The 57,176-nt window shown below is 68.4% G+C and carries 46 protein-coding genes (1 of these 46 running past the window's edge); 21 read left to right on the top strand and 25 right to left on the bottom strand.

The annotated features are described in order from the left end of the window. Both NX780_RS21250 and NX780_RS21245 read right to left on the bottom strand, forming a co-directional pair. Window positions 1–720: the beginning of a putative bifunctional diguanylate cyclase/phosphodiesterase gene (locus tag NX780_RS21250; protein WP_258829879.1), read on the bottom strand. The gene continues 1,170 nt to the left of window position 1, outside the view; 720 of the gene's 1,890 nt are visible here — the first part of the coding sequence; it begins with the start codon at window positions 718–720; the stop codon falls past the left edge of the window. Window positions 721–839: 119 nt separating this feature from the next. Next, entirely contained in the window at window positions 840–1,361 is a 522-nt protein-coding gene (locus NX780_RS21245; RefSeq protein WP_258829878.1) for an ankyrin repeat domain-containing protein, read from the bottom strand. Window positions 1,362–1,398: 37 nt separating this feature from the next. Between NX780_RS21245 and NX780_RS21240 the strand changes: the two genes are divergently transcribed. The 4 genes from NX780_RS21240 to NX780_RS21225 all read left to right on the top strand — a co-directional run bounded on the left by NX780_RS21240 (window position 1,399) and on the right by NX780_RS21225 (window position 3,810). Further along, a complete protein-coding gene (locus tag NX780_RS21240; protein WP_258829877.1) occupies window positions 1,399–1,572 on the top strand; it encodes a hypothetical protein in 174 nt (57 codons plus the stop codon). 24 nt (window positions 1,573–1,596) lie between these two features. Beyond that, window positions 1,597–2,298 carry a pirin family protein gene (locus tag NX780_RS21235; RefSeq protein WP_258829876.1) on the top strand — a complete coding sequence of 234 codons (702 nt, stop codon included), beginning with the start codon at window positions 1,597–1,599 and terminating at the stop codon, window positions 2,296–2,298. 60 nt (window positions 2,299–2,358) lie between these two features. Further along, a complete protein-coding gene (locus NX780_RS21230; RefSeq protein WP_258829875.1) occupies window positions 2,359–2,742 on the top strand; it encodes an OsmC family protein in 384 nt (127 codons plus the stop codon). 105 nt (window positions 2,743–2,847) lie between these two features. Continuing rightward, window positions 2,848–3,810, top strand: a complete 963-nt coding sequence (locus NX780_RS21225) for a class I SAM-dependent methyltransferase (RefSeq protein ID WP_258829874.1) — start codon at window positions 2,848–2,850, stop codon at window positions 3,808–3,810. On the opposite strand, the gene NX780_RS21220 is transcribed toward NX780_RS21225, so the two are convergent. Further along, complete coding sequence (locus NX780_RS21220) at window positions 3,789–4,739, bottom strand: LysR substrate-binding domain-containing protein (protein WP_258829873.1); 951 nt, start codon at window positions 4,737–4,739, stop codon at window positions 3,789–3,791. The genes NX780_RS21225 and NX780_RS21220 overlap by 22 nt on opposite strands. Window positions 4,740–4,876: 137 nt before the next feature. On the opposite strand from NX780_RS21220, the gene NX780_RS21215 reads away from it, so the two are divergent. Together NX780_RS21215 and NX780_RS21210 are read left to right on the top strand one after the other, a co-directional pair. Next, window positions 4,877–5,479: a DedA family protein gene (locus NX780_RS21215; RefSeq protein WP_258829872.1), complete on the top strand. Its 603-nt coding sequence runs from the start codon at window positions 4,877–4,879 to the stop codon at window positions 5,477–5,479. A gap of 102 nt (window positions 5,480–5,581) precedes the next feature. Then, window positions 5,582–6,619 (top strand): hypothetical protein, encoded by a 1,038-nt coding sequence (locus NX780_RS21210; RefSeq protein ID WP_258829871.1) that lies wholly within the window; start codon window positions 5,582–5,584, stop codon window positions 6,617–6,619. A gap of 526 nt (window positions 6,620–7,145) precedes the next feature. Here NX780_RS21210 and NX780_RS21205 read toward each other — a convergent pair. Next, window positions 7,146–7,391 (bottom strand): hypothetical protein, encoded by a 246-nt coding sequence (locus NX780_RS21205; RefSeq protein ID WP_258829870.1) that lies wholly within the window; start codon window positions 7,389–7,391, stop codon window positions 7,146–7,148. Window positions 7,392–7,540: 149 nt separating this feature from the next. On the opposite strand from NX780_RS21205, the gene NX780_RS21200 reads away from it, so the two are divergent. After that, window positions 7,541–8,941, top strand: a complete 1,401-nt coding sequence (locus tag NX780_RS21200; RefSeq protein ID WP_258829869.1) for an aminotransferase-like domain-containing protein — start codon at window positions 7,541–7,543, stop codon at window positions 8,939–8,941. On the opposite strand, the gene NX780_RS21195 is transcribed toward NX780_RS21200, so the two are convergent. Genes NX780_RS21195 through NX780_RS21185 form a run of 3 tightly spaced genes read right to left on the bottom strand, consistent with a single transcriptional unit; the run spans window position 8,938 to window position 15,627 of the window. After that, a complete protein-coding gene (locus NX780_RS21195) occupies window positions 8,938–9,861 on the bottom strand; it encodes a diguanylate cyclase (RefSeq protein ID WP_258829868.1) in 924 nt (307 codons plus the stop codon). The genes NX780_RS21200 and NX780_RS21195 overlap by 4 nt on opposite strands. Continuing rightward, entirely contained in the window at window positions 9,858–13,400 is a 3,543-nt protein-coding gene (locus NX780_RS21190) for a hybrid sensor histidine kinase/response regulator (protein ID WP_258829867.1), read from the bottom strand. The genes NX780_RS21195 and NX780_RS21190 overlap by 4 nt, the downstream gene beginning before the upstream one ends. 43 nt (window positions 13,401–13,443) lie before the next feature. Beyond that, window positions 13,444–15,627, bottom strand: coding sequence for a TonB-dependent receptor (locus NX780_RS21185; RefSeq protein ID WP_258829866.1), 2,184 nt, complete (start codon window positions 15,625–15,627; stop codon window positions 13,444–13,446). A gap of 413 nt (window positions 15,628–16,040) precedes the next feature. Here NX780_RS21185 and NX780_RS21180 point away from each other — a divergent pair, with 413 nt between their 5' ends. After that, window positions 16,041–17,843: a glycoside hydrolase family 43 protein gene (locus NX780_RS21180; RefSeq protein ID WP_258829865.1), complete on the top strand. Its 1,803-nt coding sequence runs from the start codon at window positions 16,041–16,043 to the stop codon at window positions 17,841–17,843. Here NX780_RS21180 and NX780_RS21175 read toward each other — a convergent pair. After that, a complete protein-coding gene (locus NX780_RS21175) occupies window positions 17,760–18,767 on the bottom strand; it encodes a DMT family transporter (RefSeq protein WP_258829864.1) in 1,008 nt (335 codons plus the stop codon). The two genes, NX780_RS21180 and NX780_RS21175, sit on opposite strands and share 84 nt — an antisense overlap. A gap of 144 nt (window positions 18,768–18,911) precedes the next feature. Between NX780_RS21175 and NX780_RS21170 the strand changes: the two genes are divergently transcribed. The 7 genes from NX780_RS21170 to NX780_RS21140 all read left to right on the top strand — a co-directional run bounded on the left by NX780_RS21170 (window position 18,912) and on the right by NX780_RS21140 (window position 28,076). Beyond that, on the top strand, window positions 18,912–20,207 hold the full coding sequence (locus NX780_RS21170; protein ID WP_258829863.1) for an extracellular solute-binding protein: 1,296 nt from the start codon (window positions 18,912–18,914) through the stop codon (window positions 20,205–20,207). A gap of 31 nt (window positions 20,208–20,238) precedes the next feature. Continuing rightward, complete coding sequence (locus tag NX780_RS21165) at window positions 20,239–21,099, top strand: carbohydrate ABC transporter permease (RefSeq protein ID WP_258829862.1); 861 nt, start codon at window positions 20,239–20,241, stop codon at window positions 21,097–21,099. Continuing rightward, a complete protein-coding gene (locus NX780_RS21160; protein WP_258829861.1) occupies window positions 21,096–21,929 on the top strand; it encodes a carbohydrate ABC transporter permease in 834 nt (277 codons plus the stop codon). The genes NX780_RS21165 and NX780_RS21160 overlap by 4 nt, the downstream gene beginning before the upstream one ends. Window positions 21,930–21,954: 25 nt before the next feature. Beyond that, window positions 21,955–23,070, top strand: a complete 1,116-nt coding sequence (locus NX780_RS21155) for an ABC transporter ATP-binding protein (protein ID WP_258829860.1) — start codon at window positions 21,955–21,957, stop codon at window positions 23,068–23,070. 38 nt (window positions 23,071–23,108) lie between these two features. Then, window positions 23,109–24,119 (top strand): LacI family DNA-binding transcriptional regulator, encoded by a 1,011-nt coding sequence (locus NX780_RS21150; RefSeq protein ID WP_258829859.1) that lies wholly within the window; start codon window positions 23,109–23,111, stop codon window positions 24,117–24,119. A gap of 155 nt (window positions 24,120–24,274) precedes the next feature. Continuing rightward, on the top strand, window positions 24,275–27,100 hold the full coding sequence (locus NX780_RS21145; RefSeq protein ID WP_258829858.1) for a TonB-dependent receptor: 2,826 nt from the start codon (window positions 24,275–24,277) through the stop codon (window positions 27,098–27,100). 7 nt (window positions 27,101–27,107) lie between these two features. Further along, window positions 27,108–28,076 carry a glycoside hydrolase family 43 protein gene (locus tag NX780_RS21140; protein WP_258829857.1) on the top strand — a complete coding sequence of 323 codons (969 nt, stop codon included), beginning with the start codon at window positions 27,108–27,110 and terminating at the stop codon, window positions 28,074–28,076. Here NX780_RS21140 and NX780_RS21135 read toward each other — a convergent pair. Both NX780_RS21135 and NX780_RS21130 read right to left on the bottom strand, forming a co-directional pair. Then, window positions 28,073–29,020 (bottom strand): 2-hydroxyacid dehydrogenase, encoded by a 948-nt coding sequence (locus tag NX780_RS21135; protein ID WP_258829856.1) that lies wholly within the window; start codon window positions 29,018–29,020, stop codon window positions 28,073–28,075. The two genes, NX780_RS21140 and NX780_RS21135, sit on opposite strands and share 4 nt — an antisense overlap. Before the next feature lie 70 nt (window positions 29,021–29,090). Further along, window positions 29,091–30,455: a serine hydrolase domain-containing protein gene (locus NX780_RS21130; RefSeq protein WP_258829855.1), complete on the bottom strand. Its 1,365-nt coding sequence runs from the start codon at window positions 30,453–30,455 to the stop codon at window positions 29,091–29,093. A gap of 84 nt (window positions 30,456–30,539) precedes the next feature. On the opposite strand from NX780_RS21130, the gene NX780_RS21125 reads away from it, so the two are divergent. Next, window positions 30,540–31,517, top strand: a complete 978-nt coding sequence (locus NX780_RS21125; protein WP_258829854.1) for a GlxA family transcriptional regulator — start codon at window positions 30,540–30,542, stop codon at window positions 31,515–31,517. Here the strand turns inward: NX780_RS21125 and NX780_RS21120 are convergent. The 3 genes from NX780_RS21120 to NX780_RS21110 form a co-directional block, all read right to left on the bottom strand. Further along, window positions 31,465–34,284 carry an EAL domain-containing protein gene (locus NX780_RS21120; RefSeq protein WP_258829853.1) on the bottom strand — a complete coding sequence of 940 codons (2,820 nt, stop codon included), beginning with the start codon at window positions 34,282–34,284 and terminating at the stop codon, window positions 31,465–31,467. The two genes, NX780_RS21125 and NX780_RS21120, sit on opposite strands and share 53 nt — an antisense overlap. Window positions 34,285–34,417: 133 nt before the next feature. Next, on the bottom strand, window positions 34,418–36,211 hold the full coding sequence (kefC, locus tag NX780_RS21115) for a glutathione-regulated potassium-efflux system protein KefC (RefSeq protein WP_258829852.1): 1,794 nt from the start codon (window positions 36,209–36,211) through the stop codon (window positions 34,418–34,420). Then, a complete protein-coding gene (locus NX780_RS21110; RefSeq protein WP_258829851.1) occupies window positions 36,201–36,746 on the bottom strand; it encodes an NAD(P)H-dependent oxidoreductase in 546 nt (181 codons plus the stop codon). The genes kefC and NX780_RS21110 overlap by 11 nt, the downstream gene beginning before the upstream one ends. 146 nt (window positions 36,747–36,892) lie before the next feature. On the opposite strand from NX780_RS21110, the gene NX780_RS21105 reads away from it, so the two are divergent. Both NX780_RS21105 and NX780_RS21100 read left to right on the top strand, forming a co-directional pair. Continuing rightward, window positions 36,893–40,105 carry a hybrid sensor histidine kinase/response regulator gene (locus NX780_RS21105; protein WP_258829850.1) on the top strand — a complete coding sequence of 1,071 codons (3,213 nt, stop codon included), beginning with the start codon at window positions 36,893–36,895 and terminating at the stop codon, window positions 40,103–40,105. Between the two features lie 91 nt (window positions 40,106–40,196). Further along, window positions 40,197–40,577, top strand: coding sequence for a hypothetical protein (locus NX780_RS21100; protein ID WP_258829849.1), 381 nt, complete (start codon window positions 40,197–40,199; stop codon window positions 40,575–40,577). Between the two features lie 37 nt (window positions 40,578–40,614). Here NX780_RS21100 and NX780_RS21095 read toward each other — a convergent pair whose 3' ends face one another. Genes NX780_RS21095 through NX780_RS21080 form a run of 4 tightly spaced genes read right to left on the bottom strand, consistent with a single transcriptional unit; the run spans window position 40,615 to window position 44,454 of the window. After that, the gene (locus NX780_RS21095) at window positions 40,615–41,148 is read right to left on the bottom strand and encodes a GNAT family N-acetyltransferase (RefSeq protein ID WP_258829848.1); all 534 of its coding nucleotides are present in this window, start codon (window positions 41,146–41,148) and stop codon (window positions 40,615–40,617) included. Window positions 41,149–41,150: 2 nt separating this feature from the next. Next, the gene (locus NX780_RS21090; RefSeq protein WP_258829847.1) at window positions 41,151–42,122 is read right to left on the bottom strand and encodes an alpha/beta fold hydrolase; all 972 of its coding nucleotides are present in this window, start codon (window positions 42,120–42,122) and stop codon (window positions 41,151–41,153) included. After that, window positions 42,119–42,928 (bottom strand): SDR family NAD(P)-dependent oxidoreductase, encoded by an 810-nt coding sequence (locus NX780_RS21085; RefSeq protein ID WP_258829846.1) that lies wholly within the window; start codon window positions 42,926–42,928, stop codon window positions 42,119–42,121. Before NX780_RS21085 ends, NX780_RS21090 begins: the two co-directional genes overlap by 4 nt. Beyond that, window positions 42,925–44,454 carry a flavin-containing monooxygenase gene (locus NX780_RS21080; protein WP_258829845.1) on the bottom strand — a complete coding sequence of 510 codons (1,530 nt, stop codon included), beginning with the start codon at window positions 44,452–44,454 and terminating at the stop codon, window positions 42,925–42,927. The genes NX780_RS21085 and NX780_RS21080 overlap by 4 nt, the downstream gene beginning before the upstream one ends. Before the next feature lie 81 nt (window positions 44,455–44,535). On the opposite strand from NX780_RS21080, the gene NX780_RS21075 reads away from it, so the two are divergent. Further along, window positions 44,536–45,150, top strand: a complete 615-nt coding sequence (locus NX780_RS21075) for a TetR/AcrR family transcriptional regulator (protein WP_258829844.1) — start codon at window positions 44,536–44,538, stop codon at window positions 45,148–45,150. A 47-nt stretch (window positions 45,151–45,197) separates the two neighbouring features. On the opposite strand, the gene NX780_RS21070 is transcribed toward NX780_RS21075, so the two are convergent. From NX780_RS21070 to NX780_RS21060, 3 genes are all read right to left on the bottom strand, one after another. Further along, complete coding sequence (locus tag NX780_RS21070) at window positions 45,198–45,704, bottom strand: outer membrane beta-barrel protein (RefSeq protein ID WP_258829843.1); 507 nt, start codon at window positions 45,702–45,704, stop codon at window positions 45,198–45,200. A gap of 181 nt (window positions 45,705–45,885) precedes the next feature. Next, entirely contained in the window at window positions 45,886–46,383 is a 498-nt protein-coding gene (locus tag NX780_RS21065) for an outer membrane beta-barrel protein (RefSeq protein ID WP_258829842.1), read from the bottom strand. Between the two features lie 32 nt (window positions 46,384–46,415). Continuing rightward, window positions 46,416–46,904 (bottom strand): outer membrane beta-barrel protein, encoded by a 489-nt coding sequence (locus tag NX780_RS21060; protein WP_258829841.1) that lies wholly within the window; start codon window positions 46,902–46,904, stop codon window positions 46,416–46,418. 269 nt (window positions 46,905–47,173) lie between these two features. Between NX780_RS21060 and NX780_RS21055 the strand changes: the two genes are divergently transcribed. After that, entirely contained in the window at window positions 47,174–48,130 is a 957-nt protein-coding gene (locus NX780_RS21055; protein ID WP_258829840.1) for an IS1595 family transposase, read from the top strand. An 82-nt stretch (window positions 48,131–48,212) separates the two neighbouring features. Here NX780_RS21055 and lpdA read toward each other — a convergent pair whose 3' ends face one another. From lpdA to NX780_RS21035, 4 genes are read right to left on the bottom strand one after another with little or no spacing between them, the layout of a single operon-like run. Then, window positions 48,213–49,616, bottom strand: a complete 1,404-nt coding sequence (gene lpdA / locus NX780_RS21050; RefSeq protein ID WP_258829839.1) for a dihydrolipoyl dehydrogenase — start codon at window positions 49,614–49,616, stop codon at window positions 48,213–48,215. A 6-nt stretch (window positions 49,617–49,622) separates the two neighbouring features. Beyond that, entirely contained in the window at window positions 49,623–50,969 is a 1,347-nt protein-coding gene (locus NX780_RS21045; RefSeq protein ID WP_258829838.1) for a dihydrolipoamide acetyltransferase family protein, read from the bottom strand. A 4-nt stretch (window positions 50,970–50,973) separates the two neighbouring features. Then, window positions 50,974–51,984: an alpha-ketoacid dehydrogenase subunit beta gene (locus NX780_RS21040; protein ID WP_231060417.1), complete on the bottom strand. Its 1,011-nt coding sequence runs from the start codon at window positions 51,982–51,984 to the stop codon at window positions 50,974–50,976. Between the two features lie 38 nt (window positions 51,985–52,022). Then, on the bottom strand, window positions 52,023–53,255 hold the full coding sequence (locus NX780_RS21035; protein ID WP_258829837.1) for a 3-methyl-2-oxobutanoate dehydrogenase (2-methylpropanoyl-transferring) subunit alpha: 1,233 nt from the start codon (window positions 53,253–53,255) through the stop codon (window positions 52,023–52,025). A gap of 232 nt (window positions 53,256–53,487) precedes the next feature. On the opposite strand from NX780_RS21035, the gene NX780_RS21030 reads away from it, so the two are divergent. Next, window positions 53,488–55,080 (top strand): EAL domain-containing protein, encoded by a 1,593-nt coding sequence (locus tag NX780_RS21030; protein WP_258829836.1) that lies wholly within the window; start codon window positions 53,488–53,490, stop codon window positions 55,078–55,080. Window positions 55,081–55,086: 6 nt separating this feature from the next. On the opposite strand, the gene NX780_RS21025 is transcribed toward NX780_RS21030, so the two are convergent. After that, window positions 55,087–56,979 (bottom strand): CocE/NonD family hydrolase, encoded by a 1,893-nt coding sequence (locus tag NX780_RS21025; protein WP_258829835.1) that lies wholly within the window; start codon window positions 56,977–56,979, stop codon window positions 55,087–55,089. Between the last annotated feature and the right edge of the window lie 197 nt (window positions 56,980–57,176).

The raw sequence follows: 57,176 nt of genomic DNA, 5'->3' as shown, positions 1-57,176 counted from the left end.
GAAGCGGTCGATGTTCAGGCATGCCACCAGGGCCGGCCGCCCATGCTCGCGGCAGCGCGCGATGCTGGCCTGGATGGCGCGCACCATCTCCTGGCGGTTCGGCAGCCCGGTCAGCACGTCGTGCGCCACCAGCCACTCCAGCTGGCCCGCCGTGCCGGCGGCTGCGCCGTGTGCGCCATGGCTGGCCCGCTCGGCGCGCAGCTCTTCGCTGAGCGACTGTGCCGCCATGGCCAGCTGGCGCGAGTAGATCAGCTGCTCGACCGTGCGCGCCAGGTCGCGCAGGGCGTCCAGCTCGGCGGGGCCGATCTCGCGCGGGCGGCGGTCGATCACGCACAGGGTGCCGATCTTCTTGCGGTCGATCGAGTACAGCTGCACGCCCGCATAGAAGCGCAGGTGGGGCGAGCCGGTCACCAGGGGATTGTCCTCGAAGCGGGCGTCGCGGGACGCGTCCGGCACCACCAGCGGCTCGTCGGCCAGGATCGCGTGCCCGCAAAAGGAGATGTCGCGCGGTGTTTCGGAGGCGACCATCCCGGTGCGCGACTTGAACCATTGGCGGTCGCGGTCGATCAGGGAGACCAGGGCGATGGGCACGTCGAGCAGACGCGCGGCGGTGCGGGTGATGCGGTCGAATGATTCTTCCGAGCCGGAGCCCAGGAGATTGGTGGCATGCAGCGCCGCGAGGCGCTGCGCTTCGTCCAGCGGAATGCGTGGTCGTTCCATGCTTGCCTTCCATGATGGAACGCCTTGCGTTCCGTACATGTATTACGCCAGAACCAGAAATAGTTTGCAATGTTGCCACAGGCAATCGTACGGCCGGGCTAACGCTCCGGATTTCCGGCTCACGACGGCACCTTCGACAGCAGGGCGGCGGTGTCGGCGGCGCCCATGCGCATGGCGGCGGAGAGCGGACTGAGGCCGTCGGCGTCGCGCAGTTCCGGGTCGGCGCCGCGCTCGAGCAGGAGCCTGGCGATGTCCTCGCGGTTGAACATGGCGGCGAACATGAGGGCCGTCTTGCCGTTCGGCCCGGCGCTGTCAGGCAGGGCGCCGCCGTCCAGCAAGACCGTCGCCACCGCGACGTCGCCCTTGAAGGCGGCGCCGAGCAGGGGCGTCTGGCCGGCGTCGTTCATGAGTTCCGGGTCGGCCCCGTGCGCCAGCAGGATGCGGGCCGTGTCGGCATGGCCGTGGTAGCTGGCCAGCATCAGGAGGCTGTCGCCGCGCTCGTTGCGCAGGTTTGGCGGCAGGCCCTGGACCAGCAGTTCGGCGATAAGCGGGGTGTCGCCGCTGCGGGCGCTCTGGAATACGCGGCGGACGAAGGCCAGGGTGGCTTCGTCGAGCTGGCTGGCGTCGCTCGCTTGCTGCATCGTTGGCTCCATTGGATTCGGATTGGACGATTAGACCATGCCCGCAGCGATGGACGGCGCACGCCGGATGCCGGAACGGGCGTTCGAAAATTTCGATGATAGGGCGGAAAACTACCCGTTTTTCAATCGCCGCGGCGGCGCGCATAATGGCTCCATCGCATCGAAGAACAGCAAGGCGCCAGGCGCCGGCGGTAATCGAGAGCTTCGATGATCCATCATAGAAAAGGAGAACACCATGTTGAACGTACGTAAAGCAAACGAACGCGGCGCCGCAAGCTTCGGCTGGCTCAAATCCCAGCACAGCTTCTCTTTCGGCCACTATCACGACCCGAAGCACATGGGCTTCGGCCCGCTGCGCGTGATCAATGAAGACCGGGTCTCCCCGGGCCGCGGCTTCGACTCGCACGGCCACCGCAATATGGAAATCATCTCCTATGTGCTGGAGGGCGCGCTGGAGCACAAGGACAGCATGGGCAACGGTTCGGTGCTGCGCTACGGCGACGTGCAGCGCATGAGCGCGGGCAGCGGCGTGGTGCACAGCGAGTACAACCACTCGAAGGAAGAGGGCGTGCACTTCCTGCAGATCTGGATCGAACCGAACACCATGAACGAAGCGCCCGGCTACGAGGAAAAGCACTTCGACGCCGCCTCGAAACAAGGCCGGCTGCGCCTGATCGCCTCGAACGACGGCCGCGACGGCTCGGTCTCGATGCGCCAGGATGCCTCCATCTACGCCACGATCATGAACGGCGACGACGCGCTGACCCACGAGCTGGCGGCAGGGCGCCTGGCCTATGTCCACGTGATCCGCGGCAGCGCGCTCGTCAATGGTGTGCAGCTGGCCGGCGGCGACGCACTGAAGGTCAGCGGCGAGGAAGCCGTGCGCCTGGAAAAGGCGGAAGCGGCCGAAATCCTGGTCTTCGACCTGCCGCAGTAAGATCGAGTCAATAGAAGAAACCGGCGCGGGGTGGCCCGCGCCGCCAACAGGGAGAAGAACATGGAAGTGACCGTCCACAAGGGCAATGGCCCGCTGCAGCAGATCCTGAGCATCGGCAAGCATGAGCTCCTGAGCGATGCCACGGCGAGCATCGGCGGAGAAGACAGCGGCCCCGAACCGCACGACCTGTTGGCCGCCGCGCTGGCGGCCTGCACCGCGCTGACGGTCACCATGTATGCGCGCCGCAAGAGCATGCGGCTGGAGGACGTGCGGGCGCGTATCGAGCACGGCCAGAAGGATGGCGCCTATGTGTTCCAGCGCCACATCGAGTTTGCCGGACAGCTCGATTCTGATGAGCGTGCGCGCCTGCTCGACATCGCCATCAAGTGCCCGGTGCACAAGACGCTGTCCGGTACGATCCGGATCGAGACCACCGCGGGCTGACTCCGCGCACGCTTGGCCACGGACGAGCGCGCGGAGCGCGTTTGGCATACCATCTGCCTCGCAAGAAAGATGATTGTCAACGACTCCGACGCCCGGGAGGCCGGCATGCCTGAATCGTCCGCTTCAACTGCACCCCTACCAGCTCCGGTGCTGCGCCGCCGCGAGCACTGCCCCGGCTGTCACCGGAGCAGCGCCCGCACCCTGCACAAGGAGCCGCTCGACAGTCCGGGCATCAGCCGCTACATGCGCGAACACTACGAGCGCAGGGTCGAACGCGATTTCTCCGGCTACGACTATGAGCTGGCCCAGTGCGAGCATTGCGGCCTCGCTTACCAGGCCCAGGTGCCGACCGAGGAACTGCTCCAGGAAATCTACGACCGCTGGCTGCCCGCCACCGAGCGCGAGGCGGTGGTCTCGCGCTGGGGACTGGACGACTACCGCTACCTGGCCGGGCAGGTCGAGTTCATGCTCGACCATTTCCGCATGCGCCCCAGCAGCATCCGGGCCCTGGACTTCGGCTTCGGCTGGGCCGAATGGGCGAAGATGGCCGGCGCCTTCGGCGTGAACGTGTGCGGGGCCGAGCTGTCGCAGGTGCGGATCGATTATGCGAAGTCGGTCGGCATCCCGGTCGTCGATGCCAGCCGGCTGCCGGATGGCGAATTTCATTTCATCAATACCGAGCAGGTCTTCGAGCACCTGCTCGAGCCCGGCGAGATGCTGCAGCGCCTGGGACGGGCGTTGACACCCGGCGGCCTGATCAAGGTCAGCGTGCCGAACTCCGAAAGATCGATCCGCAAGCTGGTCGGCAGCGGGGATTTCTCGCGCCTGGACGACGGCGACATCATGGCCATCGCGCCCTTCGAGCACATCAACGCCTTCACCCATGCGTCCCTGAGCGCCCTGGGCCGCGAGGCCGGGCTGGTGCCGCTGCGGCCTTCGCTGCGCAAGCTCTACAACAGCAGTTCGGGCTGGATGGAGCCCAAGTCGGCGCTCAAGACGCTGGCGCGGCCGATCTACCGACACCTTTATCCGAAGAGCACCTTCGTCTACTTCGCGCGGCCCGCCTGAAGTCCCTCGGCCTCGTGGCAGTGGCGCGCCATCATGCGCTCGAAAGGCGCGTGCTCCCGCACACGCTTCAGCCACCAGGCCAGCGCCGCGCCTTCCTCGCCGCTGCGCCAGGCGAGGTAGAAGGTTTCGTCCGGCTTCGGTTCGACCACCTCCTTCTCGACCAGCAGGCCGGCCTCGATGGCGGGACGCGCCCAGGCTTCCGGCAGGAAGCCGAAGCCGATGCCGCGCAGCTGGAAGGTGTACTTGGTCTCCATGTCCGGCACCGCCAGCATGTCCTGGCCGAACAGCAGGCCCACGGTGCGCGGCCCCAGCTGGCGCGCCGAGTCCGACACGGCCACGGCGCGGTAGGGCAGCAGGTCGGCCTTGTCGAGCGCGCGGTCGATGGAGGCCAGCGGGTGCGCGGGGGCCACCGCGAACACGAAGCGGCTGCTGCCGATCGGTTCTGCCGTATAGCCGCCGCCCGAGGGGCCTTCGCCGGCCGCGCCGATGAGCAGGTCGACGCGGCGGTCGAGCAGGGCGTCCCAGGTGCCGGACAGGACTTCGCGCACCAGCCGCAGCCGGGTCTGGTCGGCCACGGCGTAGAAGGCGGCGATGTCTTCCTGCAGGCCGCTCGGCGCCAGCATCGAATCCATGCCGATGGCGATCTCGGTTTCCCAGCCGGAGGCGACGCGCCGCACGCGCGACTCGAGGTCGCCGGCGGCCTTCAGGAGGTAGCGGCCTTCCTTCAGCAGTTCCTTGCCGGCCTCGGTGAGCGCCACGCGCGGACCGAAGCGGTCGAACAGGCGCACGCCCAGGTCTTCCTCGAGCTTGGAGACGGTATATGAAATCGTGGAGGGGACGCGGAACAGTTCCTTAGCCGCACCCGCGAAGGAGCCCTTGCGGGCGATGGTGTCGACGATCTCGAGTGCATCCAGGCTCAGTTTCAGCAATTGCTTTCCTCCATGACAATCCCGCATGGTAGCGAAAACCCGCCGCGCCCGCCATCCCCAGGGCGGCTCCAAGCGGGCGCGGCGGATGTTGGCAAGATGGTATCGTCATCCCGACTTCCGACAGCGAGCGCATTGCCATGTTCAAGTTCATCACCGACTTCCTCGAATCCAGCGGCTACCTGGGCGTCTTCGTCCTGATGGCCGTGGAGAACATCTTCCCGCCCATCCCATCCGAGCTGATCATGCCGTTCGCCGGCTTCGTCGTCGCGCGCGGCGACCTGAACCTGGCCGGGGTCCTGATCGCCGGCACGGCCGGCTCGATCGCGGGCGCCTTGCCCTGGTACTACGGCGCGAAGATCTACGGCAAGGAGCGGCTGAAGAAGTTTGCCGACCGCCACGCGCGCTGGATGACGGTCACCGCCGAAGACATCGACAAGGCGATCTCGGCCTTCGACCGCCATGGCCGTTCGGTGGTGCTGTTCGGGCGCCTGATCCCGGCGATCCGCACCCTGATTTCGGTTCCTGCCGGCCTGGCTTGCATGTCGCTGGGTCAGTTCCTGCTGTACTCGACGATCGGTTCGCTGGCCTGGACCGGTGCGCTGACCGGCGCAGGCTTCGTGCTGGAGAGTAATTTCGAGCAGGTGGGCAAGTATGTCGACCCTGTCTCGAAGGGTATCTTCGGCATTCTCCTTGCCTGGTATATCTACCGCGTGATCACGCACCGTCCCGCCAAGGCTTGATGCGGGCAGGGGGCGCCGCATGTGGCGCACCCGCCGCACCGCAGCACGCACAAGCGCTGCGTTTGGGCTACACTCGACCTGTTAGAAAGCAGGCCCCAGCCCATGAAGAAGCAGTTGTTGGAAGACTTCGGCGACAGCCAGTCCAGCATGTCGCCGCCACCCGTTCGCCGCCGCGCGCCCGCTGCCACAGCCGCGCCGGCGCCGCCCGCGGACCGCGAGACACGCGCCCGCGCAGGGGTGTGGCGCAGCCGTGCGCCGGCAGCCCCGCCCGGGTTTTCCGAGTCGCCGCAGCCTCGGGCCATCCCGGAGCCGCCTCCCCCGAATCCCGGGCCGCCGCCGGGCAGGCCGGAGCCTTCGCTCGGCATCCCGCCGGAGATCGCCTCGTTCTCGAGCCGCCAGCCGGACTGGACCGTTCCCGTGGAAGCCGAGACCATGCCCTGGACCGAACGTTGGGGCCGCAAGGCGCTGGGATGGAGCCTGGCCCTGGCCGGCATGGTCGCCGTGGCCGGGACCGCCGCCTGGATGGTGCGCGAGACGAAGGTGGAATCGACCCTGGCGATCGTCGCGGACCACACTCCCGCGCCTGTCGGCCCACCCGCGACGGCCGTTCCCGTCGCCCAGGCTGAGTCGTACGAGCCGCCACCGCTCAAGCTGCTGCCGCCCGAGGCGCCTGCTTCCGTCGCCGCTCCCGAGAAGCCGCCCTCCGAACCGCCGGTAGACGCAGCCCTCGCCGCGACAGCGGCGACAGCAGCCGCGGCCGGTGCCGTTGCCGCGCTCCCCGACAAGGCAGAAGCCGCCCCACCGCCCCCTGTGAAAAAGAAGCCTGCGGCGAAACCCGCGCCGCAGCGCCGGGTGGCCGCCGCCCCCGCGAAACGCGACAAGCCCGTCGCCAAGAAAACGGCCAAGCCGAAGGCGCCTTCGGAGCGCGTGCTGGCGCGGGCCCTGGCCGACGCCCAGCGCAGCCGCCAGGAAAGCCTGGCGCGCCCGGCGACGCCACAGGATCCGGGTCCCTCACAGCCGGCCGCCACCGGCGCCCTGGCCGAAACCCTGCGCCTGTGCCGTGCTGCCGGCTACCACGCAACGGCCTGCATCAAGCGCGGCTGCGAGGCTACGCGCTTCGGCCTGGTCTGCCGTGGCTAGTCCTGAGCGAGCGCCCGCAAATCCTTATACCCTCGGTGTCAGGTCTGACATTCGGACACGAGCTCAGCCGTTATTGCTTACTCGCTGCTCTTCTACTGTAGAGACTGTGTCCGGATGTCAGACCTGACACCATGGTGTGCTGCGCCTGTGCCGTGCTGCCGGCTACCACGCGACGGCCTGCATCAAGCGCGGCTGCGAGGCCAGGCGCTTCAGCCTGGTCGGCCGCGGCTGGTCCCCTCATGGGAGCCGCAGGTCCAGACCGAGCTTCGTGGCGAAGACATAGGTGATGAAGCCCAGGCCCAGCAGCAACAGCACGTAACCTCGGTGTCAGGTCTGACATTCGGACACGAGCTCAGCCGTTATTGCGTACTCGCTGCTCTTCTACTGTAGAGACTGTGTCTGAATGTCAGACCTGACACCATGGTGTGCTGCGCCTGTGCCGTGCTGCCGGCTACCACGCGACGGCTTGCATCAAGCGCGGCTGCGAAGCTACGCGCTAAGGCCTGGTCTGCCGTGGCTAGTCCCCTCATGGGAGCCGCAGGTCCAGACCGAGCTTCGTGGCGAAGACATAGGTGATGAAGCCCAGGCCCAGCAGCAACAGCACGAAGCCGGCCGCCACCATGCCGCTCGCGCGCAGCACCGCGCGCTTCTCCTTCTTCCTGTCCTCGTTTTTCTCCCCCTGATCGTAATGCCACTTGATGGCGAAGAACATGCCGATGCCCAGGGCAACGATCTTGAACGTGAAGAAAACTATAGGGAACCAGTCCGTCATGTCGGGTATTTCCAGGCTATTACTGATCTTTTGTGAGGCACACCGCCTCAAAACGCGTCCTTGGCAGCTTGATGACGCCGTGCTTGTATGGTGTTGTTGTAGGTTCTGAGGCATTCTACTGAAAAGCAATTTCCATACATTGAGACAAAATGTCCCAGTTGAGAACCATACAAGATGAGGGCTTGCCAGTCTGGATGCCGCGCCTGGCCAGGCAGGGCGGGCCGCGTTTCCTGCAGATTGCGGATGCCTTGCAGGCGGCGGTGGCGGACGGGTCCCTGAAGCCGGGGGACCGTCTGCCGCCGCAGCGCCAGCTGGCGGCACGGCTGGACGTCGACCTGACGACGGTCACACGCGCCTACGACGAAGCCAGGCGCCGCCAGCTGCTGGAGGGCCGCGGCGCGCGCGGCACCTATGTCGCGGCGCCGAAGGTCGAACTGACCGCCACCCTCGACCTGAGCATGAATACCCCGCCACCGCCGGATGGCGTGGACTTCGAGGACATGCTGAAACAGGGCCTGTCCCAGGTCTTGATGAGGGCAGACAATGAATTGCTGATGACCTACCACCTGGGCGGAGGGAGCGACTCCGATCGCCAGGCTGGCGCCACGTGGCTCGAACCGATGTTCGGACAGCTGGATCCGGCGCAAGTGGTGGTCTGTCCCGGCGCGCAGGCGGCGATCGCCGCGCTGATCCTTGCGCTGACGGAGCCAGGCGATGTGATCCTGGCCGAACCGACGACGTATCCCGGCCTGCGCGCCGCGGCGACCCAGCTCGGCCGGCGCATCGTAGCGGTGGAGGCGGACAGGCACGGGATGCTGCCTGCGATGCTCGAGGAAGCGTGCCGCCAGCACAAGCCGAGGCTGGTCTACCTCAACCCGACATTGCAGAACCCGACCGCCATCACCATGCCGGAACGCCGGCGCAGGGAGCTCGCCGGCATCGCGAAGCGCTGCGATGTACGCATCGTCGAGGACGATCCCTACTGGCTGCTGGCCGACGCCCCGCCACCGCCCATCGCCACGTTTGCCCCGGAACAGGTGGTCTACATCTCGACCCTGTCGAAATGCCTGACGCCCGGCCTGCGGGTCGCCTTCGTGCTCCTGCGCGACCCGCGGGAACGCGAACGTTTCCTGGTCGCGCTCAGGTCGTTTGCGCTGATGGCCGCTCCCTTGAGCGCCGCACTGGCCACCCAGTGGATACTCGACGGTTCGGCGGAAGGCTTGCTGGCTGGCGTACGCAAGGAGGCGCGCCTGCGCCACCGGATGGCGCGGGATATCCTGGCGGGGCGCTACAGCGGCCTTGGGGACGGCCTGCACGTCTGGCTCGAATTGCCGGCGTACTGGAGCTCCGCGCAGCTTGCACGCGCGGCCGACAGCGAGGGCATCGCGGTCACGCCGGCGGAGGCCTTCGCAAGCGGCGGCGAGTCCGTGAACGCGGTCCGGATCTCCCTGGGCAGCATCAAGGACCGCGCACGCTTGCGGGCCGGCCTCCAGCGGCTGTCTCATCTGCTTGCGCGCCGGCCCGAGTCGTTCAGCGCCGCTGTCGTTTAAGGCTGCCCGGCCGGGATCCGCCAGACAATGCGATTTCGACCTGCCCGCTTGGCGCGATACAGCTGGGTGTCCGCCGCCTCGAACAGTTCGGCCGACTGCTCCCGTGCCCAGGGCGCCAGGGTAGCGCCGCCGACGCTCACCGTCAGCACCGGCGCGACGCTTGACGTCTCGTGCGGGATGGCCAGCCGCGCCAGCTCCTCGCGGATGCCGTCGAGCACCAGCTTCGCTTCGTGCGCATCGGTCTCCGGCATCAGGAGCGCCAGCTCTTCGCCACCGTAGCGGGCCGCCAGGTCGCTCGGCCTGCGCATGCCGCTTGCGGCCAGCCGCGCCACCGCGCGCAGGGCCCGGTCGCCGGCCGGGTGGCCGTAGCGGTCGTTGTACTGCTTGAATGCGTCGACGTCGAGCAGGGCCAGCGACAAGGGCCGGCCATTGCGCCGGGCGCGTTGCCATTCGAGTTCGTAGACCTCGTCGAAGCGGCGCCGGTTGGCCAGCTCGGTCAGGCCGTCGACGTTGGCGAGCCGTTCCAGCATCCTGCGCTGACGCACCACCTGCAGGTGCAGGGCCACGCGCGCCATCACCACGGTCTGGTTGAAGGGCTTGACGATGTAGTCGGCCGCGCCCATCTTGAGGCCGGCCGCTTCGTCCTCGGGCCGGTCCAGGCCCGAGATGAAGATCACCGCGATGTGGGCGAGCTGCGGGTCGGCCCGCAGGCGCCGCAGCACCTCGTAGCCGTCCATGTCCGGCATCATCACGTCGAGCAGGATCAGGTCGGGCTGGTGGCGGGCGGCCCGTTCCAGCGCCTGCGCGCCGTTCTTCGCCAGCAGGACGGTGTACTCGGGCTTGAGGAGTTCGCCCAGCACCTCGCGGTTGACGGCGTCGTCGTCGGCGATCAGGACCTTCTGTGCTTCCGCGGGCTTCATGCGCCAGCCTCCTGGCCGAGCGCCAGGCGTTCGCGCAGGGCCGCCAGCGGCGCGAGCGCCGCGCCGTACTCGATCTCGCCCACCGCACGCCGGACGGCAGACAGGGGCTCGGCGCAGGACGGGGGAGGCGTGCCGCCATGGGCGCCGGCGGCGAGAAGGCTTTCCAGCTGGGCCAGGGCATCCTCGGCGCGCGCATCGTCGCTGCGCAGGAAATGATCCAGGCGCGCGATCACCGCCGCCACCGCGGCCGGATCGGCCTGTCCGGGAAGGACGCTCGATGCCAGGCGCCCCAGGCCGGCGAGCACGGAATCGAGGGCCGCGGCCACCGCCGCGACGTCCACCCCGACCCGTTCCAGCCGGCCTTCGCGCAAGCCGTGTTCGAGGCGCGCGGCGGCGCCGGCCAGCTCGAACGCCCCCACATAGGCTGCGCTGGTCTTGAGGTTGTGCGCCAGGGTCTGCAGGCGGACCTGGTCCCCGGCGCCCAAGGCCTCGCGCAGCTGCCGCGGAGCCGGCGCGTACTCGCGCACGAAGCTGCCGGCGCGCTTCTGCAGGCGATGGCGCTGGCCGTCGACGTTCTCGAGGGCCGCATGCCAGTCGATGCCGGGCACCGCCGGCAGCGGTATCTGGGCGGCGGCATCGTCGCCACGTGCGCATTGCGGCGCGGCGGCCTGCGTGATGGCGCCGGGTGGAAGCGGACGGCCTGCCAGGCGCGCCGGGTCGATCCACTTGAGCAGGGTGCAGAACAGGAGATCGGGGTCGATCGGCTTGGTCACGTGGTCGTTCATGCCCGCCTGGCGACTCAGGGCCCGGTCGCTGGGCAGCGCATGCGCCGTCATGGCGACGACCGGCAGGGTGCGCAGGCGCGGGTCGTTGCGGAGTTCGCGGGTGGCGGACAAGCCGTCCATCTCCGGCATCTGGATGTCCATCAGCACCAGGTCATAGTCGCCCGCCGATGCCATGCGCACCGCCTCGACGCCATTGAACGCGACGTCGACCTGCATGCGGGCGGCCGCCATGAAGTCCACCGCGACCTCGCGGTTGTTGGCATTGTCCTCGACCAGCAGGATGCGGGCGCCGTCCAGGCGCGGCAGCTCGTCGATCGCGACCGGATAGGGCTCCGGCGACTTGCCGCCCGCGGCCTGTGGATGCAGGGCCTGCAGCAGGCTGTGGTGGAGCAGGGCCGGGCCGACCGGCTTGTGGAGAAAGGCGTCGACCGGCAGGTCTCCACGCTCCTCCATCACCGCATCGCGGCTGCAGGCGGAGATCATCAGGATGACGGGCAGAGCGGCCGGGCCGCCGGCTCCTGGCGCCCGGGCGCGTTGGCGCATGCGGCGGATGGTCCCGACCCCGTCCAGGCCCGGCATCAGGTAGTCCATCAGGACCAGCTGGTAGGGTTCCCCATTCTCCTCGGCGCGGGCCAGCAGGTCCAGGCACTCCTCGCCCGAGGCCGCGGTGTCGGCGCGCAGGCCGAGGGCGCCGAGCATCTCGGCCAGGGCGAGGCGCGCGCTGGCGCTGTCGTCGACGACCAGGACGCGCATGGCTTCCAGCCGGGCCTTGCGCAGCGCGCCGCCGCCCGGGATGCCGGCTTCGCCGCCCGCCACGCCGAGCGCCACCGTGAAGCTGAAGCGGCTGCCCACGCCCGGCGTGCTCGTCACCGCGATCTCGCCGCCCATCAGCTCGACCAGCTGGCGCGAGATCGACAGGCCCAGGCCCGTGCCGCCGTACTTGCGGGTGGTCGAGCTGTCGGCCTGGGTGAAGGACTGGAACAGGCGCCTGACCTGTTCCTGGCTCATGCCGATGCCGGTGTCGCTGACGGAAAACGCCAGCAGCACGCGGTCCTGGACCGTCTTGCGCACCTCGACCGCCACGACGATCTCGCCGTCTTCGGTGAACTTGACGGCGTTGCCGGTCAGGTTGATCAGGACCTGGCCCAGGCGCAGCGGGTCGCCCACCAGGCCTTGCGGCACGCCGGGGCCGACCCGGAACACCAGCTCGATGCCCTTGGCCGCGCTCTTCACGTCGAGCAGGCTCGATAGCTGGCCGAGCAGCTCGTCGAGCTGGAAGGGCACCGATTCGAGCGCCAGCTTGCCCGCTTCGATGCGGGAGAAATCCAGGATGTCGTTGATGATGCCCATCAGGTGCTCGCTTGCGCCCAGGATCTTGCCGAGGTAGTTGCGCTGGGCCGGCGATGGTTCGCGCGTCAATGCCAGGCGGCTCATGCCGATGATGGCGTTCATCGGGGTGCGGATCTCGTGGCTCATATTGGCCAGGAATTCCGACTTCATGCGGGTGCTGGCCTCGGCCTGCAGCATGGCGGTCTGCATGGCCTTGGTGCGCAGGCCGAGGATGCGCATGAAGACCAGCATGTCGAAGGTGCTGCCGAAGACCAGGGCATGCATGGTCCAGAAGTTCGCCGGCAGCTTGCCGTTGATGAGCTGGGCCGTCACCAGCGCGCAGGCGAAGGCCACCGCCCAGCCGAGCAGGAAGTAGGTTCCGACCACGTCGCCGGAGCGGGCCCGGCGCAAGGCGCCGGGCAGGCCGAGCAGCATCGGCAGGATGCCCAGGGTGCCGACGATCAGCACCAGCTTCTGGTGGCCGATCACTCCTGTGGCGAAGCCCAGCGCCGTCAGCAGGCACAGCGCCGCGAGGGTCTTCATCATGATGCTGAAGATGCGGTCCCGGCCGGGGCGGGCCAGCGACTGCTCCACGAACAGGTAGGCGCCGCAGGAGGCGATGATCGAGGCGAGGCCGGCGCCGTGCTCGAGCAGCCAGGCATGACCGGGCCACAGGTACTGGCCGGCGGTGCCGAACCAGGCCGCCGAGTAGACCGTCACGCCCGCCGCCAGCAGCGCATACTTGCCGAACAGCGGCTCGCGCAGGCTGAGCCACTGGCCGATCGCGTACAGGAAGAGGGTGATGCGCAGGCCCAGCAGGAGGCCCTGGATGATCTGTTCCTCCAGGGCGACCGGAAGCACGGCGCGCGGCTGCATGAAGCTGATCGGCAGGATCTTGGGGCCCACCGAGCGCACCCGCAGCAGCACTGTGTAAGCCTGTCCCGGCGCGAATCGCAGCACGGTGCCCGGTACCCGGCTGCGCAGGTTCTCGCCGCTCGGCTGCTGCATGCGGCCCAGGCTGGCGACGTGGCGCAGTCCCGCACCCGAGTCCAGGTGGACGTCGACCTCGTCGAGCAGGGCGAAGTCGATCTGCATCACCCAGCCACCGGACGCGTCGGGCGCGACCTCGACCGGGATGCGCACCCAGGTGGTGCCCGGCTGCATGCCCAGGGTCGCATACGCGGTGCGCGGGCGCTCGAACCCCCCGGCGCGCGCGGCGACGGCCGCCGCGTCGAGACGGTTGTCCGGGTCGCGCAGGATGGTCACGGCCGGCCAGGCATCGACCACCGGGACCGACCGGCTCAGCTGCAGCGGCCCCACCTGCGCAAAGGCGAAGGACGGCAGCACGATGGCGAGCAGCGCCACGATGCAGAACTGCATGGCGAACGAGGCGCCGCGGCGGAAGGGGAGCGGGATGAACATCATGGTGTCGATCATATGAGGGGCGAGCGGCGCTGCGTGCGGACCTTCAGAAACGGACATCCAGGCGCAGGTCGGCCGTGCGCGGCGCGGTCGGCGTGGTCATGCCGAAGCTGTCGACGATAGCCGGCCGCACCTTGTCTTCGAGATTGCGCACGCGCGCCAGCACGCTCCAGCGCGCCCCATCCGCTTGCCAGGACAGGGTCGCGTCGGTACTCGTGTACGAGGGCACGCGGTAGACCAGCAGCTGGCTCGGCACCGAGATCGTGTACCCGCCGCTGGCACGCGCGAACACGCCGCCCGCGAGCTGGCCGCCGGCGAGCGGCAGGCGGTGCTGGTAGCCGAGGGTGTAGACGTGGCTGGGCGCCCGGTCGAGCTTGTGGCCGGCCCAGGAAGCGCTCGCGCTCGCCATGTAGCTGACGTAGCGCGCATCCAGCAGGGTCAGGCCGTAGCTCAGGCGTCCGCCCTTGCCCATGCGCAGCTCGCCGTCGACTTCCACGCCGCGCGTGCGCGCCTGGCCGGCATTGGTGGTGAGCAGGCGCGGCGCGCCGGCGACGATGGCATTGCCGGTCAGCTGGAGGTTGGTGTAGTCGTAGTGGAAGACGGCGGCATTGACCGTCAGGCGCCCGTCGAGCAGGCGCGACTTCAGCCCGCCTTCCCAGGCGCGCAGTTGTTCCGGCTGGTAGTAGAGGAAGTCGGGCGAGACGGCGACCGCGGCCGGGCAGGGGATGCCGAGCGCGCTGCTGCCGGCGATGCAGCCGTCGTTGAAGGCGCCGGCCTTGTAGCCGGTGGCCAGGCTCAGGTAGGCCAGGGTGTGCGGGGCCACGTCGCCTTCCAGCCCGAGGCGCCAGGTGGTGCGCGCGGTGGACATGTCGGCCGCGTTCGGCAGGCGGCGGTCGGTGGCGGTATTGAACACGGGGCCCTGCTGGAAATCGGTCGTGCCGACGCGCCATTTGTGGTCGAGGGTGCGGCGCGCGCCCGCGGTCAGGCGCACGTCGTCGCGCATGCGCCAGGTCAGCTGGCCGAAGGCGGCACGGCTGCGCGCATTGGTCACCAGCGGGAAGGAATAATAGGGCGGCAGGCCGACCGGGCGCAGGCCCTGGAAGGCATAGCTGGTGTCCGATTCTTCTTCGAAGTGGTAGAGGCCCGCCTGGGCGCTGACCGGGCCATTGCCGTTGGTGGCGATGCGCAGCTCGTGCGAATCCTGGGTGTTGGCGCCGTCGTAGGTGTTGATCACGCCGAGCGCGATCGGAGGCGCGAGCGAGATCCGGTAGTAGTAGTTGTTCACCATCTGCTGGTCGAGTTCGCGGCGCGAACCGAGGTAGTAGACGGTGGCGGGGCCCAGGTTCCAGCCCAGGTCGGCGGTGAGCCCGCGCGTGCGGCGCTCCTGCGCACCCTGCACTGGGGCGATGTTCACCGGCCGGAAGCCCATGGTCAGGCGCTCGCCGGTCGAGCCCGGGCGCCACTGCGGCTTGCCGCTGGAGACGCCGGTATAGAAGTTGGTGTCGGGGACGATGCGGTCGTTGTTGTCGCTGACTTCGCTGTGGTCGTAGCGCAGCAGCAGGGACGCGTCGCGGCCGATCGCCAGTTTCGCCGAGAGGCGCGCATCGCGGTCGTCGCGGTCCATGCCGGGACGCAGGCCCGTGCCCTGGCCGTTGTTCAGGAAGGGATCCTGGCGGCGCGTGCCGACGGCGGCGCGCAGGGCCAGCGCATCGTTCACGGGGACGTTGACCACACCCTCGGCCTTGCGGTTGCCGTGTGTGCCGGCCTCCACGGCGACGCGGCCCTCGAACTGCCCCGTCGGCGCGTTCGAGATCACATTGACCAGGCCGGCCGTGGTGTTGCGGCCGTACAGGGTGCCTTGCGGCCCGCGCAGCACTTCGATGCGGTCGACGTCGAGGAAGTTGGCGGTCTGGCCGGCCGGGCGCGCGATGTAGACGCCGTCCAGCATGAAGGCGGCCGAGGGATCGCCCTTGTCGGTGGTGTCGTTGTTGCTGATGCCCCGGATGGTCACGCGCAGGCCCGAGAAGGCCTGGTCGATGTGCACGTTCGGCAGGCGTGCGCCGAGCGCGGCGGGATTGTCGAGGCCGAGCTCGCGCAACTGCTCGCCGCTCACGACGCTCATGGCGACCGGGGTGCGCGAAGCCAGGGAGGTGGTGCGCTGGGCGGTGACGACGACTTCGGGGACGGCGTTGTCCTGCGTGTTTTCTTCCTGCGCGTGCACGATATTCATGCACAGACCCGATACTGTGACGGCCAGCAGCGTTTGCGCTGGACGGACCTGCTTTGCTTTCATGTAAAACAACTCCCTTGTTTTATTTTTGTTGCATGCCCCGCAAGGGGCGGCATCCCTTCTATTTTTTATATGGCAATGTTGATTGCGGCGGTGGATGCGCGAGCGGGCAGTCTAGCAGGTGGTGATCAAAGGAAATAGTATTGTGAAATAAATGAACGCAAATACGACTTTGCTACAACGACTTCCTTGACAATCTGGTCGATCCGTCAACACGAGGGTAGCCGTCCGCCTGGCAAGGGTGCCAGCATCAGATGACGGGGGCATGAACGCTCACGTGCGCCGCGACGGCCGGGTTTGACATATTTTTCGGACAACAAGATGCGCCGCGACGGCGCCGACAAGGAGACCGCATGTCCCGTCCTTCACGATCCTGCCTGGCCGCGGCGCTGCTGGCCGCGGCGGCCGCAAGCGCTTCCGCCAGGGAGCCGGGCTACACCAATCCGCTGCCGCTGCGCCTGGCCGACGGCAGCCTGGCCGAGAGTTGCGCCGATCCCTCGCTGCTGCGCGACCGCACCACGTCGCCGACCGTCTGGTACATGTACTGCACCATGGACCCGGTGAGCTACAAGGAGCGCGAGGGCAAGGGCTGGAAGTTCCGCATGATGCCGGTCTACCGCTCCGTGGACCTGGTCAACTGGTACTTCGTGCGCGACGCCTTCGACAAGCGCCCCACCGGGCTGGCCGGCTCCAAGGCCGGCCTGTGGGCGCCGGAGCCGGTCTACCAGAACGGCAGCTACTATCTCTACTTCACCGTCACCGACGTGGCCGACGCCCACAGTCCCGAGAAGGGTTGCGAGGCCGACAGCGGGATCGCGGTGGCCACCAGCGCCTCGCCCTCCGGCCCCTGGACCCCGGCCCGCGACCTGGTGGTGGCGCCGCGCCGCGCGGGGGCGGGCTGCAACTTCCAGTGGACCTTCGACCCGGACGTCATCGAAGACGGCCAGGGCGACCGCTTCCTCTACTACGGCAGCTATGGCGGCGGCATCTACGTGCAGCGCCTGTCGCGCGACGGCCTGAAGGTCGAGGGCGACGCCGTGCGCATCGCGGCCGCCAACCGCTACGAAGGCGCGGAAGTGGTGCGCCACGGCGACTACTGGTACCTGTTCGCCTCCAGCACCGACTGCTGCCGCGGGCCGCTGACCGGCTACGCCCTCTACGTTGGCCGGGCGCGCAGCCCGGAAGGGCCTTTCCTCGACCGCCAGGGCAACGACATGGCGGCCAGCCGGGTCGGCGGGACGCCGGTGCTGCAGCAGAACGGCAACCGCTGGATCGGGGCCGGCCACAACACCGTGTTCCAGGACCCGGCCGGCCAGTGGTGGACTTTCTACCACGCGGTGGACCGTAACAAGGGCTACTTCAGCGTCGAGGACAAGCTGACCCGCCGCCCGCTGCTGCTGGACCGCATCGACTGGGTCGAGGGCTGGCCCGTCGTCAACCGCGACCAGGGGCCGTCCGACACGCCGCAGCCGCGGCCGGCCACCAGGCCGGGCCCGCTGCCGGCGGCGCCGGCGATCGCGAAGAAGGCCCCCGCCACGACGCCCATCTGGACCGATCGCTTCGACGGCGACAAGCTGGACCCGCGCTGGACCTGGGTGCGGCCACAGGCCGCGGGCAGCTGGGCCGCCGGCCAGCCGGGCCTGCGCATGGCGACGCAAGGAACCGACCTGCATGAGGACACCGACAGCGCCGCGGTGCTGGCGACTCCGCTGCCGCCCGGCGACCTGCGCATCGAGGCGCGCCTGCGCCTGGACGCGCCGCTCGACTGCTGCGCGAGCCCGGTGCAGGCCGGTCTCGTCATCATGCGCGACGACGACAACTACCTGAAGCTGGTGGAGCTGGCCCACAATGGCCTGCGCCAGGTGGAATTCGGCAAGGAACTGGCCCCGGTCGGCAAGGGCTATCCGCGCTACGGCAACACGGTGGTGGGCACGCCGGGCGAATGGACCTGGCTCAGGATCGACATCCGCCGCGACGGGAAGGAAGAGCGCTACACCGCCTGGTCGAGCCAGGACGGCAAGGACTGGGTGCGCGGCGGCACCTGGACCCACAGCCTCGGCGGCGCGGCGAAACTAGGCCTGGTGGCGATGGGCGGCGCCGGGCATGCCGTCACCTTCAGCCAGCTCGGCCTCATGCGCCTCGGGCGACAGGATTGACGCGGGCGGGTCGTCCGCGTGGGCGCGCACCGACCAGGTGACCCCTGCGACGAGGAGGGCGATCGCCGCCAGTTCGAGGGGACGCGGGCCCATGCCGCGGTAGACGAAGCCGTAGAGCAGCGCGAACAGGGTCTCGAACAGGATCAGCTGGCCGGACAGCGTCACCGGCACGCGCCGGCTGGCCACGTTCCACAGCTGGTTGCCGATCATCGAGGCGCCCAGTGCGACCACGATGTTGCAGCCCCAGAAGAGCAGCCAGTCACGCGAAGGCGCAGGCCGCCAGGCGGCGCCGGCGCCCCAGGCGAGCAGGCCGATGAGCAGCGCGATGACGCCGGTGGCGAGTCCATACAGGGCCGACCACTGGGCGCTGGAAAACTGCGGATTGCGCTTCAGGTAGCGCGCATTGTCCAGGGCATACCAGCCCCAGCACAGCAGCGCACCCGTCGCGGCCAGCACGCCCAGTCCGATGGCGGCGAGGGACGCACCTGGCCCGGCATGGGCGAAGGTGTCGATATTGATGCAGGCGATGCCGGCCGCCACCAGCAGCAGGGGCAGGGCGAGGCGGCGCAGCGGCGCCGCGCCGTGGTCGTTGCGGCCCAGCAGGGTGACGAGCACCGGCAGCATGCCGATGATGAGCGAGGTCGGCGCCACGCCCGCATACTTCACGCCGACCGCCAGCAGCATGTAGTAGACGATGTTCCCGGCCAGGGCGTGGCGCAGCAGGGCGGCGTAATCGCCCGGGGCCAGGGTGGAGAGAAGCAGCTTCAGGCGCGGCAGCAGCAGGCCGAAGGCGAAGGCGCCGTAGGCCACATAGCGTCCCACGGCCATTTCCAGCGGCGAAAAGGCGCCCAGCAGCTCGGGTACCACGAACACCATGCCCCACAGGGCCCCGGCCAGCAGGCCGCACAGCACACCGATCCACATATCCCGCACCACAGGCAAAACGACGATTCTACCGCGTTGCAACATTTCCGGCCCATGCCGAGACCAGTTCAGCAGGACGGCCCCGGATAATAATTATTTGCTAGTATTAATTCATAAGATTCCAACACAGGCCAGGAGACAGGATTGACCCCATTGGCGTGGCGCCTCGCCGGCGCGGTGCTCGCGTTGCTCTTATCGGCGCCGACGGCCGCGCGCGCGCAGGTCGAGGTCCGCATGTGGACGCTGCTCAGCGGCGGTGACGGCGCGCGCATGTCCGATCTGGTGCGGCGCTTCAACGCCAGCCAGCGCGAGGTGCGGGTCGTCAGCACCACGCTGAAGTGGGGCGAACCCTTTTACACCAAGCTGATCACTTCGTCGGTCGTGGGCGCCGGCCCGGACATCGCCACCGTGCACCTGTCGCGCATGACCAACCTGGCCGGCGGCGGCGTGCTGCGTCCGATCGCGCCGCACGAACTGCAGGATGCGGGCCTGGCGCCGGGCGATTTCTATCCGCGCCAATGGCAGAAGTCCCAGCACGCCGGCAAGACCTACGCGATTCCCCTCGACCTGCACCCGCTGGTCCTGTACTACAACAAGACCCTGGTGGGCAGGGCCGGCCTGCTGGACGCCGCCGGGGTGCTCAAGCCCATCGAGGGCTTCGATGCGCTCACCCATGCCTTCCGCGCAGTGCGGCAGGCCACCGGCCGACCGGGCATGACGATGGAGAGCAGCCAGAGCTCCTATGCCATCTGGCGCCTGTGGATCACGATGCTGGCCCAGCGCAACGCGCCACTGATCGAGAACGGGCGCTTTGCCTATGGTCCGGCCGGCGTCGATTCGCTGGCGCGCATCAGCAACTGGTTCAAGGCCGGCTATGCCCAGCCGGGCCTGGATTACGCGGCGTCGACCAGCCAGTTCATGGGCGGGAATGCCGGCTTCATGATCAACGGTGTGTGGGAAGTTCCCGAAATGGTGCGCGCCACCAGGCAGGGCACGCTCGGCTTCGAGTATGGCATCGTGCCGCTGCCGCGCATGTTCGGCAACGACAGCGTCTGGGCCGATTCCCACGCCTTCGCGATTCCCGCCAACGAGGGCCGTCCGATGTCGCAGCAAAAGGCGCGCGCCGTGATGCGCTTCATTGCGTTTGTGAGCAAGAATTCGCTCGGCTGGGCCGAGGGCGGCCACGTGCTGGCCTACCGGCCGGTGGCCGAGTCCCCGGCGGCGCGCGCGCTGCAGCCGAACGCCGCCTATGCCGAGGTGCCGCGCCACGTCATCTACGACCCGGACGCCTGGTATATGGGCGCGGCGGGGCCCCTGGAAGCCATGGCCTCGAAATACCTGCCGGCGGCGCTGTCCTCGCAGCTGTCGCCTGGCCAGGCCCTGCGCATGTTCGAGACCGAGGCCGCGCGCCTGATCCGCAAGCGCCCGCCGCGCTACTGAGGCCGAGCCCATGCCTGCCAACCGACCAACCGTGAAACGAGGCGACACGCTGCCGGCAGCCCTGCTGCTGGCGCCCTTTGCCGTCACCTTCGTCCTGTTCTTCTTCCTGCCGGCGCTCGACACCTTCTACATGAGCCTGACGGAGAGCAGCCTGACCCGCACCAATGCCTTCGTCGGCCTGGACAACTATGTCACCCTGGTGCAGGACCCGTCCTTCTGGGCCGCGGTCGGCAACACCTTCTATTTCGCCCTGCTCACCGTGGTGCCGCTGACGGTGCTGGGGCTGGTGATGGCCCTGCTGGTGAACCACTTCACCCGCGCGAGCAGCTGGCTGCAGGGCGCTTTTTTCCTGCCCTACGTGCTGCCGATCTCGGTGATGACCCTGATCGCCGACTGGATGCTGCAGCCGTCCTCCGGCGTGGTGAACCACGTGCTCGGCATGCAGCGCGCCTGGTTCGCCGACCTGACCTGGGCCATGCCGATGGTGGCGATCGGCACCATCTGGTGGACGGTCGGCTTCAACATGCTGATGTTCCTGGCCGGCCTGCGCAACATCCCGGCCGAGCTCTACGAAGCGGCGGCGCTCGATGGGGCGCGTGGCTTCACCCTGTTCCGCACGATTACCTGGCCCGCGCTGCGCCCGGTGGCGGGCATGGCCCTGGTGCTGCAGCTGATCGCCTCGATGAAGATCTTCGGCCAGACCTACATCATGACCACGGGCGGCCCCTTCAATACCACCCGCGTGACCCTGCACTATATGTACGAAACCGCCTTTACCCAGAGCGACGCCGGCTATGCGGCGGCGATCGCCATGGCTTTTGTGGCCATCGTGATCGCGCTCTCGCTGGCCCAGGCGGCTTTTGTCGGCTGGCTGTCGCGGAGGGATGCATGAACAGGCGGGCAGGGCTCGGCTGGACCATCGTTGGCGCACTCGCCGCGCTGCTGCTCGCCGCCATGTGGGTCGCGCCCCTGCTGTGGGCGATGAGCACGGCCCTGCGTCCCGAGCACGAAACCGTGTCCGCCGTCTTCCACTGGCTGCCCCAGGACTGGACCCTGGCGGCCTTCACCAAGGTGCTGGCCGCCGGCAATGTGGGACGCTGGCTGTTCAACAGCGCCCTGGTCGCCTTCCTCGTCACCGTCGTGACCATGGCCCTGAGTCTGATGGCGGCCTACGCCTTTTCCCAGCTGCGCTTCCGCGGCCGCACCCTGGTGTTCGCCATCACCATGCTGGCCTTCCTCGTGCCCTTCGAGGCCCTGCTGGTGCCGCTGTTTCGCATGATGAACCAGCTCGGCCTGATCAACAGCTATGCCGGCATCGTCCTGCCCCAGGTGGTGGCGCCCGTGGTCATCTACGTGTTCAAGCAGTTCTTCGACGCGATCCCCGCGGACTTCCGCGAGGCCGCCGTCATGGATGGCGCCGGACCCTTGCGCATCCTGTGGAGCGTCTACCTGCCGGTGTCCGGCAACATCGTCTGGGCGATGGCCATCGTCACCTTCATCGGCGCATGGAACAACTTCCTGTGGCCCTTCATCATCGTGACGTCCAACGACATGATGACCATCCCCATCGGCCTGACCCAGACCTACGACGCCTTCGGCGTGCGCTATGCCCAGCTGATGGCGGCGGCCCTGATCGGCGCGCTGCCGGTGGCGCTGGCCTATGTCGTGTTCCAGCGCCGCGTGACCCACGGCTTCCTGGCCGCGACCGGACTGAAAGGATGAATCGATTGAACCCCGCGGAGACCCCATGGCATCTGTGCGCCTGACAGGCATCACCAAGCAGTACGAGGACAACCCCGTCCTGAAGGGCATCGACCTCGACATCGCGGATGGCGAGTTCGTGGTGCTGGTCGGCCCTTCGGGCTGCGGCAAGTCGACCTTGCTGCGCATCGTCGCCGGCCTGGAGGACGTGAGCTCCGGCACGGTGGAGATCGGCGGCGCGGTGTGCAACGACGTCGAGCCGGCCCGGCGCGGCATCGCCATGGTCTTCCAGAGCTATGCGCTGTACCCGCACATGACGGTGGCCGAGAACATGGGATTCGCCCTCAGGCTGGCCGGCGTGCCGCGCGCGGAGATCGCCGAGCGGGTGGCGCGCGCCGCCGAGATCCTGCAGATCGGCCACCTGCTCGAGCGCCGCCCCAAGGCCCTGTCGGGCGGCCAGCGGCAGCGCGTGGCGATCGGCCGGGCGATTGTGCGCAAGCCCCAGGTGTTCCTCTTCGACGAACCGCTCTCGAACCTGGACGCCGCTCTGCGCGGCCAGACCCGGGTCGAACTGGCGCGCCTGCACCACGACCTGCAGGCCACGATGATCTACGTGACCCACGACCAGGTCGAGGCCATGACCCTCGGCCAGAAGATCGTGGTGCTCAACGGCGGCCGCATCGAGCAGGTCGGCACGCCGGTGGCGTTGTACGAGCGGCCCGCGAACACCTTCGTGGCGGGCTTCCTCGGTTCGCCGCGCATGAACTTCCTGCCGGGCGCGCTGGCGGGCGAGCAGGACGTCGTCGCCCACGTGCGCCTGGCCGGCGGCGTGCACGTGGACGTCGCTGCCGATGCCTCACGCGCCGCGCCGGGCGGCCCGGTGACGCTGGGGGTGAGGCCCGAGCACCTGCGCCTGCTCGGCGACTGGGAGAGCGGCGGCATTCCCGCGACCGTCGCCCTGGTCGAATACCTCGGTGACGCAGCCATCGTGCATGCCAGGGCCGAGGGCGTGCCGGACATGATCGCGGTGAAGTGCCGCACCGAAGGGGCCGCTGCGGGTCCCACGGCCGGGACCCGCGTGCGCCTGGGCTTCGACCCGGCCCATGGCCACCTCTTCGATGCGAACGGCGCCGCGATGCCGCGGGTGCCGCTGGCGCAGTGAGCGCCGGGGGAGGGGGCGGCCGCCCGCGGCGGCCGACCATGACCGACATCGCCAAGCTGGCCGGGGTGTCGCAATCGACCGTGTCCCTGGTGATCAACCAGATGAGCGGGGCCAAGGTGTCGGGCGAGACCCGCAAGCGCGTGCTGCGCATCGCACGCGAGATCGGCTATCCGGTGCAGCGTCATGGCCATGGAGTGGAAGGCGCCCAGCAGCGCAACCTGATCGTCTATCTCACCGACGAACTCTCGACCAGCCCGCACGCGATGCTGACCATCGACGGCGCGCGCGACGCCGCCTGGGAGCACGATTGCCTGCTGAGCGTGTTCGCCACCCGCAGTGATCCGGAATACGAGAACGCCGTGCTGGGGCGGGTGCTGGGCAATCCGGCCCTGCTCGGCGTCGTGTATGCCACCATCTTCACGCGCGCGGTCACGGTGCCGGCGCTGCTGGCCACCGTGCCGACCGTCCTCCTGAATTGCCATACGCGCGACCGCCTGTATTCCTCGGTGGTGCCCAGCGAAGTGCTGGGCGGTTTTGCCGCCACCATGCACCTGCTGGAGCTTGGGCACCGGCGCGTCGGCCTCGTCAACGGCGAGGGCTGGATCGAGGCCGCGGCCGAGCGCTTGAAGGGCTACCGCCAGGCCCTGTCCACGCGCGACATTCCTTTCGACTCCCGGCTGGTGCGCGAGGGCGACTGGCAGGTCAGCAGCGGCCACGAGCATGCGCTGGCCCTGCTGCGCCTGCCTGAGCCGCCCACGGCCCTGTTCTGCGCCAACGACCTGATGGCGGTCGGCGCCCTGGAGGCCGTGCGCGAGCTGGGCATGTCCGTCCCTGCCGAAGTCTCGGTGGTCGGCTATGACGACCAGGACATTGCCCGCTACACCCAGCCACCGCTGAGCACGGTGTTGTTGCCGAACTACGAAATGGGGCGCTGGGCGGCGGAAAGTTTGATTGCCCAGGTCAATGGCGGCGTGGTCCGGCGCACCAGCATGAAGATGGATTGCCCTCTGGTGGAGCGCGATTCCGTGGCTGCGCCGGGCGCTTCCTGACCGGTTTTCACCCTGTCCTTGAGTGCGCCACCACAGCGCGATTTCAGATAGCTTTTGTCATATTGGTCATAAATTATGACTAATACGAATTCCAATATCGGCAGGCCCGGCCCTTGAAGGGCCGCAGGCCGACCACAGCTTTCAGGAGACACTCGATGACGACCTTGACAGTCCGGCCGGTCTGCGCCGCAGCCATGCTGCTGTGCGCCCATATCGGCTTCGCCGCCGCGCAAAGCGCAGCCCAGCAGCTTGATCCGCAGTCCCAGCCCACCGCCGAGGATGCGGCGCGCGCGGCGGCCGGGCCTGACGCCCAGGCCGCCCCGGCGCCCGCGGGCGGCGCCGTGGCCACCGTGCAGGTGACGGGCATCCGCAGCAGCATCCGCTCCGCCGAGCAGATCAAGCGCGACGCCGAGCAGGTGGTGGACTCGATCAATGCCGACGACATCGGCAAGTTCCCCGACCGCGCCGCCGGCGACGCCCTGCAACGCATCGCCGGCGTCCAGGTGGGCCGCGACCGCGGCGAAACCAACACCGTCATTATCCGCGGCCTGCCCGACGTCGCCACCACCATCGACGGCAACGAGATCTTCACCGGCACCGGCCGCCGCCTGTCCTACCAGGACCTGCCGGTCCAGTCGATCGCGGGCCTGGACGTCTACAAGTCGGCCACCGCCAACCAGTTCGAGGGCGGCATCGCCGGCAACGTCAACGTGCGCCTGCGCGCACCCTTCGACTTCAAGGGCTACACCGTCACCGGCTTCCTGGAGAACCGCCGCAGCTCCGTCGAAGGCAGCGAAGCGACCAGGGAGAAGAACAACCCCGGGGGCGGCCTCCTGATGAGCAATCGCTGGAACACCGGCAAGGGCGAGATGGGCTTCCTGGTCGACGTCGCCTACAACAAGGAACACTGGGCCTTCCCGGTGCAGTGGGTCGACCGTCCCGACCGCATCTTCTCGGTCAGCCCGGACGGCACGGCCACGCGCCTGAACGACGACCAGCCGATCGCGCCCCTGAACCCCGGCGACCGCCTCGGCGAACTGCCGAACATCGGCGGCATCTACAATGCGGGCGACCGCGAGCGCGGCAGCATCCATGCGGCCTTCCAGTGGAAGGTGAACCCGAATACCGAATTCACGACCCAGTATCTCGGCACGAGCTATCGCGGCAAGAGCCAGGTCAACTACATCCTCAACATCGCCACCTGGACCCCGCGCCTGACCAACGTGGTGCTGGCGCCCGAAGGCGACTACTGCCGCACCCCGAACGGCAGCATCTGCCCGATCCAGTCGGCCTACGCGCAGGCCGCGCAGTTCGATGGCCCCTATGACTGGGACCCCTACACGGCCACCAGCACCTGGGGCGTCAAGGAGCGCACCGACACTCACTTCCTCAATTTCGCCCTGAAGTACCGCGAAGGCCCGCTCTCGGTCGACAGCAACCTGGCCTTCACGCGCTCGGACTTCATCAACGACACCGTCATCGTCGACCAGCAGATTCCCGGCGCCAGCGCCCACGTCTACACCTATGGACGCGACGGCCACGGCGGCTACAACAGCGTCACCACCCCGACCAGCGGCAATCCGCTGCGCGACCCGAACCAGTTCGTCCTGCGCGGCATGGTGCAGAACTGGGGCGAATCGCGCGGCGAGCAGGCGCAGTTCCGCACCGACGCCGTCTACCGCCTCGGTGGCGACGGCTTCATCACCGCCTTCACCGGCGGCATCCGCGTGTCGGACCGCGACGTCAGCTACCACAGCGCCGAACGCGCCAGCGACCTGCCGCGCGGGTCGGTGCGCCCCACGCCGGTCGCGGCCTTCGGGCCGGAATTCCAGACCCTGGTGCCGGGCCTGGACCGCCTTGGCGGCCCATGGGTGACGCCCTCGCGCGACTTCCTGATCTACCAGGCCGACCGGGTGCGCGCCTTCTACGGCCAGCCGGCGGGACGGGTGCCGGACGATCCGATGCGCCTCTTCGAGCAGCGCGAGCGCACCTATACCCTGCACCTGGGCGCACGCTGGAAGGCGGCGCTGGGCGGCATCGGCATGACCGGCAATATCGGTGGGCGCCTGGTGAAGGTCGACCGCAAGCTCGAGGGCAACCAGCGCGTGGGTGACGTCGTCACGCCGCTCAGCGAGGACAGCGACGAGACCAACTTCCTGCCGAACGTGTCGGCAGTGGTCAACTGGACCGATCGCATCCAGTCGCACCTGAGCGTCGGCAAGACCATCACGCGTCCGGAGTTCTCGCAGCTGAACCCGGCCCTGTCCCTGATCCCGCCGACCGTCAACGCCCCCGGCACCGGCACGGCGGGCAATCCGCAGCTGTCGCCGACCGAGTCGATCAACAGCGACGCGACGCTCGAGTACTACTTCAAGGACAACGGCTACGCGCAGATCGCGCTGTTCCACCGCGATATCGATGGCTACCTGCAGAACTTCGAGCAGCAGGAGACGATCAACGGCGTCAACTACCGCGTGACCCGTCCGCAGAATTCCGGCAAGGGCAAGCTCAAGGGCGCCGAGTTCGGCATCCAGAAGTTCTTCGACTTCCTGCCGGGCGCCTGGAGCGGCCTGGGCGCGCAGTTCAACTACACCTGGATCGACGGCGAGAACCAGACCCGCACCGCACTCAACAGCGGCGAGTACACCACGACGGAGCTGGTCGGGGTCGCGCGCCAGAGCTACAACTTCACGCTCCTGTATGAGCGCGATCGCTGGACCGGCCGCCTGGCGGCCACCCGCCGCGGCAAGTACGTCGAGCAGATCGCCGAACCGCGCTTCGGCCAGAACCGCTATGTCAAGGCGGCGACCTATGTCGACCTGAGCGTGGGCTACGCGCTCACCCCGCAGCTGTCGCTGAACTTCGACGCGATCAACCTGACGAAGGAACGCTACGAAAGCTACCTGGGCGACCCGATCCGCCCGCGCGACATCCGCTACAACCCGACCACCTACGGCATCAGCCTGCGCTACCAGATGTGAGGAAGCGATGCAGAAGACTTACTGCAACCCGGTCTATCCGGAGATCATGGCCGACCCCTTCGTGCTCAAGCACGAGGGGCGGTATTTCGCCTACGGCACCGCACCCGACGGCCCCGGCGGCGGGCGCTTCCCGGTGCTGGTGTCGAACGACCTGGTCGACTGGCATCCGGCCGGCTACGCGCTGATGGAACCGGGGCTTGATCACTTCTGGGCGCCCGAAGTGGCTTACAGCGAGGGCAGGTTCTGGCTGTACTACTCGCGCGGCGACGTGGAAGGCAAGCACCACAAGCTCAGGGTGGCGGTGGCCGACAATCCCGTGGGTCCCTTCAAGGATTGCGGCGTGCTCCTGGTGCCGGACCAGCCGTTCTCGATCGACGCCCATCCTTTTCGCGATGCGGACGGCCAGTGGTACCTCTACTACTGCGTCGATTTCCTGGAGTTCGAGGACGACCACCGCATCGGCACCGGCATCGTGGTCGACCGCCTGCTGGCGATGGACCGCCTGGAAGGCAGGCCGCGCACGGTGGCGCGCCCGCACGCCGACTGGCACCTGTTCAAGAAGCAGCGCGCGATGTACGACGCGGTCTACGATTGGCACACCGTGGAAGGCGCCTTCGTGCTGGTCCATGGCGGCAGGTACTACTGCTTCTACAGCGGCGGCGCCTGGGAGAAGGAAAACTATGGCGTCAGCTACGTGGTCGCCGACCATCCGCTGGGGCCCTTCACGCGCCCGGAAGGCAGCGAGGAAGCGCTCCTGATGCGGTCCAGAGCGCCGAACGTCATCGGTCCCGGCCACAATTCCTTCACCACCTCGCCCGACGGCAGCCAGGACTGGATCGTCTACCACGCCTGGGACACGGCCATGACCGGGCGGCGCATGTGCATCGACCGGCTCGTGTGGCAAGGCGGCCGGCCCACCACCGACGGGCCGACCTTCACGCGCCAGCAGGCGCCGGCGGGCCTCGCACTACTTTAGCCCACCGGCGTCAGGGCGGGCCGGCCCGCGAAATGCGCATCGAGGTTGCCGACCGCCAGGCTGGCCATGGCGCGGCGGGTCTCCACCGTGAAGCTGCCGACGTGGGGCGTGAGGACCACATTGTCCATGCCGCGCAGTGCCTTGGGCACGCGCGGCTCGTCCGCGAACACATCCAGCGCCGCCGCGCCAAGGCGGCCGCTGGCCAGGGCTTCGACCAGGGCGGCCTCATCCACCACCGAACCGCGCGCGATGTTCACGAGCGTGCCTTCGGGGCCGAGGGCGTCCAGCACCGCCGCATCCACGGCATGGCGGGTGGCCGCGCCGCCGGGAGCGCACAGGACCAGGAAGTCGCTGGCCGCGGCGAGTTCGCGCAGCGAGTCGCAGCGCAGCTGCGGTTCGGGACCGGCGCTGCGCTGGAAGTAGCGGATCTCCATGCCGAAGGCGCGCAGGCGCGTTGCCAGCGCCTGGCCGATGCGTCCGTAGCCGTAGATGCCCGCCACCTTGCCGCGCAGGCTGCGTGCCGGCTGCAGGGGACGCTTTTCCTCCCAGTGCCCGGCCCGCACATAGCGGTCCAGCAGCGGCAGCCGGCGCGAGACGGCGAGCAGCAGCGCGGCCGCGAGATCGGCCACGTCCTCGGTCAGCACGTCGGGCGTGTTGGTGACGACGATGCGGCGGGCCGCCATGGCGTCGAGATCGACGGCATCGACACCGACCCCGTGGACCGAGACGATCTCCAGGCCCGGATACACTGCGGCGCCGGCCGCATCCAGGCCCACGGTGCCGGTGGTCAGCACGGCGCGGATGCGCGGCGCGACGTCGCGCTCGTAGGCCGCGCGCTCATCAGGCGCCATGCGCGCCGGGAAGTGGCAGGTGTAGTGTCCATCCAGTGCGCGCAGGACCTCCTCGGTCCATACGCTGCCCAATACCGCGATCTCGGGTTTCATCAATCGATTTCATCCATGCCGAAAATCTCATCCTACATCGTTTCGGCAGGGGGCTTGTATGGACGGAGGGCTATTCGAGCCCGACACCGAGCCGTTCGATCGTTCCGTCGGACGCGCGCGTCACCGTGACGAGCATCGGCACGTCGCGATAGAGGAAGCGGTAGCGCGAGGTCTGCGTGCTCCCTTCCTGGCTGCGTTCGAGCAGCTCGACTGCGCCAAGCGGGCCGGCATTCGCGATCTCGTCAGCCAGGATGCCGATCCAGCGGGGCGTGAAGCGTTCCGCTTCGTTCGCGGACAACTTCGCCGGAGCCTGCCTTGCAGCCAGTCGCGCCATGGCCTCTCTAGCCTGGGCGGCGAACATCGGTTCGCGGTCGGGAATGGCCTTGGCGCGCACCGGCGCCAGCGCCGGCACATAGTGGGCTGCCACCATGTCGCCGATCTTGCCGACACGCGCAATGGCGCTGTTGGCAAGCACGATGACCGTCATGTCGTCGTCGACATAGCGCGTCATGAGTGCCTTGAAGCCCTGCCAGGCGCCGCCATGCAGGATGGTGCGGCGCCCGTTCTGCTCGCCCACGAACCAGCCGTAGCCGTAGGGCGAGGCGCTGCCGTCCGCCAGGCGCGGCGGCGACCAGCTGGCCGCCTGCAGCCTTGCATCGAGGATGCGCTTGCCGCGCAGGGCCAGGTCCCACAGGGCGAGGTCGCGCGCAGTCAGGTAGAGGGCGCCGTCCGCGGTCGCGTTCAGGCTGGGCGAGACCCAGGACTGGTTGCGCAGCCTGCCGTCCACCCACTCGTAGCCCGCCGCGCGGTGCGGCACGATCTCCGCCTCGTCGATCACGCGCGCGCCCATGCCCAGCGGGGCGAAGATCCGCTCGCGGAGCTGCTCGCTCCAGTGCTTGCCGCCGACCCGCGTGGCGATGAAGCCGAGCAGGTGGTAGCCCGCGTTGCTGTAGCTGAAGCGCTCGCCCGGCGCGAACAGCAGCGGCAACGAAGCTTCGATGGCGATCAGTTCCGCGTCCGTATAGTCCTTGCGCAGGTCGATCTTCTGGTAAGGCTCGCCCAGCCCGCCCGTATGCGTGAGCAGGTGCCGGATCGTGATGCCGTCCCAGGCTTTCGGAGATTCCGGCAGGTGGCGCGAGACGGGATCGTCGAGGCTCAGTTTGCCGTCCTCGGCCAGCAGCAGGATGAGCGCGGCGGTGAAGGTCTTGCCCACCGATCCGGACTGGAACACGGTAGCCGGCGTCACTTTCACGCCATGCTCGACATTGGCCAGGCCATAGGCACGCTCGCGCACGATCCGGCCACCCTTGAGGACGGCGACGGCCATGCCGGGAACGTGGCGGCGCGCCATTTCGCGCTCGATGTCTTCATCGAGACGGTCGGCGCGGACGGGGCAGGAGAGGAGCAGTAGGAACAGGGAGAGCAGGAGGCGCATGCGATCGATCGAAAGTAGGGGGAGCGCCAGTGTAGCCGCCTACGCATTGACAGGACTGCCATCGATCGTTGAATATCTGCCATCATGACACACACCGCTTCCCCGATCGACGTCTGGATCCTCGTCTTTCCGAACTTCCTGCTGCTGGACGCCACCGGGCCGGCCCAGGTCTTTGCGAGCGCGAACGACGAAGCCGTCGACGCCGGCCTGCCGCCTCCCTATCGCGTGCGCATCGCCGCACCTGGGGGAGGGACGGTCGCGTCGTCGTCCGGCGTGAGCCTGCTGGCGGAGGAACTGCCGGCCGCATGCCTGGACAAGGCCACGCTCATCGTCGCGGGCGGCAGGGTGCGTGACCTCCCCGCGGAATCGAGCCCTGCACTGGACTGGGTACGCGCGGCCAGCGGGCAGGTGGCGCGCTGCTGCGCCGTCTGCACCGGCGCCTTCGTCCTGGCCCGCGCCGGCCTGCTGGACGGACGCCGCGTCGTCACGCACTGGCAGGACGTGGAGGCGCTGCGCGCCGAACATCCATCCCTGCGTGTCCTCGACGACGCGATCCACGTCCGCGACGACAAGTTCCGTACCTCGGCCGGCATCAGCGCCGGCATGGACCTGGCCCTGAGCCTGGTGGAAGAAGACCTGGGGCGGCAGCGCGCGCTGGCCGTGGCCAGGCGCCTGGTGCTGTTCCTCAAGCGGCCCGGCGGCCAGCGGCAGTTCAGCGCCGAACTGCTGGCCCAGTCCCAGGACGACGGGGTGCACGCGCGGCTGGCGGCATGGCTGCGGCCGCGCCTGCGCCAGGAAGTGCGGATCGAGGAGATGGCGGAGGCCTGCGCGCTCTCCGTGCGCACCCTGCACCGGCGCCTGCGCGAGGAGGCGGGGCTGACGCCGGCCCAGCTCCTCGGTCGCCTCAGGATGGAAAGCGCCTGCCGCATGCTCGAACGGCCCGGGGTGAGCGTCAAGCAGGCGGCGCGCGACTGCGGCTATGGCAGCGAATACAATCTGCGGCGCGCCTTCACGGCGCAGCTGGGCGTGCTGCCGAGCGAGTACCAGGAGCGCTTTGCGTGAAACGTGCGCGCAGCTCGTCCAGCGGCATCGGTTTCGCCAGCAGGTAGCCCTGGGCCTGGTCGCAGCGCGCCTGGCGCAGCAGCTGGAGCACCTCTTCGGTCTCGACGCCCTCGGCCACCACCGCCATGTTCAGCGCGTGGGCCAGGTCGACGAAGGCCTTGACGAAGTCCGAGGTGGTGACGTTGCCGTCCTTCTGCAGCACGAAGGAGCGGTCCAGTTTCAGGACATCGATGGGGAAGCGGCGCAGGTAGGCCAGGCTCGAGGCGCCGGTGCCGAAGTCGTCCACGGCGAGGGCGACGCCGACGCGCTTGAGTTCGCGCAGCATCGAGGCCGTATGTTCGATGTCCTCGATGAGGGCGCTCTCGGTCAGCTCCAGTTCCAGGCAGTCCGGAGGCAAGCCGGTCTGCGCCAGGGCCTCGCGCACCTCGTCCACGAAGCCCGAATTGCCCAGCTGGCCCGCCGAGACGTTCACCGACACCACGATCTTGCGGCCGAGGTCCGCCATCAGCGCGCGCGTGCGCATGCAGGCTTCCTGGAGCACCCAGCGCCCGATCGGGACGATCAGGCCGGTCTCCTCGGTGATCGCGATGAACTGCTGGGGCGGCACGCGCCCGCGCTCCGGATGGTTCCAGCGGATCAGGGCCTCCATGCCCACCGGTGCCATGGTGTGCAGGTCGATGCGCGGCTGGTAGTGCAGCTCGAACTCGGCGCGCGCCAGCGCCGGGCGCAGCGACACCTCGAGAGCCATGCGCGCCTGGGTGGCGACCGTCATTTCCGGTTCGAAGAAGCGGTAGCGGTTGCGGCCCGCGTCCTTGGCCCGGTACATGGCCGTGTCGGCGCTCTGGAACAGGGTTTCGCGTGTCGTCGCGTCGTGGGGGAACATGCTGATGCCGATCGAGGCGCCGACGATCACGTCGATGCCGCCCACGGTGACGGGCGCGGTCAGCACGTCGAGCAGCTTGGCGGCGATGCACTCGGCGGCGGGCCGGCCGCTGGCGCAGTCGGCGACGACCACGAATTCGTCGCCGCCCAGGCGGGCGATGACGTCGCTCGGCCGGATCACGCGGCGCAGCCGCCTGGCCACCTCGCACAGCAGCACGTCGCCCATTTCATGACCGAAGGAGTCGTTGACTTCCTTGAAGCGGTCCAGGTCGAGGAACATCACCGCCACCGAACTGCCGGGGCGGCAGGCCTCGAGCATCTCCTGCACCCGTTCTCCCAGCAGGGCGCGGTTGGGCAGGCCGGTCAGGGTGTCGTGGGTGGCCAGCTGCCGCAAGCGGCTCTCGGCCGCCTTGCGCCCCGTGATGTCGGTCATCAGGCCGGTGAGCGAGACGGTGCGGCCGTCCGGGCCACGCTCGATGATGCCGTTGAACAGCACGTGGATGTGGTAGCCCTGGCGGTGGCGCAGGACCGCCTCGACGCCCTGGACGGCGGACTCGCCCTCGCTGCCGTCCTGCAGGATGGCCCAGGGGAAGGACAGGAACAGCGCTTCCAGCCGGACGCCCAGCAGCTCCTCGCGCGCATGGCCGGACAGGGCGCACAGGGTGGGGTTCACGTCCAGCAGGGCGCCTTCGCGGTCGGCGAGCAGGTAGCCGCTCGGGGTCAGCTCGATGACTTCGCGGAAGCGCTGCTCGCTCTCGCGCAGCTGGCGTTCGGCCTGTTCGCGGTCGCTCAGGTCGCGGATCACGGCCAGGAAGAATTCCTCGCCCGCGTCGTCGAAGCGCGAGATCTGCACTTCGGCCGGGAAGGTGCTGCCGTCCTTGCACTGCTTCTGCATGCGCAGCAGCTGTGCCTGGCCCGCGCGCAGTCCCGCCAGCAGGCCGGTCGCACCCAGCAGGCCGGAGTTGACGTCGGTGGCGCGCAAGCGCAGGAATTGCTCGCGCGTGTAGCCGAAACGCGCGCAGGCCTGGTCGTTTACCGACACGATGCCCAGCTCGCCGTCCACGATCATGATGCTGTCGCCGGCCTGGTTGAACAGATTGCGGAAACGCTGTTCGCTCTTCTTCAAGGCCTGGTCGGCCTCGCGCCTGGCGGTGATCTCGTGGAAGTAGACCGAGATGCCGTCGCCGTGGGGATAGACGCGCACTTCCAGCCAGACCGCCCGGGGCCCCCAGAACGCCTCGAAGGTCGCGGCCTCGCGGCTTGCCATCGCTTGCTGGTAGCGCAGCAGCGTGGGCGAGTGCAGCAGGTCGGGCGCCACGTCCAGCAGAAGGCGGCCGATGGCGGCGCTTGCATCGACTCCGACGAAGTCGCCCGCCTTGCGGTTGGCGTAGGTGAGACGCCAGTCGCGGTCGATGGCGAAGAAGGCGTCGCCGATGCTGTCCAGCATGCCGTTCAGCGCGATCCCGGAACGCTCCAGCGCTTGCCTGGCCTGCACGTGTCCGGACACGTCGCGCGCGGTGACGAACATGCGCTGGTGGGCTTCGGACCAGCGCGCCGCGACCGACATCAGGATGACCCGGCCATCCTTGCGCCTCACCCGCAGCAGGATGTCGGGACGTTCCGGATGCTCCTGCTGCAGGCTGGACTGGATGTCATGCGCCTCGGCATGCTGCTCGGGGTGGACCAGGGCGTCGTAGTGGCGGCCGGCCAGCTCGGCGGGTTCATAGCCGAGCAGGGCGATGGCGGCTGCGTTCACGCGCAGGATGATGCCATGCACGTCGACCACGGCCATCAGGTCGAGCGCATTGTCGATCAGGGCGGCGTTTTCGTCGGCGAGCAGGGACAACCCATGGGGCGTGCTGGAGCGGATGTCGGGAGTGGTCACGGGATTGGCGGCGGGCCGCTGAGATGGAGGCGGGCGACAAGGCCGGCCCGGCGCCGCAAGTATAGCGATTGCGCGCGGCAACTGAACGCCGCGACGCAAATTTACGACACTTGTCTAGACACCTTTGTCGCGACTAGCCCGCGTCGTCCTCGCCGCGCATCGCGACGAAGTCGCGCTCGAACATCGCATGCAGCTCTTCGCGCGCGCGGCGCGCCATCGAGACGTACTGTTCGCGGTCCTTGTAATACGGATAAACCTCGAGCACGCTCTTGAGATTGTGCTCACGAAAGCGCATCGCCGCCTGGCGCGCGAGATAGGCGCCGAAACCCAGTTCTTCCATCGCGCGCCGGCCCAGCATCAGGGCGGAATCGAAGGTCTCGCGCTCAATCACCGTCACGCCCAGGTCCATCAGCTCATAGTAATGGGTGACGTTGCGGGCGCGCGCCAGGACCGGCAGGTCGGGAAACTCGGCGCGCACGGCGGCGGCCAGCTTGAGGCTGTCCTCGATGCCGTCGATCGCCAGCACCAGGGCGCGCGCCCGCGCGGCGCCGGCGGCATGCAGCAGGTCGGTGCGGGTGGCGTCGCCGTAGAAGACCTTGAAGCCGAACTGGCGCAGCGTGTCGACGTTGTCCGGGTCGTGATCGAGCATGGTGAGCGGCACCTGGTTGGCGTGCAGCAGGCGCCCTACGATCTGGCCGAAGCGGCCGAAGCCGGCGATGATCACGTGGCCGGCGTTTTCCTCGATGGTGTCGGCGGCGCGTTGCTTGCGCGCCTGCCAGCGCGGTTCCAGGATCCGGTCGTAGAGGATCAGGAGCAGGGGCGTCGCCACCATCGACAGCGCCACCACGACCACCAGCAGGGAGCTTGTCGCCGGGTCGAACACGCGCGCCGCGGCGGCCGCGCCGAACACCACGAAGGCGAACTCCCCGCCCTGCGAAAGCAGGAAGGCGAACAGCACGCGCTGGCGCCCGGCCATCCCGAAGCTGCGCGCGAGCAGCCACAGGACCAAGAGCTTGACGGCCAGGAAGCCGGCCGCGATCAGGAGGATGCGCAGGGGCTCGGCCAGGAAGACGCCGAAATCCACCGACATGCCGACCGCGATGAAGAAGAGACCGAGGAGCAGGCCCTTGAAGGGCTCGAGGTCGGTTTCCAGCGCGTGCCGGTATTCCGAGTCGGCCAGCAGCACGCCGGCCATGAAGGCCCCCAGGGCCATCGACATGCCGGCGTAGGCCATCAGGAGCGAGATCGAGATGACCAGCAGCAGGGCGAAGGCGGTGAAGATCTCGCGCATGCCGGTGCGCGCGATGAAGCGCAGCACGGGCCGCACCAGGAAGCGCCCCACCAGCACCAGGCCGGCGATCACGGCAACCGCCTTGAGCGCCGCCATCCAGCCCCCGCCCGCATGGCTGTCCGGCACGCCGAGCAGCGGCACCAGGGCGATCATCGGGATCGCGGCGATGTCCTGGAACAGCAGGATGGAAAAGCCGGCCTGGCCGGCCGGCGTCGGGATGAGGTTACGCTCCTGCATGGTGGTGAGCGCGATCGCGGTCGAGGACAGCGAGAGGCCAAGGGCGGCGATCAGGGCCACTTTCCAGTCCACGCCCAGCAGGATGGCCACGAGCGCGAGTGGAATGGTGACCCCGGCGACCTGGGCGCTGCCCCACCCGAAGATCGAACGGCGCAGCGCCCACAGGCGCCGCGGCTCGAGCTCCAGGCCGATCACGAAGAGCAGCAGCACGACGCCGAACTCGGAAAAGTGCAGGATGGTCTCGACTTCGCGGATCAGGCCGAGACCCCAGGGCCCGATGGCGATACCGGCCAGCAGGTAGCCGAGCACGGCGCCCAGGCCCAGGCGCTTCGCGACCGGCACCGCGACCACGGCGGCGCCCAGGTAGACCAGGGCATTGACGAGGACATCATGTTCCATGGAGGTCTCCGGCGGTGGCGAGCAGTGCGCGCAGGGCTCCGGCGTGGCGCTCGGCGGCATGCTCGTCCGGGTGGTCGGCGCCGTAGAACACATGCGGCGGCAGCCAGCGCATGCCGCAGGCGAGCGCGGTCTGCTGCAGCGGGACGAGGAAATCGTCGAGGGGGCGCCCGTGCGCGCCGCCCGGGCCGTAATCGACCAGGCGGCTGTTGCAGGCGACCGCGGCGAAGACGCCCTTGCCGGCCAGGCGCCCGTCCGGCCGCGCCCACTCGGGTTTCAGGACGGTGTCGAACCACTCCTTGAGCAGGGCCGGCATCGCATACCAGGCCAGCTGGAACACGAACACGACCAGGGGCGCATCGAGCAGCAGGGCGCGCTCGCGGCGCACATCGATGTAGAGGTCAGGGTAGAGCTGGTAGAGATCCTGTACCTGCACGCCCGGCAGGCCTGCGGCGGCGTCGGCCACCCGGCGGCTGATGCGCGAGCGGTGCAGGGAAGGGTCGGCGAAGACGACGAGGGCGCGGAGGTCGGGATGCATGGCGGTGTTGTCGAAAGTGTCAAGGATTGTACCTTGCAATAATGAAACGGTTGTGTCCTCGGTGCGTACGTACTGTCACATTCTTGTATCAGGATTGGTATCCAGATATTACAATTGTTCCTTTCACAAAAAAACATTCATCCAGCATGGCGCAAGATGCAGCGGCAGTACCCCGGTCCTTCGCCCAGGGCGGCGGCGAACTCGGCAAGATCATCGACGAATACGACTGGAGCGCCACCAGTCTCGGTCCCATCGCCGGCTGGTCGCCGGTCCTGCGCAACACGGTCGAGCTGATCCTGCGCTCGCCGGTGCCGATGGTGACGATGTGGGGCGCGGACGGAATCATGATCTACAACGAGGGCTATGCCCGGATCGCGGCCGAGCGCCACCCCTGGCAGCTCGGCGTGCCGGTACGCGAGAGCTGGCCCGACGAAGCCGCCTTCAACGACAACGTGATGCGCGTCGTGATGGCCGGCGGCACGCTGTCCTACCGCGACGCCGAACTGGACCTGCGGCGCCACGGCGTGCCCGAGCTGGTTTGGCTGAACCTCGATTATTCGCCCATCGTCGACGGCTGCGGCGCCATCGTCGGCGTGCTGGCCCTGGTGACGGAGACCACCGACAAGGTGCGCGCCGAGCGCTACCTGGCCGGCGAGCAGGATCGCCTGCGCGCCATGTTCGCCCAGGCGCCCGGCTTCATCGCCACCCTGGTCGGTCCCGAACACCGCTACGAGCTGGTGAACGAAGCCTATCTCGGGCTGGTCGAGCGCGCCGACGTGGTCGGCCGCACCGTACGCGAGGTCTTGCCCGAAGTCGCTTCCCAGGGCTTCCTGCGCCTGCTCGACGACGTCTATGCCAGCGGCCGGCCGCACAGCGGCGAGGCGACGCCCATCTGGCTCACCGGCGCCGACGGCGAGAGCCGCCAGCACTACCTCGACTTCGTGTTCCAGCCGGTGCGCGGCGAAGACGGCGCCGTGATCGGCATCTTCGTCCAGGGCAGCGACGTCACCGAGCGCGTGCTTGCCGAACGCGCCCTGCGCGAGAGCGAAGTGCGCTTCCGCACCTTCGCTCAGGCGATGCCGAACCAGGTCTGGGCGGCCGATGCGAGCGGGCGACTGAACTGGTTCAACGACACCATTTTCAGCTACAGCGGCTACGACCATGCGGCGCTGGTGGAGGATGGCTGGGGACGCATGATCCACCCGGGCGACCTGCAGGCGATCCGCGCGCGCTGGAGCGAATCGGTCGCCACCGGAACCCGGTTCGAGTCCGAGGTGCGCCTGCGCCGCGCCGACGGCGCTTACCGCTGGCACCTGAACCGGGCCGTGCCGCTGCGCGGCGACGACGGCGAGGTGATCGGCTGGGTCGGCACCAATACCGACATCGAGGAGCAGAAGACCACCGCGCAGCGCTACGCGGCCCTGAACGACGACCTGCAGGGACAGGTGGCGCTGCGCACGGCCGAGCGCGACCGCATGTGGCGGCTGTCCAAGGACATCCTCTTCGTCTGCCGCTTCGACGGCCGGGTCGAGGCGGTCAGCCCCTCCTTCGGCGCGCTGCTGGGCTGGTCAGAGACCGACATCGTGGGCCGCAATTTCATGGAGCTGGTCCACCAGGACGATCGCGCCTCCACCATCGCCCAGATGGCGGCGCTCGGGCGCGGCGGCTACGTCAACAAGTTCGAGAACCGCTACCGCCGCAAGGACGGCAGCTGGTGCCTGCTGTCGTGGACGGCGGCGCCCGACGAAGGCTTCGTGCACGCGATCGGCCGCGACATCACGGCCGAGCGTGAGCAGCAGGAAGCGATCCGCCGCACCGAACTGGCCCTGCAGCAGTCGCAGAAGATGGAGACGATCGGCAAGCTGACCGGCGGCGTGGCCCACGATTTCAACAACCTCCTGCAGATCATCTCGGGCAACCTGCAGCTGCTGCAGATGGCCGGCGACAACCCTGAGGCGCGCAGGGACGCCCTGCGCTGGATCGAGAGCGCCCGCTCGGCCGTCGAGAAGGGCGCCAAGCTGGCCAGTTACCTGCTCGCTTTCGGGCGCCGCCAGCCGCTCGAACCGAAGGTGATCAAGGTCGGCCGCCTGCTGGCGAACATGGAAGACATGCTGCGCCGCGCCCTGGGCGAGGAGATCGAGATCGAGATGGTGATCTCCGGCGGCCTGTGGAACACGGCGGTGGACGTCGGCCAGGTCGAGAACGCGGTGCTGAACCTGGCCATCAATGCGCGCGACGCCATGGAAGGCAGTGGCCGCATGACCATCGAAGCGACCAACGCGGTGCTGGACGAGATGTACTGCCGCGCCCATGGCGACGTGATGCCGGGCCAGTACGTGATGCTGGCCGTGACCGACACCGGCTCCGGCATGCCGCCGGAAGTGGCCGCCCGCGCCTTCGAACCCTTCTTCTCGACCAAGGAAGAAGGCAAGGGCACGGGCCTGGGACTGTCGATGGTCTACGGCTTCGTGAAGCAGTCGGGCGGCCACGTGAAGATCTACAGCGAGGTCGGCCAGGGCACCACGGTCAAGCTCTACCTGCCGCGCAGCACCGCGGCCGAAGAGCCGATCGGCCCCGTGGAGCAGCAGGGCGCCGTCGGCGGCAACGAGACGATCCTGGTGGCCGAGGACGACGAGGCGGTGCGCGCCACCGTGGTCGAGATGCTGACCCAGCTCGGCTACCGGGTGCTCAAGGCATCCGACGCGTCGAGTGCGCTGGCGGTGATCGAGAGCGGCGTGCCGATCGACGTGCTGTTCACCGACGTCGTCATGCCTGGCACCTTGCGCAGCCCGGAGCTGGCGCGCATCGCGCGCGAGCGCCTGCCGAACCTGGCGGTGCTGTTCACCTCGGGCTATACGGAGAACGCCATCGTCCACGGCGGGCGTCTCGACCCGGGCGTGGAACTGCTCGGCAAGCCCTATACGCGCGAACGCCTGGCGCGCAGGATCCGCCAGGTGCTGGCGCGGCAGAAGAGCAAGGCCGAAGCGCCGCAGGACGTGCCGGAGGCCGGCGGCCTGTCCATCGTGCTGGTCGAAGACGAAGAGGCGATCCGCGCCAACACCGCGGCGCTGCTCGAGCACCTCGGGCACCGGGTGTGCGCGGCCGGGGATGCCGAGAGCGCGCTGTCCATGATCACGCTCGAGACCGACATCTTGATCACCGATGTGCAGCTGCCGGGCATGTCGGGTGACGCGCTGGCGGCCCAGGCGCGCAGCAAGGTGCCTGGCATCCGGATCGTGTTTGCGACCGGCAACGGCGAAGTGGCGAACTGGCCGGATGCCGTGGTGCTGCGCAAGCCCTACGACCTGCAAAGCCTGGTCAGGGCGCTTGGGCGGCAGCCCATCGACGCCTTAGGCTGACTCCTACAGGAAACGCTGGCCTGCGCCTATTCGTGCAGGCCGGCGCAGGGTCTATCATGGCATTCCGATACCAAGGAAACCAGGAGGCCATATGTCGATGCAATCCGAAGGCAAGGACGCCAAGGGACGCAACTACCACCAGACGACGAAGGACGGCACCGGCAGCGCCGCCAGCGTCGGGAGCGGGGGCACCGGGGATATCGGAGCGATGGGCGGCGAAGGCAGCCGGCAGTCCGCCAGCCGCACCGATGACCTACTGGCCGGCAACACCACCCATGAGGAATCCGAGCAGGCTTTCCAGGGAGGCAGCGAGAAAGGGCAGATCCAGACGGGAATGGAAGGCATCGCCGGCGCGAAGGGCAACCGCCAGTCCGGCCAGCAGGGCGCCAACCGCCAGGGCGCGGACCTGCAAGACCCGGCCGAGACCGATCCCGCCCAGTACGACCAGGGCACCGCGGACCGCGAACGCTGAGCGCAGGTAGAGGGCCAGCTCCAGGCGGCGCGGAGAGCTAGCGCCGCAGCCGGTACAGCACATGGCGTGACAGTCGGTGTTCTGGCGGCAGGGCCGGGTGCGCGAAGCCGCCCCCGGTGTCTTCGCGCATGCCCAGCTTTTCCATCACCGCCCGCGAACGCAGGTTCTCCGGTACGGTGAAGGACACGATTTCCTCCAGCTGCAGTTCGCCGAAACCATAGGCCAGGCAGGCGCGCGCCGCCTCGCCGGCGATCCCTTTGCCCCAGTACGCGGGCGCCAGGCGCCAGCCGATGTCGGTGCAGGGCGCGAAGGGCAGCAGGCTGTCCGCGTCATGGCGCTTCAGGCCGACGAAGCCGGCCAGCGCCCCCTCGGTCTCGAGCGCGAAGTAGCAGGCGCGGGTGCGCGCGAACAGCGCCAGCTGAAAGGCGATGAAGGCCTCCACCTGCTCCATGCTCATGGGTCCCGGCAGGAATTCATGGACGCGCGCATCCTGGTTGATCGCGTAGAACACCGGCGCGTCCTCGCGGCGCCAGCCGCGCAGGACCAGGCGGGGCGTGCGAATCACGTCCATGTTCACGCCGCCGCGGCCTGGCGCGCCGCCACGGCCTCCTCGATGAAGCGGGCGATGCGCGCGGCCTGGGTCACCGGCAGCATGTGGCCGCCGTCGACCAGTTCGAGCCGGCAGCCGGCCACCTTGTCGGCCAGCGCCTGGCCGTTCACCTGCCAGTCGAGGATACGGTCGCCCCGGCCGAAGAGCACGTGCACCGGGATGCCCAGGTCGGCCAGTTCCCCGTAGCGCTCCTCCAGGCGCGGCATGTGCTCGCGCAGGGCCAGCAGGTCGCTTGCGCTGGCGAGGAACTGGCTTGGCCGCAGGCTGAGCAGGCCGCCGCCGCGGGTGGCGAAATCGCGCACAGGCTGTTCGGGCGCAAAGACCTGGCGCAGCACCCGCTTGCTGCCCGCGATGCCGGCCGGGACGGCCAGGGTCCAGGCGAACAGGGTGCGCAGCCAGGCGGACTCGATGGCCAGCGCGCGGAAGGCCGGCGGCACCGTGCCGTCCGTGTGCGTCAGCGGCGCAATCAGGGCCAGGGCACCGACCTTGCCGGGATGGTCGAGGGCGAGCGTGAGCGCGGCCGCGCCGCCCAGGGAATGGCCGACGACGGTCGGCCGCCCCAGGTTCAGCCGGTCGATGAGGGCCGCGATCGCGCGCGCCTGGGTCGCCAGGTCGGCGGGCACGCCGTCCGGCCGCGAGGAGTAGCCCGAGCCGGGCCGGTCGATGGTGACGACGCGGTGGCGTTGCGACAGCGCGCGCACGGGGCCGTAATCGAAATGGGCCATCTGGCCGTTCAGGCCATGGATCAGGAGCAGCGCCGGGCCTTCGCCCTCGTCGCGCACGTGCAGGCGCACGCCGCCGGCTTCCACGAACAGGCCCGTGGGCGGGAGGGCGCTTTCGATGCGGCGCGCGGTGCGCATGCTGAACTGGTAGAGCAGCAGCAGGAGCAGCACCAGGGCGCCGCTCGCGTACAGCAGGATGGAAGCCAGGTTCATCGTCCCGTCGCTTTCTTCAAGAGTTTCCGGTAATGGATGGGGCTCAGTCGTTCGAGCATCGCCACGAACCTCGCATCGCCGCCCACCAGGATGCGGGCCTGGCGCCGTTCGATGCCGCGCACGATGATCTCGCCGGCCCGTTCGGGCGCCATGCGCAGCAGGCGCTGGGCGATCGCCCGCCCGCGCTCGATCTCGTCCCTGGGCGCGTCTCTCGGCGCCCGCGCATTCCTCGCGATCGCCGTGGCCACGCCGCCCGGATGCACCACGCTCACGCCCACCGTCGTGCCTTCGAGTTCATGGCGCAGCGCGTTGCTGAAGCCGCGCACCGCGAACTTGCTGGCCGAGTAGGCGCTCTGGCCCGGCGGCGAGATGATGCCATAGATGCTGGAGACGTTCACGATCCGCGCCTCGTCGCGCAGCCGCAGATGCGGCAGGAAGGCGCGCGTCATGCGCACCACGCCATGGAAGTTGATCTCCATGAGCCAGTCGAAATCTTCAAGCGCGAGCTGCTCGAAGCTGCCGCCCAGGGCTACGCCGGCATTGTTGATCAAGAGGTCGATGCGGCCATGGGCGCCGTCGACCAGGCCGGGGAAGGCGTGGACGGCGGCGCGGTCGGCGACGTCGAGGAGGTGGTGGGTGGCGCGCACGCCGAGCCGGCGCGCTTCCTCGGCCACCCGTTCGACGGCGGGGCCGTCGATGTCGGCCAGGGCCAGGTGGCTGCCGCGCCGCGCCAGGGAGAAGGCGGTCGCGCGGCCGATGCCGCCGCCGGCGCCGGTGACCACGGCGACACGGTTCGCGAGCTTCATGCGGCGGCTCCCTCGCGCCCGGTGGCGGCCTGGCTGGTGCGCGGCGCCAGGCGCAGCACGCCGTCCTCGATGCGCCCGAAACGGATGGTGTACAGGTCGCGCAGGTAGTTCTGGTAGACCTGCCAGGGTGCTTGGGCGCCCTGCTTGGGCAGCAGGTGGCGGGCCCGCTCGACGTAGCCGGAATTGAAGTCGAGGAAGGGTGCTTCCGGCACGCCGGGGGCGCGCGGCGCCACCGCCACGTCCTGGGCGCGCGCGTCCATGTGGCGCAGCAGGCGGCACACCCATTCGGCGGTGAGGTCGGCCTTCAGGGTCCAGGACGCATTGGTGTAGCCGAAGGCGAGGGCGCAGTTCGGCACGTCGCTCAGCATCATGCCCTTGTAGGACATGGCGCGGCTGGGGTCGATCGCGCGGCCGTCCACCACCAGCGAGGCGCCGCCGAAGAGCTGCAGGGTGAGGCCGGTGGCCATCACGACCAGGTCGGCTTCCAGTTCGCGGCCGGACTGCAGCAGGATGCCTTTGTCCGTGAAGCGCGCGATGTGGTCCGTCACCACCGAGGCCTTGCCCTTGCGGACCGCCTTGAACAGGTCGCCGTCGGGCGCGACGCAGACACGCTGGTCCCAGGGCTTGTAGGTGGGCGTGAAGTGCTCGGCCGCCGCTTCCTTCGATCCCAGCTGCTGGGCGGCCATCCCGACGATCTTCTTCTTGACCAGTTCCGGCTTGCTGCGCGCGAGCCAGTAGAGGAACATGCTCTCGGCGATCACGCGCCAGCGGGTGAGGAACCAGGCCAGGGATTCGGGGAAGAGGGCGCGCATGCGTTCGGCGAAGCGGTAGCGCCCGGGCCGCGCCACCACATAGCTGGGAGAGCGCTGCAGCATGGTGACGTGCAGCGCGCGCTCGCTCATCGCCGGCACCAGCGTCACGGCGGTGGCGCCGCTGCCGATCACGACCACCCGCCGGCCGGTGTAGTCGAGGTCCTGGGGCCAGAACTGCGGCTGCACGATGCGGCCGCCGAAGGCCTCCTCGCCCTCGAAGCGCGGGCGGTAGGCCTCGTCATAGCTGTAGTAGCCGCTGCACAGGTAGAGGAAGCGGGCGCGGATCCGGCGGGTGGAACCGTCGTTCAGGAGCGCCTCGACCGTCCACAGCGCGTCACGGCTGCACCAGCTGGCGCTCGTGACCTTGTGGCCATAGCGGATATGGGGGTCGATGCCGTTCTCCAGCGCCGTCTCGCGCACATAGGCGCGGATGGCCGGGCCGTCGGCGATGGCCCTGGCTTCGCGCCAGGGGCGGAAACCATAGCCGAGGGTATACATGTCGGAGTCGGAGCGGATGCCGGGATAGCGGAACAGGTCCCAGGTGCCGCCCATGGCCTCGCGCGCTTCCAGGATGGCGTAGCGCTTGCCGGGACAGCGGCGCTGCAGGGTGGCGGCCGCGCCGATGCCGGACAGGCCGGCGCCGACGATCAGGACATCGAGCACGGGGTCGAGGCCGCGATCGGCGTGGTCCTCGATGGATGCGGGGCGGGGCATGGCGTCTCCACTTTTTGTTCGTTATCTTGACACTGTACATTGTCAGAATTCTCGCGGCAAGTTTCTGTGTAGAATGTCGGCATGAAAGCCGAGCTCCCCCCGACCCGGTCCTACCGGGGACTGTCCCAGGACGAGCGGCGCGCCGAACGCCGCGCGCGCCTGATCGCCGCCGCCATCGCCGTCTACGGCGAACGCGGCTACCACCAGGCGACCGTGAAAGCCGTGTGCGAGGCGGCAGGCCTCACCGAGCGCTACTTCTACGAATCCTTCGCCAACAGCGAAGCCCTCCTGATCGACTCCTTCAATGCGGTGACCTGGTCGGTGCTGGGCGCGATCACCCAGGCGGCGAAGGAAGCCGGGCGGGCGCGCACCGCCCGCTCGCGCGCCATGCTGCATGCCTACTTCGCGGCCCTGCAGCGCGAACCGCAGTCGGCGCGCGTGTTCCTGGTCGAGATCCGGGGCGTCAGCCGCGCGGTGGACCAGGCCTTCGACACCGCGCTGCGCGCCATCGGCAAGGAAGTCGCCCGCATCGTCGCGCCTCCCGGCGCCGCCGATGACGAACTGCTGCAGGCCGGCGTGGTGGGCGGCGTCATCCACATCGCGCTGCGCTGGATCGAGGATGGCTACCAGCCGGAGATCGCGTCCGTGGTCGACACGGCGCTCAAGCTGGGGACGGTGCTGGCTTCACGCAAATGAAAAAAGCCCGGTGCGAGCCGGGCTTTTTCACATCTGCCTCGAAGGAATCAGAACTGGTAGGAGACGCCGACGCTCAGGTTGGTCACGTCGCTGCCCGGACGCTGCAGTTCGACGCGGGTCGAGATCTTCGGGGAGATGGCGTAGGCGACGCCGATGCCGGCCACGGTGCCCGAATCGTGGGCCTTGCCGCTGCCGTAGCCGCGGACCTTCGCTTCGGCTTCCAGGCGGTTGTAGCCGACGCGGCCCAGCAGGCTGAAGCCGCCGCCCAGCGGCAGGGTGCCGACCAGGGACAGCGAGGCTGCCTTGAATTCCACTTCGCTGTACAGGCCGTAGGCGTACAGGTCGAACTCGCCCATGCGGCGGTAGCCGGCTTCGATGGCGAGGTTCTCGTGGAAGTTGTAGCCGACGAATGCGCCGGCACTGGTGCTGCGGCCCGAGACGTCGTCCATCTTGGTGGTGCCGACGTCGACGCCTGCGTACAGGGTACCTGGCTGGGCGGCGAATGCGGAGGATGCGGCCAGCAGGGCTGCGGCAGCTGCGATGTGCTTGATCATGGTAAAGCCTTTTCTATGTTGTTATGCCCGCGGTGTGTCGCGGGGGCGCGATTATTGCACAGCGCCAACAAATTAGCAAATTCGGCCTTACGTTCGCAGGAGCATACATTATTCGGCTTTGCTCATCTTTATGCGTCATACATAACGCGAAAGTCGAGCAAAGCCGAATCCCTGCAGGAGCTTAGAACTGGTAGGAGACGCCCGCGCTCAGGTTGCGGATGTCGCTGCCGGTCTTCTGGAACTCGACGCGGCCCGAGATCTTCGGGGTGAAGGCGTAGCCCGCACCGACGCCGATCACGGCGCGGGTCGGCGAGTTGTCGTAGCGACCGCCCGTGAAACGCACCTTTTCGTCGGTGACGCTCACGCCGGCGCGGCCGAACACACTGAAGCCCTCGCCGATAGGCATGCTCGCGACCAGGGAGACGGCGGTCTGGTCGACGGTGCCGCGGGCGTTGTAGGCCTTGTGCCTGGCCAGGCGGCGGTAGCCCGCTTCGACCGCGAAGGTCTCGTTCAGGTTGTAGCCGGCGAACACGCCGTAGCTGGTCTTGCTGCCGTCCCAGGCATTGCTGGCGCGGGTGACACCGGCATCGGCGCCGGCGTAGAAGGTGTTCGGCTGGCCGGCGAAGGCAGCGGAAGAGGCGATGAGCAGGGCAGCAGCGGCTGTGGTTTTCTTGAACATATTCTAACCTTTGGTGTCTGGAGTGCTTGCGCTTAGAACTGGTAGGCCAGGCCAGCGCTCAGGTTGCGGATGCCGCTGCCGGTCTTCTGGAATTCGACGCGGCCCGAGATTTTCGGCGTGAAGGCATAGCCGACGCCGGCGCCGATCACGGCGCGGGTCGTGGTGTTGCTGTCCTCGAAGTCACCGCTGCGGAGCTTGCCTTCCACGGCGCTCACGCCGAGGCGGCCGAAGACGCTGAAGCTTTCGCCGACCGGCATGCTGGCGATGCCCGACAGGGTATAGGCGTCGCCGCTGGCCTTGAAGCCGTAGTTGTCGCGTTCGCCCAGGCGGCGGTAGCCGGCTTCGACGGCGAAGGCCTGGGTCAGGTTGTAGCCGGCGAAGGCGCCGTAGCTGGTTTCCTTGTCACCGGCGATGCGGGTCTTGCCGAGGTCTGCACCGGCGTAGAAGGTATTGGCGTCCGCGGCGAAGGCGGCGGAGGAGGCGATGAGCAGGGCAGCAGCGGCTGCGATTTTCTTGAACATTGTTTTACCTTTGGTCTCTAGTGTGCTGGGGTTGATTCCCGAACACGGGCGGATTATTGCATGTGGGACATATTTTGCACCAGAGAACAAAGTGCAAATATTGTTTGGAGATGTAACAATGTATGCATAGGACCTTCGCCGTGTAAGCCAATCTGGCATATGGATGCATACACCCAGCCATAAAAAAGGCTGTGTTCGCGATCGTTAGGTGAACCAAATTGTGTTGTCGAAGTCTTACGCATCGTCGCGTTAACTCATCCGGAGTGACGATGCAAAGCCTGAGCTTCGACGAATTGTTCGCCTGCCTGTCCGCAGCGCCACTGTCCAGCACCGATCTGGCCCGCCTGCGCGAGTGGGTCGACAGCATCCGCGACCCGGCCGAGTGCCTGGCGCTCATCGAAGCGGCCGCGGCAGGCCGGCCATGTCCGCATTGCGCTTGCGCTCGCCTGCACCGGTGTGGCTTTGCCAGCGGACTGCAGCGCTTTCGCTGCCTGGCTTGCCGCCGTTCCTTCAATGCCCTGACCGGCACGCCACTGGCCCGGCTGCGCAAGCGCGAGTGCTGGCTGCCCTATATCCAGTGCTTGCTGGAATCGCGGACCGTGCGCGACGCGGCGCTTGCCACCGGCGTGCATCGCACCACCAGCTTTCGCTGGCGCCACCGGTTCGCGCCTGGCGCCGCGCGCCACCGCCCGGCTATCCTGTCGGCAATCGTCGAGGCCGACGAAACCTACCGGCTGGAATCGCAAAAGGGGTCGCGCAGCGTGACGCGCCCGCCGAGAAAGCGCGGTGGCCTTGCCCGTCGGCGCGGCATCAACCGCGAGCATGATTGCCTGCTGGTGGCGCGCGACCGCAGTGGTGCGACGCTGGATTTTCATACGGGACGGGGTCCCGTGACCGCGCCGCAACTACGCAGCTGCCTGCGGCCGGTACTGCCCCACGACGGGCTGCTCATCAGCGATGGCGCCGCAGCTTATGTCCGGTTTGCCGCCGACGCCGGGATCACGCACGAGCCCGTCAATGTCCGGGCCGGGCGGCGCGCACGCGGCGCGATCCACATCCAGAACGTGAATGGCTGGCACAGCCGCTTCAAGGGTTGGCTCGTGCGCTTCAAGGGTGTGGCCAGCCGCTACCTCGTGAACTATTCGGGATGGCGGCGATTACTGGACGCGCAAGCGTTGCGTACGCCAGCGCAGTGGCTGTGTTCTGCGGTACGACAAGCATCGTGAAGGCAGCTGCGAGAGCATAATTAACGCGAACACAGCCATAAAAAAAGCCGCCCCGAGGGCGGCTTGGCTGTCCAGGGACGGCTCAGATGTGGAGCGCGTGTCCCAGTGCGCGCAGGGCGGCTTCCTGCACCGCCTCGCCCAGGGTCGGGTGTGCGTGGATGGTGCCGCCGATGTCTTCCAGCTGGGCGCCGAGCTCGATTGACTGGGTGAAGCCGGCCGCCAGTTCCGACACGGCGCCGCCGACGGCCTGCCAGCCGACGATGCGGTGGTCGCTCTTGCGCGCCACCACGCGCACGAAGCCGTCGGTACTTTCGATGGTCATGGCGCGGCCGTTGGCGCTGAAGGGGAAGCTGGCCGTGATGATCTCGATACCGGCCTTGTCGGCGTCCAGCGGCGACATGCCGACCACCACGATCTCGGGATCGGTGAAGCAGACGGCGGGAATGGCGGCCGGTGCGAAGTGGCGGCGCTTGCCGGAGATGATTTCCGCCACCATTTCGCCCTGCGCCATCGCGCGGTGGGCCAGCATCGGTTCGCCCGTGAGGTCGCCGATGGCCCAGACATTGCGCATCGAGGTGCGGCACTGGTCGTCGACCTTGACCGCGCGCCCGTTCATGTCGAGCATCAGGTTCTCCAGGCCCCAGCCCGTGGTACGCGGCTTGCGGCCCACGGCCACCAGCACGCGGTCCGCTTCCAGCAGCGCCTCCACGCCGGATGCATCGCGCACCCGCACGCGGCCTTCCTCGTCGAGGCCCTGCACCGAGGTCGCCAGGCGCACTTCCACGCCCAGGCGGGCGAGGGCGGTCGCCACCGGCTTCACGAGGTCGGCGTCATACGCCGGCAGGATGCGGTCCGCCGCTTCCACGACCGTCACCTGGCTGCCCAGCTTGCGATAGGCCGTGCCCAGCTCCAGGCCGATGTAGCCGGCGCCGACCACGACCAGGCGCTGCGGGATCTCGCCGGGCGACAGGGCCTCGGTCGAGGAAATCACGCGCTCCCCGAACGGCATGAAGGGCAGCTCGACGCTTGTCGACCCGCTGGCCAGCAGCATGTGCTCGCAACGGATGCGCACGGTCGCTTCCTCCGATCCCTCGGGCCTGACCTCGACGGTCTTGCCGTCCAGGATGGTGGCCCAGCCGTTCACCAGCTTGACGCCGTTCTTCTTGAGCAGCGCGCCGACGCCGCCCGTCAGCTTCTTGACGATGCCGTCCTTCCAGGCCACCGTGCGCTCGAGGTCGATGCGCGGCTCCGCGCTGCTGATGCCGAGCGGCGAGGTCTCGGCCGCATAGCTGCGCGCCTTGCAGAATTCCTCGGCCGCGTGGATCAGCGCCTTCGAGGGAATGCAGCCGATGTTCAGGCAGGTGCCGCCGGGCGAGGCGCCTTCGACCAGCACGGTCGGCACGCCCAGCTGGCCGGCGCGGATGCCGGCCACGTAGCCGCCCGGTCCGCCGCCGATGATGAGCAGGGTTGTGTTGATGGTCTCCATGCGCATTTACTCCACGAAGATGGTCGCCGGGGCTTCGAGGTAGCCGCGGATCGTCTGGATGAACTTGGCCGCCACCTGGCCGTCGATGACCCGATGGTCGAACGAGGACGACAGGTTCATCATCTTGCGCGCCACCATGGCGCCGTCCCTGATCACCGGACGGTCGACGATGCGGTTGGTGCCGATGATCGCCACTTCCGGACGGTTGATGACCGGGGTGGTAACGATGCCGCCCAGCGGTCCCAGGCTGGTGATGGTGATGGTCGAACCCGTCAGCTCGTCGCGCGTCGCCTTCCCGCTGCGCGCCGCATCGGCCAGGCGCGCCACCTCGAGCGCGGCCGCCCACGGGTCGAGCGACTCGGCATGGCGCACCACCGGCACCATCAGGCCGGCGTCGGTCTGGGCGGCGATGCCCAGGTGGACCGGGTCGTAGGTGGTGAGCAGGTTGTTGTCGTCGTCGAAGCGCGCGTTCATCATCGGGTAGGCGCGCAGCGACAGCACCACCGCGCGCATCAGGAGCGGCAGGAAGGTCAGCTTGCCGCGCTCGGCGCCGTAGCGCGCATTGAGCTGGGCGCGCAGGGCTTCCAGCTCGGTGACGTCGATCTCTTCGACATAGGTGAAGTGCGGGATGTTGCGCTTGGCTTCCTGCATCTTCTCGGCGATCTTGCGGCGCAGGCCGATCACCGGCGCCGCGTGTTCGCCCTCGAGCTTGGCGTAGCGCTTGTCCGCGCCGCCGCCCTGGCCGCCGCCGCGGCGGCCCGAGACGTGCGCGTCCAGGTCGGCGTGGGTGATGCGGCCGGCAGGACCCGAGCCATGCACGAACTGCAGCTCGATCCCGAGGTCCCAGGCGCGATGGCGCACGGCCGGCGCGGCCAAGGGCTTCTCGCCTTCGCCGCGCATCGGAGCGGGCGTATGCTGGGGTGCACGCGAGACCGGAGCCGGCTTGGCCGGCGCTTTTGGCGGCGCCGAGACCGCCGCCTGCGCCGCCGAGCCAACTTCGGCGGCAGCCACGGCTTCCAGCTGCGGATCGCCCACTTCCTCGGCGGGCGCAGTGGCCGCCGCCGACTTGACCGGCTCCTGCTTCGCTTTCTCGCCCGAGAAATTACCGGCGCCTTCGACTTCCAGGCGGATCAGTTCCGCGCCCACGGCCAGCGACTGGCCGACCGCCCCGCCCAGCGAGGTGATGACGCCCGCTACCGGCGAGGGAATCTCGACGGTCGCCTTGTCGGTCATGACATCGGCCAGTACCTGGTCTTCCTTGACCGTGTCGCCCGGCTGCACGTGCCAGGCCACTACTTCCACTTCGGCGATGCCTTCGCCGAGGTCCGGCATCTTGATGACGTGAATGCCCATTCTCTCAACCCTCCATCGCACGTTTCAGGGCCGCGCCGACGCGGTCGGGCCCCGGGAAGTAAGCCCATTCCTGCGCATGCGGATACGGGGTGTCCCAGCCGGTGACGCGCTCGATCGGCGCCTCCAGCTGGTAGAAGCAGTGTTCCTGCACGAGCGCCGCGAGCTCGGCGCCGAAGCCGCTGGTGCGGGTGGCTTCGTGCACGATCACGCAGCGGCCGGTCTTCTTGACCGAGTTGACGATGGTCTCGAGGTCCAGGGGCCAGATGCTGCGCAGGTCGATGACCTCGGCGTCGACGCCGGATTCGCGCGCCGCCGCTTCCGAGACCCACACCATGGTGCCGTAGGCCAGCACGGTGACGTCGTTGCCCGGACGGACGATGGCCGCCTTGTCCAGGTCGACCTTGTAGTAGCCGGTCGGAACGTTGCCCAGCGCATGGCCGGACCAGGGCACGACCGGACGGTCGTGGTGGCCGTCGAAGGGGCCGTTGTACAGGCGCTTGGGCTCCAGGAAGATCACCGGGTCGTCGTTCTCGATCGAGGCGATCAGCAGGCCCTTCGCGTCATACGGATTCGAGGGCATCACGGTGCGCAGGCCGCAGACGTGGGTGAAGAAGGCTTCCGGGCTCTGGCTGTGGGTCTGGCCGCCGTAGATGCCGCCGCCGCAGGGCATGCGGATCACCATCGAGGAGGTGAACTCGCCGGCCGAGCGGTAGCGCAGGCGCGCCGCTTCCGACACGATCTGGTCGGTCGCCGGATAGAAATAGTCGGCGAACTGGATCTCGACCACGGGCCGCAGGCCGTAGGCCGCCATGCCCACCGCCGTGCCGACGATTCCGCCTTCCGAGATCGGCGCGTCGAACACGCGCGACTTGCCGTACTTGGCCTGCAGGCCATCGGTGACGCGGAACACGCCGCCGAAGAAGCCCACGTCCTGGCCGAACACCACGACGTTGCCGTCGCGTTCCATCATCACGTCCATCGCCGAGCGCAGCGCCTGGATCATGGTCATCGGCATGGTCGCCGTGTCCTTCGGTTGATCGTCACGTGCCATGCTCATACTCCCAGTTCCTGTCGCTGCCGGCGCAGGTGCTCCGGCATCTCTTTATAGACGTCCTCGAACATCGTCGCGGCGCTCGGGGCGCGTTCGTCGCCCAGGATGCCGTAGGATTCGGCCTCTTTCTGGGCCGCGAGGATTTCGGCTTCGAGTTCAAGCTGCACCTTGTCGTGCTCTTCGTCCGACCACCAGCCGTTTTTCGTCAGGTGCTGGCGCAGGCGCACCACCGGGTCGCCCAGCGGGAAGTGCTGGAAGTCGTCGGCCGGGCGGTAGCGCGAGGGGTCGTCCGAAGTCGAGTGCGGGCCGGCGCGGTAGGTGACCCATTCGATCAGGGTCGGGCCGAGGTTCGAGCGGGCGCGTTCCGCGGCCCAGCGCGAGGCGGACAGGACCGCCAGGAAGTCGTTGCCGTCCACGCGCAGCGAAGCGATGCCGCTGCCGATGCCGCGGGTGGCGAAGGTGACGCTCTCGCCGCCGGCGATGGCCTGGAAGGTCGAGATCGCCCACTGGTTGTTTACCACGTTCATGATCACCGGCGCGCGGTAGACGTGGGCGAAGGTGAGGGCGGTGGAGAAATCGGATTCGGCGGTGGCGCCGTCGCCGATCCAGGCCGAGGCGATTTTCGTATCGCCCTTGATGGCGGAAGCCATGGCCCAGCCCACGGCTTGCGGATACTGGGTGGCGAGGTTGCCGGAAATCGTGAAGAAGCCGGCGCGCCGCACCGAGTACATGACAGGCAGCTGGCGGCCCTTGAGCGGATCGCGCTCGTTGGACAGCAGCTGGCAGATCATCTCGACCAGCGGGATCTGCTTGGCCATCAGGAGGCTCTGCTGGCGGTAGGTCGGGAAGTGCATGTCGCCGTCTTCCAGGGCCAGGGCCTGGGCGGTGCCGATGGCTTCCTCGCCGAGGGAGGTCATGTAGAACGACATCTTCTTCTGGCGCTGGGCGATCACCATGCGCGCGTCAAAAATGCGCGTCTTCATCATGGTGCGCAGGCCGAAGCGCAGCAGCTCCGGATCCACCTGCGGCGCCCAGGGGCCGACGGCATCGCCGTTCTCGTCCAGGACACGGATCAGGCTGGACGCGATGTCGCTCGTCTCGAGCGGCGCCACGTCGACGGGCGGACGCCGGACGGAACCGGCGGGACTCACTTGCAGATACGAAAAATCGGTCTTGCATCCCGGGCGGCCGGTAGGCTCCGGTACATGCAGCGACAGAGGCTTACTCTGACTCATAAACGCTACCCCTTTGTAAGGTGAATTGCGGCAAGTATTATGAGACCAAGGACGCGCCGCACGAAGGGATTGCGCAAGTATTTTCATATTGCTATGCAGCATAGACCCCTTCGAAGGTCCCTCATGGCATGGTTGTGTTTCCGCGCGGAATGCGCCCCATTTGCGGGGCGTCCGCCGCCTCGCTAGTATGGGATGCACGCGGCCAGGCGTTCATGCCGATCCGCAGGGAGCCATGAAAAAAACCCTTACCGTCGCACTGACCGTGCTGGTGGCCATGGCCGGGATCGGCCTGCCGATCTGGTTCGCCATCGAGGAGTCGGAACGCCAGGCCTACAAGGCCGAGAGCGCCCACGCCCTCGGCTATGCACGCGACGTGGTGCTGCGGGCGGACGAAACCGGCAGGCAGGTATTCGAGGGCTTCGAGCGGCTCGCGCCCTTCCGCGACGCGCCATGCACGCCGGCCGCGATCGACCTGATGCGCGAGATCGACCTGGGCTCGACCTATATCCAGGCGGTCGGCCACGTCGAGGGCAACCGCATGCTGTGCTCGTCGATCGGCGGCGCCAATGGCGCCCTGGACCTGGGGCCGCCCACCTACCGCAGCGCGATCGGCGCCATCGTCCGGACCGGGGTGGGCTTCCATTTTGCGCCGCACAAGTCCTTCATCGTCCTCCAATACGGCAGTTTCGCCGCCATCCTGCATGCGCAGCTGCCGATCGACACCGCCAAGAGCGAGCCGGACGTGGCCCTGGCGGTCATGCCCCTGGAATTCGACCGGCCGGTGAGCGTACGCGGCCGCATCGATCCGCGCTGGGCGGCCCGGCTCGGCGGCGCGCGCGAGGCGGTGTTCGAGGAAAACGGCCGCGTGATCGCGGTGGTGCGCTCGCGCGCCTACCAGGTGGCGGGGATCGCCGCGGTGCCGATGCATTACCTAGAGGGACGCTCCAGGGACGTGGCCGCGCGCCTGGTGCCGGTCGGCCTGGTGGCCGGCATCGCGCTCACCTTCGCGATCGTCTCCCTGGCGCGCCTGCAGATGTCGCTGCCCGTCGCGCTCAAGGCGGCGCTGCGGCGCAAGGAATTCATCCTCGAGTACCAGCCCATCGTGGACCTGCGCAGCGGGCGCTGGACCGGCGTCGAAGCCCTGGTCCGCTGGCGCCGCCCGGAAGGGGAGGTCATCCTGCCGGACCTCTTCATTCCGCTCGCCGAGCAGAACGGGCTGATCGTGAAGCTGACCCAGCTGGTGCTGGAGCGCGTGTGCACCGATACGGCGGCCTTCCTGCGCGCCCATCCCGACTTCCATGTCGGGATCAACGTGGCGCCGGCGGACTTCCACGCCGGCGGCTTCCTCGACAGCCTGCAGCACGCGCTCAGGCAGATGGGCGCGCGCGAGTCGAACCTGATGCTCGAAGTGACGGAGCGCGGCCTGCTCGACCCCGTGGTGGCGCGCGAGACCACCGGCCTGCTGCGCCGCCACGGCTTCCTGCTGGCGATCGACGACTTCGGCACCGGCTACTCGAGCCTGTCCTACCTGGAGTCGCTGGAACTCGACTACCTGAAGATCGACCGCAGCTTCATCGAGGCGATCGGCACCGGCGCGCCGACCAGCCAGGTGGTGGGACACATCATCGGCATGGCCAGGGACCTGGGCCTGCGCATGATCGCGGAAGGGGTGGAAAGCCAGGCGCAGGCCGATTACCTGCGCCGGCAGGGCGTGCAGTACGGGCAGGGCTGGCTGTTCGGCCGGCCCATGCCGTTCTGGGAGATCGTGCGCCACCTGGAGGACCAGGCGGCGCGAGAGGGCGGCCCGGTGCGCGCGGCCGGCTGATGCGGGTCAGGGAACGACCGGCAGCTCGATATAGCTCTGGTTGGCGCTGTCGTGGTGCAGGGCGTTGTCCGCCACCACGCCCGTCTTCTCGCTCTCGTTCTGGCCGCCGGTGTTCAGGTTGCGGACGAATTTCGGGAAGTTCGACGAGGTGACCTCGACCCGGATGCGGTGGCCGGCGCCGAACTGGATCGCGGTGGCGATCGGGGTCGGGCGGATCGTCACCACTTCGCCGGCCTTGAGCGTTTCCGGCTTGTCGTAGCCATTGCGGTAGCGGGCGCGGAAGATGGTGTCGCCGATGATCCAGGCGGTGCCGTCGGGCGCCACGTCGACCAGCTTCACGGCGAAGTCGGTGTCCCTGGCATTCGAGGAGACCTTCAGCACGGCGTCCACGAAGCCGGCCACGCTGACGGGCTTCGGCAGCGGGTCGCTGGTGTAGACCAGCACGTCGTTGCGCGCCTCGACGCCGCGCTGGTCGAAAGCACCCGGGATCACGATGCCGCCGTTGCAGCAGTCGCCGCCGCCGACGGTCTGCACCGGGTTCATCGGATCGTAGCGGTAGCGGTCGGCCGCTTCGTTCGCGCCTGGTGCCTCGCTGGTGAGGCGACCGTCGCCGTACAGGGAATTGGCGCGGCCAGCAGAGCGCAGGTAGAGGCGCATCGGCTTGGCGTTCTGCGGCGGCCAGGTGCCGGCGCTTCGCCACTTGTTCGCGCCCATTTCGAAGTAGCGCACGTGCGGCGTGGTGGACGGGAAGGCCTTGGTGTCGCCCTTGAGCCAGCGGTCGAACCAGCCATAGACGGCGCCGTCGACGTCGAAGCTGGTGTCGCCCATCGCGCGTTCGCCGACCGTCGTGTTCGGGCCCAGGCGGGCGAACTGGCAGTGCGGGATCGGGGCGACCACGGCGTACTGATTGGCGCTGGCCTCCTTGTCGGTGCCGGCGGCGCGCGCGTGGTTGAAGAGCTCCAGGTTCGGGCCGATCGAGACGTCGTACCAGCTGTTGAACCACAGCGCCGGCACGCCCCAGCCCATGCCTTCGTGGTAGAGGCCGCCCTTGGTCCAGGCCGGGTCCGCCGGGCTGCGCTTGATCAGCTCTTCGAAGGTGCCCGCCGGTTCGCCGAGCGAGCTCAGCAGCTGGTCGACGGGCAGGTGCTTGATCTGCTTGTTCCAGTCGACCTTGGGCTTGCCCGGGTCGAGGTCGTTGTAGGCTTCGATGCGTGCGCGCATCTTCTCGTCGGCGATCGCCGGCAGCTGGGCGCGCAGGGGATTGTTGACGCCGTAGAGCCAGACGAAGAAGAGGTTGCGCGGCACGCCGCCCGTGTACCAGTTGCCCTGCTCCTGGAAGCGGCCGACCTTGCCGATGCCGGCGCCGGCAGCCATCGGCACCATGGCGGCGTGGGCCGGGTGGTTCAGGCCGGCCAGGGCGAGCTGCCATTCGGCCGAGGAAGAGCAGCCCAGGGTGCCGACCTTGCCGTTCGACCAGGATTGCGCGGCGATCCAGCTCAGGGTGTCGTAGCCGTCGGTCTGCGGATTGCCGAGGATTTCCCATTTGCCTTCCGAGAAATATCGGCCGCGTTCGTTCTGGACGATGAAGACGTAGCCGCGCTTGACCGACTCGAGCGCGTAGCGCATGGTCGAGCCTTTCAGCTTGCCCTCGTTGTACGGGGTTTTCCAGAGGATGACGGGGAGGCGGCCGGCAGCGTTCTTCGGCATGTAGATGTCGGTCGACAGGGACACGCCATCGCGCATGCGCACCATCACGGATTGCCTGGAGGTGGCGATCTGCCCGAGCGCCCGGTCCTGGGCTTCCGGGCTGAATTTGGCAAAGTCCTGGGCAATGGCGACGGGCGCGACGCTGGACGTCAGGAGTGCAACGGCGACGAGACTGGCAGTTAACTTCTTCAAGCTGATTCCCCCTCTGCTATTGAATTGGATCGGCGGCCGGATCCCGCCGCCCGGTTTGTTGCAGCCTGGCTACTCTATCAAGACCACTCCGCTTGAGCCAGCGCGACATGGCATTTCGACCATTCGAGGGGAGTCGCACGCCGCGACTGATGTTTCTTGGCGTCTTTACGGCGTGCGTGTGAGACCAACCCAATGCT

It is taken from the genome of Massilia agri (assembly GCF_024753255.1).
Classification (GTDB): Bacteria; Pseudomonadota; Gammaproteobacteria; order Burkholderiales; family Burkholderiaceae_D; genus Telluria; species Telluria agri.
This window is presented reverse-complemented; position numbering and strand designations above follow the sequence as displayed.

Excerpts from the sequence above, each read along its gene's own strand:
- NX780_RS21045 (WP_258829838.1), bottom strand. The coding sequence starts at position 50,969 with ATGGGCATTCACGTCATCAAGATGCCGGACCTCGGCGAAGGCATCGCC.
- NX780_RS21100 (WP_258829849.1), top strand. The coding sequence starts at position 40,197 with ATGTCGATGCAATCCGAAGGCAAGGACGCCAAGGGACGCAACTACCAC.
- NX780_RS21110 (WP_258829851.1), bottom strand. The coding sequence starts at position 36,746 with ATGCATCCCGACCTCCGCGCCCTCGTCGTCTTCGCCGACCCTTCCCTG.
- NX780_RS21150 (WP_258829859.1), top strand. The coding sequence starts at position 23,109 with ATGACCGACATCGCCAAGCTGGCCGGGGTGTCGCAATCGACCGTGTCC.
- NX780_RS21125 (WP_258829854.1), top strand. The coding sequence starts at position 30,540 with ATGACACACACCGCTTCCCCGATCGACGTCTGGATCCTCGTCTTTCCG.
- NX780_RS21055 (WP_258829840.1), top strand. The coding sequence starts at position 47,174 with ATGCAAAGCCTGAGCTTCGACGAATTGTTCGCCTGCCTGTCCGCAGCG.
- NX780_RS21105 (WP_258829850.1), top strand. The coding sequence starts at position 36,893 with ATGGCGCAAGATGCAGCGGCAGTACCCCGGTCCTTCGCCCAGGGCGGC.
- NX780_RS21095 (WP_258829848.1), bottom strand. The coding sequence starts at position 41,148 with ATGGACGTGATTCGCACGCCCCGCCTGGTCCTGCGCGGCTGGCGCCGC.
- NX780_RS21035 (WP_258829837.1), bottom strand. The coding sequence starts at position 53,255 with ATGAGTCAGAGTAAGCCTCTGTCGCTGCATGTACCGGAGCCTACCGGC.
- NX780_RS21160 (WP_258829861.1), top strand. The coding sequence starts at position 21,096 with ATGAACAGGCGGGCAGGGCTCGGCTGGACCATCGTTGGCGCACTCGCC.
- kefC (WP_258829852.1), bottom strand. The coding sequence starts at position 36,211 with ATGGAACATGATGTCCTCGTCAATGCCCTGGTCTACCTGGGCGCCGCC.
- NX780_RS21070 (WP_258829843.1), bottom strand. The coding sequence starts at position 45,704 with ATGATCAAGCACATCGCAGCTGCCGCAGCCCTGCTGGCCGCATCCTCC.
- NX780_RS21135 (WP_258829856.1), bottom strand. The coding sequence starts at position 29,020 with ATGAAACCCGAGATCGCGGTATTGGGCAGCGTATGGACCGAGGAGGTC.
- NX780_RS21130 (WP_258829855.1), bottom strand. The coding sequence starts at position 30,455 with ATGCGCCTCCTGCTCTCCCTGTTCCTACTGCTCCTCTCCTGCCCCGTC.
- NX780_RS21225 (WP_258829874.1), top strand. The coding sequence starts at position 2,848 with ATGCCTGAATCGTCCGCTTCAACTGCACCCCTACCAGCTCCGGTGCTG.
- NX780_RS21175 (WP_258829864.1), bottom strand. The coding sequence starts at position 18,767 with ATGTGGATCGGTGTGCTGTGCGGCCTGCTGGCCGGGGCCCTGTGGGGC.
- NX780_RS21065 (WP_258829842.1), bottom strand. The coding sequence starts at position 46,383 with ATGTTCAAGAAAACCACAGCCGCTGCTGCCCTGCTCATCGCCTCTTCC.
- NX780_RS21210 (WP_258829871.1), top strand. The coding sequence starts at position 5,582 with ATGAAGAAGCAGTTGTTGGAAGACTTCGGCGACAGCCAGTCCAGCATG.
- NX780_RS21145 (WP_258829858.1), top strand. The coding sequence starts at position 24,275 with ATGACGACCTTGACAGTCCGGCCGGTCTGCGCCGCAGCCATGCTGCTG.
- NX780_RS21030 (WP_258829836.1), top strand. The coding sequence starts at position 53,488 with ATGAAAAAAACCCTTACCGTCGCACTGACCGTGCTGGTGGCCATGGCC.
- NX780_RS21080 (WP_258829845.1), bottom strand. The coding sequence starts at position 44,454 with ATGCCCCGCCCCGCATCCATCGAGGACCACGCCGATCGCGGCCTCGAC.
- NX780_RS21075 (WP_258829844.1), top strand. The coding sequence starts at position 44,536 with ATGAAAGCCGAGCTCCCCCCGACCCGGTCCTACCGGGGACTGTCCCAG.
- NX780_RS21190 (WP_258829867.1), bottom strand. The coding sequence starts at position 13,400 with ATGATGTTCATCCCGCTCCCCTTCCGCCGCGGCGCCTCGTTCGCCATG.
- NX780_RS21215 (WP_258829872.1), top strand. The coding sequence starts at position 4,877 with ATGTTCAAGTTCATCACCGACTTCCTCGAATCCAGCGGCTACCTGGGC.
- NX780_RS21245 (WP_258829878.1), bottom strand. The coding sequence starts at position 1,361 with ATGCAGCAAGCGAGCGACGCCAGCCAGCTCGACGAAGCCACCCTGGCC.
- NX780_RS21040 (WP_231060417.1), bottom strand. The coding sequence starts at position 51,984 with ATGCCGATGACCATGATCCAGGCGCTGCGCTCGGCGATGGACGTGATG.
- NX780_RS21205 (WP_258829870.1), bottom strand. The coding sequence starts at position 7,391 with ATGACGGACTGGTTCCCTATAGTTTTCTTCACGTTCAAGATCGTTGCC.
- NX780_RS21200 (WP_258829869.1), top strand. The coding sequence starts at position 7,541 with ATGTCCCAGTTGAGAACCATACAAGATGAGGGCTTGCCAGTCTGGATG.
- NX780_RS21185 (WP_258829866.1), bottom strand. The coding sequence starts at position 15,627 with ATGAATATCGTGCACGCGCAGGAAGAAAACACGCAGGACAACGCCGTC.
- NX780_RS21155 (WP_258829860.1), top strand. The coding sequence starts at position 21,955 with ATGGCATCTGTGCGCCTGACAGGCATCACCAAGCAGTACGAGGACAAC.
- lpdA (WP_258829839.1), bottom strand. The coding sequence starts at position 49,616 with ATGGAGACCATCAACACAACCCTGCTCATCATCGGCGGCGGACCGGGC.
- NX780_RS21140 (WP_258829857.1), top strand. The coding sequence starts at position 27,108 with ATGCAGAAGACTTACTGCAACCCGGTCTATCCGGAGATCATGGCCGAC.
- NX780_RS21085 (WP_258829846.1), bottom strand. The coding sequence starts at position 42,928 with ATGAAGCTCGCGAACCGTGTCGCCGTGGTCACCGGCGCCGGCGGCGGC.
- NX780_RS21195 (WP_258829868.1), bottom strand. The coding sequence starts at position 9,861 with ATGAAGCCCGCGGAAGCACAGAAGGTCCTGATCGCCGACGACGACGCC.
- NX780_RS21090 (WP_258829847.1), bottom strand. The coding sequence starts at position 42,122 with ATGAACCTGGCTTCCATCCTGCTGTACGCGAGCGGCGCCCTGGTGCTG.
- NX780_RS21240 (WP_258829877.1), top strand. The coding sequence starts at position 1,399 with ATGCCCGCAGCGATGGACGGCGCACGCCGGATGCCGGAACGGGCGTTC.
- NX780_RS21180 (WP_258829865.1), top strand. The coding sequence starts at position 16,041 with ATGTCCCGTCCTTCACGATCCTGCCTGGCCGCGGCGCTGCTGGCCGCG.
- NX780_RS21230 (WP_258829875.1), top strand. The coding sequence starts at position 2,359 with ATGGAAGTGACCGTCCACAAGGGCAATGGCCCGCTGCAGCAGATCCTG.
- NX780_RS21235 (WP_258829876.1), top strand. The coding sequence starts at position 1,597 with ATGTTGAACGTACGTAAAGCAAACGAACGCGGCGCCGCAAGCTTCGGC.
- NX780_RS21060 (WP_258829841.1), bottom strand. The coding sequence starts at position 46,904 with ATGTTCAAGAAAATCGCAGCCGCTGCTGCCCTGCTCATCGCCTCCTCC.